This is a genomic window from Microvirga aerophila, assembly GCF_003332305.1.
Lineage (GTDB): Bacteria > Pseudomonadota > Alphaproteobacteria > Rhizobiales > Beijerinckiaceae > Microvirga > Microvirga aerophila.
In genome coordinates, this window is the sequence record NZ_QOIO01000037.1 from 1 (window position 1) to 55,034 (window position 55,034).

Genomic DNA, 55,034 nt, shown 5'->3' on the forward strand with positions numbered 1-55,034 from the left:
GGCCCGCCCGCGCCATTATGCCAAGAGCGAGGCCGCGGTGGCGGTTTTTAAAAAGAGTTTCCCGCGCGTGTGGCGGAAATCGCGTCCCACGAGGCCGATGGCAAGCCGCTAGAGATCTGGTTTGCCGATGAGGCGCGGGTGGGTCAGAAGAACAAAATCACCCGGCGCTGGGCGAAGCGCGGCACCCGTCCGTCGGCGCAGCGGGATCTGAGAACCGCCTCGACATACATCTTTGGGGCGATCTGCCCGGCGAAGGGCAAAGCCGCCGGCCTGGTTCTGCCGCGCTGCACGACCGAGGCGATGACGTTGCATCTGACCGAGATCTCGCAAGCCGTCGCGCCGGGGGCGCATGCGGTGCTGCTGCTGGATCAGGCGGGCTGGCACGTCTCGAGGAAGCTGAAGGTGCCAGCCAACATCACCCTGGTGCCACTCCCGGCCAAAGCGCCCGAGTTGAACCCGGTGGAGAATATCTGGCAATTCATGAGGGAGAACTGGATCTCCAACCGGATCTTCATGTCCTACACGGACATTCTCGATCATTGCTGCGCGGCTTGGAACAAGCTCGTCGAGCAGCCTTGGACCATCATGTCCATTGGCCTACGAGACTGGGCCAATGTATGAGCATCAGCGCCGATTGGTATAAGAGGCCTCAATGCCCCTCGAAGCTCACGAGGCTTCGTACTTCGACGCCGAGGTCGCGCAGTTTCTGGGCTCCGCCGAGATCCGGCAGGTCGATGATGAAGCAGGCGGCCACGATGTTGGCGCCCATCTGGCGCAGGAGCTGGGTGGCGGCGACCGCCGTACCGCCGGTGGCGATCAGGTCGTCGATGAGGATGACGCGCTCGTCCTGGCCGATGGCGTCGGTGTGGATCTCCATCTCGTCGACGCCATATTCCAGTGAATAGGCGATGCGCACCGTTTCATGGGGCAGCTTGCCCTTCTTGCGGATCGGCACGAAACCCGACGAGAGCTGATGGGCGACTGCGCCCCCGAGGATGAACCCGCGCGCCTCGATCCCCGCCACCTTGTCGACGCGCCCACCCGCGAAGGGGTGGACTAGCTCGTCCACCGCACGGCGGAAGGCGCGCGCATCCCCGAGCAGGGTCGTGATGTCCCGGAAGATGATGCCGGGCTTGGGGTAGTCCGGGATCGACCGGATGGCCGATTTGAGATCGGTGAGGAGGCGCTGGTCCATACGGAAGCTCGGTTTTGAGAGGAACATACTATCGAGAGGGCGGCCAGAAGGCCACCATGGGCTCACCCTGTTACAGGACGCGGCCGGCGACCGCGTCGAGTTTCTTCAACAGTTCAGGATCGCGCACGGACGGAGCGGTCATGATGGCGCCGTCGAGAGCCCGGTCGGACCGGTTGGGACACGGCTCGTGCTCGGCCGGAAAATCCCGGGCGATGCGAGCGATCAGGCCTGCGACCTTGGAGGCGTTCTGCTGCGCCACCGCCACGACGGCTGCGACATCCACATCGTCGTGCTCAGGGTGCCAGCAATCGAAATCCGTCACCATGGCGACCGTCGCATAGGTGATCTCGGCCTCGCGGGCGAGCTTGGCCTCCGGCATGGCCGTCATGCCGATGACATCGTAGCCCAGACCCTTGTAGGTCATTGACTCCGCATAGGTGGAGAATTGCGGCCCCTCGATGCACACATAGGTGCCGCCCTGGTGAAACGGGATATCCTCCGCGCTCGCCGCGTCGGCGATGCGCTGCTGCAGCTTGGGCCCGACGGGATGGGCCATGGGCACATGCGCCGCGCAGCCTCGTCCGAAAAATGAGGTTTCACGGCGGAATGTCCGATCCACGAACTGATCCACGAGCACGAAGAAGCCGGGGTAGAACTCGGCCCTGAGCGAACCGCAAGCCGAAACCGAGATCAGGTCGGTCACCCCAGCCCGCTTCAGCACGTCGATATTGGCCCGGTAATTGATGTCGGACGGGGAGTAGAAATGGCCGCGTCCATGCCGGGGCAGGAACACCACCTTGGTCTGTCCAATCCGGCCGATCCGTAAGGTGTCCGACGGCTCGCCCCAGGGTGAAGCGATGCGCTCCTCGCGCATATCCTCGAGCCCGGGCAGGTTGTACACGCCCGATCCGCCGATGATGCCCAGCACTGCTTTCGTCATGTCGCCTCGGTTAGTGTTGGGACCGGACAGGAACCAGCCTCGTCCGCCGGGGAGACATATCAGCCCGCCCGGCCAAGCGGAACCGATACGATTTCGTCACCGACGAGACAGGGGAAAAGCGTCTCCCGGAAGATCCTGAGGCGCTCGACCTGGACGGTCAGCGCAACTGGAAGCGCTTCGATCTGGTCCACGACTGCGGCCGGCATCGGTCGGGCGGCCGAGAAGCGGGCAAGGGTCGAATGGATCATGTCGTAGCGCCGATGCTCCATGCCAGTGGGAGGCGTGAGCGTGTCGACGATCCTCTCCCGCAAACGCTCGATCTGCCCCGACTCGTCCCGCGCAATGGCGATGACACCGACAGGGGCGACCTGAAGCCGGGAAAAACGCAACTCGAGGGGCCGGGCGTCCGCGCAGAACTCCTCAAGAAGCGCCCTGGCAGGCCCACCAATCTCGTTCCAATACGCGTTCTTGTCGAACCCATCTGTGATGGGAACGACCGGATAGATCGTGACGTGAAGGGAGTGCGCCGGAGGCTGGTGGAACGCGCCGGGCCATTGGGCAACGACGGCCTGCTGAAGGCCGTGAAGGTCCGCCTGCGCCTGCGGCGTCAGGTGCGGCTGGGCATGGACCGCATGGCAGGGGTTGCCGAACAGGGTGTCGACCGTTGGATGAAGAGGGCTGGGATTTGTTTCGGGGCGCAAGGTTCGTCCATGGATCTGGCGTCCTCGGCTTTACCTTACCGAACCGTCACAGGCCTAGCCGAAAAAGAAAAGGCCCCGGAAGCCGGGGCCTTTCAAACCATCAGGGATTGTGCGTCATCGGAGGGGTGGCATGGCCCTCGACCTCGCCGCCGACCCGGGCCCAGATCTTCTTCTTGGTGAAGTAGAGCAGAACTGACAGGGCGATGAGGAACAGCATCACCTGGAAGCCGAGGCGCTTGCGGGCCTCGAGATGCGGCTCGGCCGTCCAGGTCAGGAAGGCCGTGATGTCGCGAGCGTACTGGTCCACCGTCTCGGGCGCCTGCGCCTGGCCGTTGGCGTCCTTCGGATACTCGACCTGACCGTCGCTGATGGGCTTGGGCATCGCGATGATGTGGCCGGGGAAGTACTCGTTGTAGTGGCCGCCTTCCGGCACCTGGAAGCCCGCCGGGGGCTCATGATAGCCGTTGAGCAGGGCCACGAGATAATCCGCGCCGTTCTCCGAATATTGCCGGAAGACGTCCAGGATGAACCACGGGAAGCCGCGCTCGTAGGTGCGGGCCTTCGCCATCAGGGACAGATCCGGGGGAGCCTTGCCGCCATTGGCCGCAGCGGCTGCGTTCTCGTTGGGGAACGGAGCCGGGAAGCGGTCGGCCGCCCGGCCGGGACGCTCGAACATGTCGCCAGCGTCGTTGGGGCCGTCCTGGACCTTGTACTCGGCCGCGAGCGCGCGGACCTGGGCCTCGGAGAACTCCGGACCGCCGGGCTGCGAGAGGTTGCGGAAGGCCACGTAGCTCAAGGAGTGGCAGGAGGCGCAAACCTCCCGGTAAACCTTGAAGCCGCGCTGCAGCTGGGCCCGGTCGAACTTGCCGAAGGGACCCTGGAAGGTCCAGCTCAGCTGCGGCGGAACAGGGGTTTCGCCGGCGGCGAATGCGGGAGCCGAGAGGCCGAGAAGGGCCGCGGCGATGAGAAGAGTACGCTTCATCATGATGTTGTTCCTCAGCGCTCGCTTTAGCCCTTGGATTGCGGCTCGGCATTGGCGCCGACAGGGATGCCCGCGCCGCCCTTCTGCACGCCCATCACCGATTCGAGGATCGAGTTCGGCAGCGGCAGCGGACGCTCGAAGAGGCCGAGCAGCGGCAGGACCACCAGGAAGTGGATGAAGTAGTACGCGGTGGCGATCTGGGACACGATCACATACCAGCCTTCCGCAGGCTTCGAGCCGAGCCAGCCGAGCAGCACGCAGACAGCGACGAAGACCCAGAAGAAGAACTTGTACTGAGGGCGGTAGGCGGTCGAGCGGACCTTGGACGTGTCGAGCCACGGCATCAGGAACCACACGAGGATCGCCGAGAACATCGCGATGACGCCGCCGAGCTTGTCCGGAATGGCGCGCAGGATGGCGTAGAAGGGCAAGAAGTACCATTCGGGCACGATGTGGGCCGGGGTCACGGCCGGGTTCGCCGGGATGTAGTTGTCCGCGTGGCCGAGGTAGTTCGGGATGTAGAACACCCACCAGGCGAAGAAGATCATGAACACGACGACCGCGAAGATGTCCTTGATCGTGGCGTAGGGGGTGAACGGAACCGCGTCCTTGCCGGACTTGATCGGGATGCCGGTCGGGTTGTTCTGGCCCGGCACGTGCAGCGCCCAGACGTGGAGGATGACCACGCCGAAGATCATGAAGGGCAGCAGGAAGTGCAGGGAGAAGAAGCGGTTGAGGGTCGGGTTGCCGACCGAGTAGCCGCCCCAGAGGAAGCTCACGATCGTCTCGCCCACGACCGGGATCGCCGAAAACAGGTTGGTGATCACGGTGGCGCCCCAGAAGCTCATCTGGCCCCAGGGAAGGACGTAGCCCATGAACGCGGTAGCCATCATCAGGATGAAGATGATGACGCCGAGGATGTACAGAACCTCGCGCGGAGCCTTGTAGGAGCCGTAATAGAAGTTCCGGAAGATGTGGATGTACACGGCCACGAAGAACATCGACGCGCCGTTGGCGTGCAGGTAGCGCAGCAGCCAGCCGTAGTTCACATCACGCATGATGTGCTCGACCGACTGGAACGCCATGGAGGCGTTCGGCGTGTAGTACATCGCCAAGAACACGCCGGTGACGATCTGGGCCACGAGCATGAACACCAGGATGGCGCCGAAGGTCCAGAAATAGGTCAGGTTCCGCGGCACCGGAAACGCGATGAAGGACGAGTGGACGAGGCTCGCGATCGGCAGGCGGCTCTCGAACCATTTACCGAAGGCGCTCTTGGGAACGTAGGTCGTGGGGTGCTGACTCATGGATATCGCCTGATCGCAGTGATCGTCGCGGAAAATTATGCCGTGGCTTCGTCTTGGCCGATAACGATCTTCGTATCGGACGTGAAGGCGTAGGGCGGGATCGGCAGATTGATGGGAGCCGGACCGCCGCGAACGCGGCCGGACGTATCGAAGACCGAGCCGTGGCAGGGGCAGAACCAGCCGTGATACTCGCCCTGCTGGCCCAGCGGCACGCAGCCCAGATGGGTGCAGTTGCCGTAGACGATCAGCCACTGGGCGTGATCCGGCTTCACGCGGGCCGAATCCGGCTGCGGATCGCGCAAGGAGGCGACGTTCACATCCTCGGCGGCCTTGATTTCATCGGCGGTGCGGTGCCGGACGAAAATGAGCTTACCGCGCCAGAAGACCTTGACGATCTGCCCTTCGGCGATGGGCGTCAGATCGACCTCCACCGGCGCGCCAGCCGCCACGGTCGCCGCATCGGGCGCCAGCGACTGGACGAAAGGCCATACCAGGGTGGCGCCGCCGACAGCGGCGGCTGCGCCTGTGGCGATGTAAAGGAAATCGCGCCGTGTCGGCTCAGCGACATGAGTGGTGGTCTCGGCCACTTGGCTCTCCAGCATTCGTCAAAAAACGAGAACCGCGCGTCTGAAATGCCTCGGAAACCCGAGGCACCGGCACGCTGCTTATCCCTTCGAACAAACATGTGCGCCAACGCGCGCGCAATGCGACTGGGCGTCGCCGCGCGCAGGCTCTTTGGCACGGTCAAGCCCGCCTGTCCATAGCCGGATTGGAGATGTTCCAGCCTGGATCGCTCAACCGGACGCCGTTTCGTCAGCCCCGAGGAAGCCCCCGGATTGGCGGCGCCACAACCTGGCATAGAGCCCGCCCCGCTCCAGAAGCTCCGAATGGCTTCCTTCCTCGACGATCCGGCCCTGATCGATCACGATGAGCCGGTCTAGGGCCGCGATGGTGGACAGGCGGTGCGCGATGGCGATCACTGTCTTGCCCTCCATGAGGGCGGAAAGGGACTCCTGGATCGCCGCCTCCACCTCGGAGTCCAGAGCCGAGGTGGCCTCGTCCAGCACCAGGATGGGGGCGTCCTTGAGGATCACGCGGGCGATGGCGACGCGCTGGCGCTGACCTCCCGAGAGCTTGACGCCCCGCTCCCCCACATGGGCCTCGTAACCCCGCCTGCCCCGGTGATCCTCAAGATCGACGATGAAGTCGTGAGCGTGGGCGAGCCGGGCCGCCTGCTCGATCTCCCGGTCCCGGGCGTCCGGGCGGCCATAGGCGATGTTGTCCCGGATCGAGCGGTGCAGCAGGGAGGTGTCCTGCGTCACCATGGCAATGGCGGCCCGCAGGGAATCCTGACTGACCTGGGCGATATCCTGCCCGTCAATGAGGATGCGCCCGCTCTCCAAGTCGTGGAGGCGAAGCAGAAGGGAGGTAATCGTCGTCTTTCCGGCCCCGCTTGCGCCCACCAGGCCGACCTTCTCGCCCGCCTGGATCGTGAGGCTGAAATCCTCGATGATCCCGTCCTCTCGGCCATAGTGGAACGACACGTTCTCGAAACGCACCTCTCCCCGGGCGACCGCGAGTCGCGGAGCTGCCGGCGCATCCACGATCTCGTGGGGGCTGGCGATGGTCTGCATGCTCTCTTGTACGACGCCGACATTCTCGAAGACCCCGCGCACGGTCTGCATCACCCAACCGGACATGGCCAGGATCCGCATCACCAGGGCGAGCCCCGTCGCCGTCTCGCCGCTGGTCATGAGGCCTCGGGTCCACAGGTAGATCGAGAGCCCCCCGGTGGACACGAGCAGCATGCTGTTCATGACCGTGAGAAGCCCAGTGGTGCTGGTGATCAGCCGGAACGAATCCAGGAACGCTCGGGTGTGGGCCGCCAAGGCTTCTCGCACGGCGGATCGCTCCTCCCGGGCACGAGCGAAAAGCTTCACCGTGAGGATGTTGGTGTAGCTGTCCACGATCCGCCCAACCAGGACCGAACGGGTATCGGCAGTCCTGAGCGAAAGCTTCCTGGCCCTCGGCACGAAGAATCGCAGCAAAAGGACATAGCCGAGGATCCACAGCCCCATGGGCAGCGCGAGCCAGGGGCTGATGGTCGAGAACAGGCCGAGCGCCGTGAAGGCAAAGATCGCCACATAAAGAAGCGTGTCGAGGATCGTGACGGCGATCTCGCGGATGGCCCCGCCGGCCTGGGTGATGCGGTTGGCGAGACGCCCGGCGAAATCCGCCTGGAAGTAGCTCAGCGCGTGTCCCAGCGTGTAAACGTGGGTCCGCCAGCGGATCATGTTGGTGCTTTGCGGCACGAGGATCTGATTGGTGGCGATCTCGTGCGCGATGTGCAGGACAGGCCTCACAACAAGGATCAGGACCCCGACCAGCAGGAGGGCCGTACCGTGATCCTCCCAGAGACGTTCGGGAGTCGACCGCGCCAGCAGGTCCACCAACCAGCCGATCAGGATGTAGAGGGACGATTCGAGGATCCCGACGATCAGGGCGACGATGAAGAGAGCCCCCAGCCAGAAGCGGACGGGCTTTAGATAATACCAGGCGAAACGGCCCACGGTGCCGGGGGGCGTCTCATCCTCGTTGAAAGGGGCGAACGGGTCGATCCGTTCCTCAAACCACCGATACATCCTGATCCCCGGGATCTTCTTGCTGAACCCAACCCCTGCTTAACACCACCGGCAGCGAAGCGTTCACTTGACGCAGGAGCGTCCTGCCCCGATGACGCTCCCATGCCTCGTCTCGCCATCTACCAACCCGATATTCCGCAGAACACCGGCACTATGCTGCGCCTTACGGCCTGCCTGGGCGTGCCGGTCGAGATCATCGAGCCCGCCGGATTCGACGTTTCCGACCGAAACCTGCGCCGGTCCGGCATGGATTATCTGGAGCGCGCCGCAATCACCCGCCACGTCTCATGGACCAGCTTCGAGACGTGGCGCCAAGGGGCTGGAGCCCGCCTTGTCCTGGCCACCACCAAGGCGGCTATCCCCTACGCCGAGTTCGCCTACGACCTCGACGACATCATCCTCGTGGGACGAGAATCGGCAGGGGTGCCGGACGAGGTTCACCAGGCCGCCGATGCGAGGATCGTCATTCCCATGCGGCCAGGGCTGCGCTCCCTCAACGTGGCCATCACGGCCGCGATGATCCTGGGCGAGGCGCTGCGGCAGACGAATGGCTTTCCAAACGCCGCCATTTCAGGGACATGAAACATCACCGTCACGTCGGGGGATTGGCCCATCACTCCATCCTCATCCTGATGAGCCACGCAGTGGCGTCTCGAAGGAGGCTGCAATGAGCAATGGAAACATCCCGTGCTTTGAGACGCCTCGCTCCTCAGGATGAGGGCTGTGGGACATTCTCGTTACATGTCCAGCCTCTAGCGTAAATCTTCGTCTTGCCTCTCAGGAATCAACACCATGACCGACAAAGCCGCCATCGAGACCATGCAGACCGAGGCTCCCGCTTGGTTCGCCTCCCTGCGGGATCGGATCTGCGCCGCCTTCGAGGCCCTGGAGGACGAGGTGACGGCTCCCCTGCCTCCGGAAGCGACCGCACCCGGGCGCTTCGAGCGCAAGCCGTGGGAGCGCAAGGATCACAGCGGCAACCCTGGGGGTGGCGGCGTCATGTCGATCATGCGCGGCCGGGTCTTCGAGAAAGTCGGCGTGCATATCTCGACGGTGCACGGCGAATTCGCGCCTGAATTCCGCGGACAGATTCCCGGCTCGGACCAGGATCCGCGGTTCTGGGCCTCGGGCATTTCGCTGATCGCCCATCCCTGGAACCCGCACGTGCCGACCGTGCACATGAACACACGCTTCGTCGTGACCACGAAACCCTGGTTCGGCGGCGGCGCCGACCTCACGCCAGTGCTGGACAGACGGCGAACCCAAGACGATCCGGACACGGCTGCGTTTCATGCTGCCTTCAAGGAGGCTTGCGACCGGCACCAGCCGGCGGTGGATTACGCCAAGTACAAGGCTTGGTGCGACGAGTACTTCTTTCTCAAGCACCGCAACGAGCCCCGCGGCATCGGCGGAATCTTCTACGATTATCACTGGACCGGAGCCCCGGAGGCCGATCTCGCCTTCACCCGCGACGTGGGCGAAGCCTTCCTGAAGATCTACCCGGAGATCGTTCGCCGCAACGTCGGAACGGCCTGGACCGAGGCGGACCGGACGGAGCAGCAGATGCGGCGCGGGCGCTATGTGGAATTCAACCTGCTCTACGACCGGGGCACGATCTTCGGTCTGAAGACCGGCGGCAACATCGAGTCGATCCTCTCGTCAATGCCGCCGACTGTCCGCTGGCCCTGAGGCCGGAAGCAGCGCCCCCCTTAAAGGCTCGCGGTTACGCCGCCGTCCACATAAAGGATCTGCCCGTTGACGAAATTCGAGGCGTCGGAGGCCAGGAAAACTCCGGCCCCGACAAGGTCCTCGAGTTCACCCCATCGCCGGGACGGAGTACGGGCGATCAACCAGTCTGAAAAGGCTTTGTCGTCGACCAGGGCCTGGTTGAGCTCCGTCTTGAAATAACCGGGTCCGATGCCGTTGACCTGCAAGCCGTGCTTGCCCCAGTCGATCGCCATACCCTTGTTGAGCATCTTCACGGCTCCCTTCGTGGCCGTGTAAGGGGCGATGGAAGGGCGACCGAGCTCGCTTTGAACCGAGCAGATGTTGATGATCTTTCCGCGTCCGCGCGGGATCATCCGCCTAGCCACCGCCTGCCCCACATAGAAGACGCTGTCCACATTGATCGTCATCAGCTCGCGCCAGGTCTCCTCCGGATAATCCTCGAGAGGGGCGCGCCGCTGCATCCCCGCATTGTCGATCAGGATATCGATGGGGCCGATGGAGGCCTCGATCCGCTCCACGGCCGCCCTGACGGCTGCGCTGTCGGTGACGTCGAAGGGCATCTCGGCGGCCTTCAGCCCCTCGTCGCGGAGCTTTTGCGCCGCCGATGCTACCAGATCGGCCCGACGGCCATTGAGAACCACGGTCGCTCCAGCGCGGCCCAGCCCCTGCGCCAGGGCAAGCCCGATCCCCGCGCTGGAGCCGGTCACCAAAGCGACGCGGCCGGACAAGTCGAAAAGCCCAGTAATGCTCACGCCGATCTCTCCTTTCCCGGATGCGCCGGGACCTGTCGTGGTCGAACCATACGCTCAGGCGTTCTCCTGATCGAGAATGCGCCGCAGCAGGGCCTTTGCCGAATCCTCGTCGGTCAGGCACCCCTCCGACAGCCATGCCTGGCGGGCGCGGGACAGAAGTTCACCAATCCTCGGCCCTTTCGGAATACCGGCCTCCACGAGGTCGGCCCCACGAAGCGGAAAGACCGGTACCGGCTCCGCTCCGGTCCCGAACCGCCACAAGACCTCTAACGCGTCCGCATGAACGACCGGTGCGGGTTCGCCTGCGACCGCCACCAGGAGAGGCGTGAGGATTTCCACATCGTATTCAGCCACGAGGCGGCGGATATCCGCTGCGTCCAGTGGCAGCGGTCGCGTCTTGAGAATGGCAAGCAGCCGCGCGTAGGCTGCAAGCTTGCGGTGTTCCTCGTTCGACAGTCGCAGCCTCTCCCGCAGACGCTCCGCATCTTCTTCCGTCAGCACCGCAAGGGCCGCTAGGCGCCAGATGGCAGCGGCATTCTTTCGGTTGGCGGCGATGAAACGATGGAACCGGCCGAACTCCACCGCTCCTCCAAGGAGCCACGTGAGAAAGCCATGCTCGGCCAGGACCTGAATCGTGCTTTCGGCCCTCTGGGCCACGAGCAGCTTCATCAGTTCGTTCCGGATCCTCTCGCGCGAAAGAATTCCGAGGCCCTGACGCTCGGCTCCTGACGCCGCGAGGCCTTCCGGGTCCGGGTCGCCTTCGGCATATTCCGCATGGAAACGAAAGAACCGCAGGATGCGCAGGTAATCCTCGCGAATGCGGGTCTGCGCATCGCCGATGAAGCGGACACGCCTCGCCGCGAGATCCGCGACGCCGCCCGTGTAATCGTACAGGCGTCCATCAAGCCCCAATGACAAGGCGTTGATGGTGAAGTCGCGCCGACGTGCATCCGCTACGAAATCGCGGCCGAAATGAACGACCGCGTACCGGCCATCGGTCTCCACGTCCTCGCGCAGGGCCGTCACCTCGAACGGTTTCCCATCGACGATCACGGTGATCGTGCCGTGATCGATGCCGGTTGGAACGGACTTGAATCCGGCCGCGCCTGCCCGTTTAACGATGGTGTCCGGCATCGCCGTCGTGGCGCAATCCACTTCCAGGACGGGGCGGCCGAGCATCGCGTTGCGCAACGCGCCTCCGACGATGCGCGTCTCCTCGCCGCCGCCATTGAAGGCTTCCAGCAACCGGCGCAGCTGAGGACGCTCGAGCAGGCTGGCAAGCGCATTCTGGTCGAGAGATGGCGTCACTTGAATTGTCCCGGAACGACGCGGCCGTCCTCGATATGCGTCGGCACGAAGGCCCCGGCCTGGCGATCGGCCAGAAGACCGGCCGCCACCAGCGAGACGATGACGCAAGCCAGCCCGGCGATGACGAGCCAAAAGGAGTGTTCGCTCCATGAGGACCAAGCCAGAGGGTTGCGGCGGATGATCAGAAGGTAGATGGCGAAAGCGATGAAAGGCAGGAGAAACAGCACCGATTCCTGAAGGATCGCCCGCGTCATGAAGTATAGAGCCTCTCGTATAGATTGCGGATGATGCCCGCCGTCACGCCCCAGATGTAGCGCTCCTCGTAAGGAATTGCATAGTAGCGGCGCAGGCGGCCCTTCCATTCGCGGGAATGAAGCTCGTGGCGGGCGGGGTCCATCAGAAAGCCGAGCGGCACTTCGAACACGTCCGCCACCTCGTGCGGGTTGATGTTGAGCGCATAGGACGGCGACACTCGCGCCACGAGGGGCATGACCAAATAATTTGTCCCGGACAGATAGGCGTCGAGATAGCCAAGCGGATGGATGAACCGGCTGTCGAGTCCGATCTCCTCCTCGGCTTCCCGGTAGGCGGCGGCTTCGATTGATTCGTCCGTGGGATCGACCCGGCCGCCCGGAAAGGCGATCTGGCCTGAATGCTGGCGTAGATGGGAGGCGCGCTCGGTCAGGAGCAGGGTTGGCTCCTCGCGCATGACGACAGGCACGAGAACGGCCGCAGGTTTGGGCGTCAGCGGATACGTCAAAGGCACGCCGTCGAGGCTGTGGTCGCCGCGCGGATTGGCAAGGGCCTCGGTCGGATCGGGCGGTTGCGGGCGCAGTCGCTCGGCGGCCAGGGTCAGAAAGTCCAGCGTTTCCAGAGGAGCGAGCCTGGTCATGCCTCGCCCAGCTCCGAGGCCGGCGCGATGGGAAAGAATCCTTCCTTCGACGGGATCCCGAAAACCTCCTGCCCGTCGACCTCCCGCGTTTCGCCCATGGCCACGAGATCGAGCGCCAGGGCCCGGGTGACCCGCGCCCACAATTCGCCCCGCACCAGGATATAGGGCTTCACGCCGCCGTCTGAATCGCGCTCGAAGCGCAAGGGATGTTCGGAGCCTGCCTGCACGAGATCGTCCACATTCGTTCGGAAAGCGATCTGCCTGTTTTCGCCCTCGCCGTCCACCGCCATCTCGACCGCCAGGAACGGCACATCCTCCACGACGATTCCAACACGCTCGACCGGCGTGACCAGCACATAGCGCTCCGGGTCCTTGCGCAGGATCGTGGAGAACAGGCGCACGAGAGCCGGGCGGTTGATGGGCGTGCCCATGTAATGCCAGGTCCCGTCGGCTGCGATCCGCATGTCGATCTCGCCGCAATAGGCCGGGTTCCAGCGCTCGACCGGAGGCAACCCTCGGCGCCCGGATTCGGGGCCCAGGGCTTCGATGAGGTGCGACAGGGCGTTTCCGGGGGTGGAGGCGACCTGATCTATCATGACACAAGCGTGAACAAGAAAATGAACCTTGAGGATCGACGAACAGCCATCGTTCGCTACCTTCCTAAAGCATAGTGCCGTCAGATACGCCGTCCAGTTCGCCTCCTTGCCTTGCTGCGTCGCATCGACCCGCTTGCATATGGATGCCGACCGAAGGCAGACTAGCTCTGGGGGCTGATGTTAATGAGCGGAGAGAACTCATGACGGCCAGCATAGCTCAAGCGCCCACCGCCCTGGACGATGCCATCATCAGGAACGCGGAGGCCACGCTTGAGACTGTCGGGCGCGCCAGAGACGCGATCCACACGGTCATCTTCGGCCAGGAGGAAGTGGTCGACCAGACCCTCATCACGCTTCTGGCCGGCGGCCACGGTCTTCTGGTCGGCGTGCCGGGCCTTGCGAAGACGAAGCTGGTCGAAACCCTCGGGACCGTGCTCGGCCTCGATGCGAGGCGCGTCCAGTTCACTCCCGACCTGATGCCCTCCGACATCCTGGGCTCCGAAGTGCTCGACGAAGGCGCCGACCGGCGGCGCTCGTTCCGGTTCGTGAAGGGGCCGGTCTTCACGCAGCTCCTCATGGCCGACGAGATCAACCGCGCGAGCCCGCGCACGCAATCGGCCCTGCTGCAGGCCATGCAGGAGCATCACGTGTCCGTGGGTGGCGAGCGGCACGATCTGCCGCAGCCGTTCCATGTGCTGGCCACCCAGAACCCGATCGAGCAGGAAGGCACCTATCCACTCCCTGAAGCGCAGCTCGACCGGTTCCTGCTGGAAATTGATGTGGGCTACCCGGACCGGGAGGCCGAACGCCGCATCCTAATCGAGACGACAGGCGCCGAAGAACGCAAGCCCGTCGCGGCCATGTCGGCGGAAGGCCTCATGAATGCGCAGCGCCTCGTGCGCCGGCTGCCCGTTGGCGAGAGCGTGGTCGATGCGATTCTCGACCTCGTGCGCTCCGCGCGGCCGGAAGGCCAACGCGTCGACGGCGTGACCGATAAGCTCCTCTGGGGACCGGGCCCCCGCGCCAGCCAGTCGCTGATGCTGGCGGTGCGCGCCCGGGCGCTCATCGAGGGACGCGTCGCGCCTTCGATCGCCGACGTGGTGGCGCTGGCCGAGCCGGTGCTCAAGCACCGCATGGCGCTCACCTTCTCGGCCCGAGCGGACGGAGAGACGGTCCGGAACGTGATCGGTCGCCTGACGGCGCGGTTGGCAGGCTAGGATTCCCATCATGACCCGCACCCGGGTCCTCCCCGAAAGCGCCCGCCTCCCGGGCCGCCATGAGACGGAAAGCGCGCTCTCCCTGGCGCAGCGGATGCCGCGCCTCGTGCTCGAGGCCAGACGCGTGGCGGCGAGCCTGTCGCACGGCATTCATGGCCGCAGGCGTGCCGGAGTCGGCGAAAGCTTCTGGCAGTTTCGTCCCTTCGTGGCTGGTGAAGCCGCGCAGCGTATCGACTGGCGACGCTCGGGCCGGGACGACCGGCTCTACGTCCGCGAACGGGAATGGGAGACGGCCCAGACCATCTGGCTCTGGGTCGATCGCTCCGCCTCCATGGGCTTTGCGTCGGACTTGGCGCAGGCTCCCAAGATCGAGCGCGCGGTGGTGCTGGGCCTTGCCCTTGCCGACTGCTTCGTCGAGGCAGGGGAGCGGACGGGCATGCTCGGCCTCATGTCCCCCCGCGCATCGCGGCGCATCGCCGAGACGATGGCCCAAACCATGGTGGCGGAACGCTCGTCCCTCGAGGACGATCTGCCTCCCCAAGCCCCCATCGCGCCTCTTCACGAGGCCATTCTGATCGGTGATTTCCTGACCCCCGTGAGCGAGATCTCGACCGTCGTCGAAGGGATTTCGAGCCGGGGCGCACGCGGCCATCTGGTCATGATCGTCGACCCGGTCGAGGAAACCTTCCCGTTCCAAGGGCAGGCAGTCCTGCACGACCTGGAGGACGGCCTGTCGCTTCGCATCGGCGACGCCATTTCCTGGGGCAATGCCTACCGGCAACGCATCGCGCAACACCGCGCGCAGATCGACGAATTGGTCCGCCGCCGCGGCTGGACCATGACGATCCATCGGACCGACCGACCAGCCAGCGAGGCCGCGCTTCGCCTCATGACTCTCGTCAGCACGTCCCGCGGCGCCAGTCCGGGAGGGCGGTAGTTTATGCTTGGACTTCCTCTTACCTTCACCGTCCCGCTCGTGCTGACCGCCCTCGCCGCCCTGCCGGCGATCTGGCTGCTCCTGCGCATCACGCCGCCACAGCCGAAGCGGGTCGATTTTCCACCCCTCAAGATCCTTGCGGATCTGCGCCCGGAGCGGGAAATGCCGGCGCGCACGCCCTGGTGGCTGCTTCTGCTGCGGCTGCTCCTGGCGGCCTTCCTCATCCTTGCCGCCGCAGGGCCGATCTGGAACCCGATCGCCGCCGACAGCAGCCGGTCTCCGCTCCTGCTGATCCTCGACAACGGCTTTGCGGCGGCGCATGACTGGCGCGAGCGCATGAACCTCGCGGCCGAGCCCATCGAGGCGGCGGGGCGCGAAGGTCGCGTCGTGTCCGTCCTGGCAACCGCCGAGGCTCCCGCCGGGATCGAGCCCTCGAATCCGGCCGCCGCCCTGGAGCGCCTGCGTTCCTTCGAGCCGCTGCCTCATCTGCCCGACCGGCGGGCCCATGTGGACTCCGTCAGGCGCTTCCTCGAGGCGACCCCTGACGCCGAAATCGTCTGGATCACCGATGGGGTCGCCGGTGTTGACGGTCAGGGCTTCGTCGAAAGTTTGGCACAGATGTCGGAAGGTCGCCGGATCACGGTCGTCAAGGCCGAGCGTGCATCGGCGCTTGCGCTCGCAGGCGCGGAAAACACGAGCGGCCAGTTGAACTCGCGCATCATCAGGGCCGAGCCGAACGGCCGCGACGCGGGCGTCGTCCGCGCCATGGACCTGAAGAACCTGCCGTTGGCGGATGCACGCTTCACGTTCGACCAGAATGCCACGGAGGCCACCGCGGTCTTCGATGTTCCGACCGAGATCCGTAACGCCATTGCGCGCATCGAGATCCTCGGCGAGGGCTCCGCCGGAGCCGTGAGCCTCCTGGATGAGCGGGGAAAGCGCCGGCGGGTGGGCCTCGTCTTCGGCGGCACGTCGGATCAGGCCCAGCCCCTCCTGTCGCCGCTCTACTACATCGAGCGGGCTCTTTCGCCCTACAGCGAGATCCGCCATGGCCGGGGCGCGGTTGGCGACGCGGTCGGGCAGCTGATCGACGAGCAGGTCTCGGTTCTGGTACTTGCCGATGTGGGCGGGCTCGACCGCGAAACGCTCGGCAAGGTAACCACCTTCGTCGAGGAAGGCGGCTTGCTGCTGCGCTTTGCAGGCTCGCGTCTATCGGCCGGAAACGATGATCTCGTTCCCGTGCGCCTGCGCCGGGGCGGCCGCAATCTCGGGGGCACCCTATCCTGGGATACACCGAAGACTTTCGCGGCCTTCACCCGCGAGAGCCCGTTCTTCGGCCTGAATGTGCCTGAGGAAATCGGCGTCCGGCGGCAGATCCTGGCGGAGCCCGACGGCGATCTCGCGGCTAGGACCTGGGCGTCACTCTCGGACGGCACGCCGATCGTCACCGCCGACAAACGGGGGGACGGCCTCGTGGTGCTGTTCCATGTCACCGGCGACACCACATGGTCGAACCTGCCCCTCTCGGGCCTCTTCGTCGACATGCTGCGCCGGATCACGGCTTTGGCCGGTGCGCCGAACGATGTGGGTTCGGAGGCGCGCAACGCCGAGAACCAGACCGTTGCTCCGCGTCTGACCCTCGATGGCTACGGCGCCTTCACATCACCACCGGCAACAGCCCGCGCCGTGACGCGGACCTATGCCGAGCGCGCCACGGCCGAACATCCGCCGGGCTTCTACGGCCCGGTCGATTCAAGCCTTGCGGTCAACGCCCTGGTCCCAGGCGACAAGCTGGCGCCGCTGAACATCGCTCCGCTCAACGCGCGGGTGTCCGGACTCGTGGGTGCGCAGACGATCGACCTGCGGGCGCCTCTCTTCAGCCTCGCCCTCGTGCTTCTCCTCGTCGACACGCTGGCGTCACTCTGGCTCGGCGGTCATCTGGCGAACCTCGTCAGCCGCACACGCAGGGCGGGTGCGGGAGCGGCTCTTGTCCTTGCGGCGATCATGCTCGTCAATGCTCCGCTGGACCTTCAGGCCCAGGAGCAGCGGTCCACCACACGCGAAGACAAGGACGCGGCTCTTGTCACGCGGTTGGCCTACGTGATCACCGGAGATTCACAGGTCGACGCCACGAGCAAAGCCGGCCTCACGGGACTGACGCAGGTTCTCAGCCAGCGGACGGCCCTTCAGCCTGGTGAGCCCATCGGGATCGATCCCTCGAGGGACGAGATCGCCTTCTATCCGCTGATCTACTGGCCTGTGGTGGCCAGCAGGCCTATGCCGTCCGAGGCTGCCGTCCGGCGCATCGACGCCTTCATGAAAGGCGGCGGCACAGTGATCTTCGACACGCGCGATGCCTTCAGCGCAAGGCTCGATGGAGCCGCGAGCGCTGAGGGGCAGGCCCTGCGCCGCATGCTCGCATCACTGGATATCCCTGAGCTCGAGCCGGTGCCCGTCGATCACGTTCTCACGAAGACCTTCTACATCCTCGACAACTTCCCAGGCCGCTATGCCACGGGCCAGACCTGGGTCGAGGCCATGCCGCCCCAATCCGAGGATGAGGGAAATCGTCCGGCGCGCTCCGGCGACGGAGTCTCCCCCCTGATCATCACCTCCAACGATCTCGCGGCCGCATGGGCCGTGGGAAACCGCGGGGAGGTCCTCTATCCGGTCGTGGGCAGCGATCCGCGTCAGCGGGAGATGTCTCTCCGGGGCGGCATCAACATCGCCATGTACGCGCTCACCGGTAACTACAAGGCCGACCAAGTTCACGTTCCGGCGCTCCTCGAGCGGCTCGGACAATAGGTCGAGGAGATCCCTTTGCTATCGGTCAGCTTCTCGCCTCTGATTCCAGCCTATGCCCTCTGGGCGGTGGGAGCCGTCGCCCTGCTGCTCGCCGTTCTGGCAGTCCTGTCCCGAGGCCCTGTCGCGATCCTGCGTGCCATTGCCCTTGCGCTTGTCCTGCTGGCGCTCGCCAATCCGGCGCTCGTGCAGGAGGAGCGCGAGAAGGTGAAGGACATCGTGGCGGTTGTTATCGACCGCTCCACGTCGCAGACCCTCGGCGACCGACCGAGCATGACCGATCAGGTGCGCGCCGAACTCGAACGTCGCTTTGGCTCCGTGGCCGACGTGGAGCCACGCTTCATCGAAGCCGATGATGGCGACGGCGATGACGGGACACGCCTGTTCGCAGCTCTCTCCAACGGACTTGCCGATGTGCCGCCCGATCGCCTGGCTGGTGTCATCTTCGTTACGGATGGCGTCGTGCATGACATTCCGCCATCCGTCGACGGCCTTGGCTTCAAGGCGCCTCTCCATGCGCTGATCACGGGACGTCCTGACGAGCGTGACCGGCAGATCAAGCTTTTGGAAGCGCCTCGCTTCGGCATCGTCGGAAAGGACCAGACGATCCGGGCGCAGGTTATGGAGCGCGGAGGCACGGGCTCGGCCTTCGTGACCGTGCGCCGCGACGGTCAGGTCTTCGCCCGCCAGCAGGTGCGGGCCGATACGCCCTTCTCGGTTCAGGTGCGCATCGACCACGGCGGCACCAACGTGGTCGAGCTCGAAGTCGAAGGCCTGCCCAACGAGCTGACGCAGGCCAACAATCGCGCGGTCGTTCCCATCGAGGGCATCCGGGAGAAGCTACGGGTGCTGCTGGTGTCCGGCGAGCCCCATGCGGGCGAGCGCACCTGGCGCAACCTGCTCAAATCAGACGCCAACGTGGACCTCGTCCATTTCACGATCCTGCGTCCGCCGGAAAAGCAGGATGGGACGCCGATCAACGAACTTTCCCTCATCGCCTTTCCGACCCGCGAGCTGTTCCAGCAGAAGATTAAGGATTTCGACCTGATCATCTTCGACCGCTACGCCAACCAGAGCGTCCTGCCGTCGAGCTATTTCGAGAACATCGTGCGCTACGTGCGCGACGGCGGCGCGGTACTGGTGGCGGCGGGCCCCGAGTTCGCAAGCTACGGCAGTCTGGCCCAGACCCGGCTCGCGCCGATCATTCCCGGCACGCCGGACGGCCGTATCGTCGAGGAGCCCTATAAGGCTCAGATCACCAAGACCGGCGAGCGCCATCCCGTAACACGCGCCCTCCCCGGCTCTGAGCAGCAGCCTCCCGCCTGGGGAGAATGGCTGCGCATCATCGGTTCGCAGGTTCAGTCTGGCGCAACCGTCATGTCGGGCGCCAACGATCTGCCGCTTCTGGTCCTGCGCCGGGAGGACAAGGGCCGCGTCGCGCTGCTTCTGTCGGATCATGCCTGGCTTTGGGCGCGCGGCTATAACGATGGCGGCCCGCATATCGACCTGCTGCGCCGCCTCTCGCACTGGCTCATGAAGGAGCCTGCCCTGGAAGAGGAGGCGCTTCGCGCGACGGCGGCGGGCCGCAACATTCGCATCGAACGCCAGACCATGAGCGAAACCGCCGATCCGGTGACGCTGATCTCGCCCGTCGGCCAAGAAGGCAGCGTTGCTCTCAGCGAGACGCAACCAGGCCTGTTCACGGCGCAGGTCGAGAGCCGCGAACTCGGCCTCCACACGGTGCGCTCCGGCGATCTCATCACGTTCGTGAGCATCGGCCCGGCCAATCCGCGCGAGCTCACCGACGTGTTCAGCAACACGGAGGCGCTACAGCCCATCGCCGAGGCGACGGGCGGGTCGATCAGGCGCGTCGCGACGGCGGGCGATCGGAGCATTTCCGTACCGCGAATCCTGGCCGTGCATTCGGGTTCGCGCTTTGCGGGCGGGGACTGGATCGGGATCAGGCCGAGCGACAGCGCCATTGTCCGCGGCGTGTCGGTGTTGCCCTTGGCCCTCGGCTTCCTGGGTCTTGTGCTCCTGGTGGGAGCCACCCTTGCGGCCTGGCTGACGGAAGGCCGCCGTCGAGCCTGATCAGGCCGAATGTGGGAGCGGCGTCACGATCCCCTTGGCTCGCGACAAGGCGCCCTCCTGTAAATCGAGGGCGAGGAAGCGGTCTGGGTTCACAGGGCCCGGGAGCTGGAGTTGGCGGGGCGGCACGCGCCTGAAGCCGAAGCGGGCATAATAGGGCTCGTCGCCGACCAGAAGCACCAGGGTATGCCCCTGCTCCTTCGCGGCGTCGAGGGAGCGCTGCATGAGCGCCGCTCCAATGCCGCGGCTTTCGAAAGCGGGCTCCACCGTCAAAGGCCCGAGCATGAGGGCGGGCTCCTCGCCGGCCATCACCGGAGTCAGTCGGACGGATCCGACCAGGAGTGTTCCGACCATGGCCGTGAAGGACAGATCGAGCAGGTGGGGAGCACCCTCCCGGAGGCGCGAGGCCGTCCGGGCGAAGCGGCCCGGGCCGAAGGCGCGCTCGTGCAGGCGCTCGATGGACTCGGAGTCGTTGGGTTGCTCGGCGCGGATAATTAGGGAAAGCTCGGTCATGGGCGGACTCCCGCAATAGCGACAAAGACGATTAGTGGCCGGATAGTGGCCGGACGAATGTCAGCCGTGTCGTCGTCGCAAGGTCCGCATGATGGTCATGAAGCTCGGCGTTTCCTGAATTTCATTGGCCATAGCAGCGTCACGGGCATGGCGCAAACGGTTCTCACCATGTCTGCGCCAGGGGCGCGCCTTGGAAGGCCTCCGCCAGACGGCGGCGGGTCGCCTGTGTGGTGCCGTCCGGGAGAGCGTCGAGGGGAAAGAAGCCGGCGTCGGCGATCTCCCGGTCCGGCTGCTTTGGCCCAAGCACCGTATAATCCTGGACGAGGTAGACGAGAACGTGGTCGCGCCTGGAAACCTTGGCGTTGAAGTAAACCCCGCACAGCTGCGGAGCCTCGTCGATCCGGATGCAGGCTTCCTCGCGCAGCTCGCGACCGAGAGCCTCCAGGGCCGTTTCGCCCGTCTCCACCCCTCCGCCGGGAAGGTGCCAGCCGGGGACGTAGGTATGGCGGATCAGAAAGACGCGGTTGTCACGGTCACGTACGATTCCCCGAACACCCAGGGTCAAACCGCGGGAAAAACGCCAGTAGGTATGGAGCCCTCGCTGCATCAGGCGCGAGACCGAACTTTGTAGGGGGGTGTCGGACATCAGGTCACCACATCACAACAAAATTACAGAACTATGAACAGTGCCATGCGATTAAAGCATATGAGCACTTCTCAAACGACGCGTGACCTGCACATAACGCAGGTCTAAGACAGGGCCAACCAAAGGTGTTCCAATGTTTCTCTCTCTTGTCCTGTCCTGGCTGAACCGCTCCTCCAGCTTCACCTGGTCCCCCGCCCTCAACCTTGAGGACCGCACGATCTACTCGACCCTGCTCCCGGGCGTTCAGTACTAAGTCAAAGAGGCTTTGCCGCAAGCCGGAGACCTGTTTAGAATACTTCTAAACAGGAGGCTGGCATGAAGGCTCTCTCCGAATTGACGGAGCGCGAGGTCGTTGCCCTCGCGATCGCCAACGAAGAGGAAGACTCGCGGATCTATCAGGCGTTCGCCGATCGGCTCCGAGCGAATTTCCCCTCCTCCGCCGATATCTTCGATGACATGGCCGGGGAGGAGCGCGACCACCGCAACTCCCTTTATGCCTTCTACCGGTCCCGATTCGGCGAGCATCTGCCGCCGATCCGACGGGAGGACGTGCGCGGCTTCTTCAAGCGCCGGGCAGTGTGGTGGAACCCCCACCTCGATCTCGACAAGATGCGCCGAGAGGCCGAGCTCATGGAGCTTCAGGCTGCCAGCTTCTATGAGCAGGCCGCCCAGGCCACCCTCGACGTCGGCGTGCGCGAGCTCTTCATGAAGCTCGCAGAGGTGGAGCGCGGGCACGAGCGCAAAGCCAGCGAGCTGCACGACGTGCACCTGACCGAAGATGCCGAGGCCGCCGAGGAGGAGACCCGTAGGCGCCTTTTCGTTCTGCAATACGTGCAGCCGGGTCTCGCAGGGCTGATCGATGGATCGGTCTCGACCCTCGCGCCGCTCTTCGCTGCGGCCTTCGCCACGCACAGCAACAAGGAGACCTTTCTGGTGGGTCTTGCGGCGTCCGTCGGCGCGGGCATCAGCATGGGCTTGACGGAGGCGCTTTCCGACGATGGACGGATCACCGGACGCGGCTCACCCTGGCTGCGGGGGCTGATATGCGGGCTCATGACCGCGGCAGGCGGGATCGGCCATACCCTGCCGTATCTGGTGCCGGATTCCTGGCCGAACGCCTTCTGGCTCGCGACAAGCATCGCGGCCGTGGTGGTCGCAGTGGAGCTCGTGGCGATCTCCTGGATCAGGACGAAATACATGGATACGCCGTTCCTGAGCGCCACCTATCAGGTGGTCGTAGGCGGCGTCCTGGTTCTTCTGGCCGGCATCTTCATCGGGAGCGCTTGACGGAGCCTTTCAGTTGAACGAACTCTCCGTGCCCCTCACAAGCGTCGAGCCGCCATGTTCCGTCTTGCCCACCTGACAGATCCGCACGTAGGGCCGCTGCCGCGACCTCGATTGCGGCAATTGCTGAGCAAGCGGCTGACTGGTTGGTACAACTGGCACCGCAACCGCCAGGATAGTCACGACATGACGCTCTTGGCGGAGCTCGTCGCCGACATTCATGCGCAGAACCCCGATCACATCACCTGCACGGGCGATACCTGCAATATCGGTCTTCCGAGCGAATGGGCGACGTCGCGGGTGTTCCTCGAGGGTTTGGGCGACCCCTCCCGGGTCACCTTCGTTCCGGGCAACCACGACGCCTATGTGGGCGGCTCTCTCGAGGGGCTGCTCAAGGAAGTGGGCCCTTGGACGCGCAGCGACGACGGCACCGTGGCGGTCTTCCCGTTCCTGCGCCGCTATGGTCCCATCGCGGTGATCGGCCTCTCGTCTGCCATTCCGACGCTTCCTTTTGTGGCGAGCGGCCGCATCGGGTCGAAGCAGCGCAAGGCCGCAGAAGCCATCCTTGGAGAGTTGGGTCGCGATTCCTCCTGCTTCCGCATCGTGCTCATTCACCATCCGCCCCATGTGGGCGGAGCGGAGCCTGGCCGTAATCTCACTGACGCCCGCAAATTCGAGGACATCATCGGCCGCGTTGGCGCTGAGCTCATCCTGCATGGACACAACCATGTGGGGGCCCTGCATCACCTCAATGGGCCTCGGGGACCAGTGCCGGTTGTCGGGGCGCCCTCCGCATCGGCCCGGGGTGGAACCTTGACCCACAAGGCGGGATACCACCTCTTCACGATAGACCAGGACGAAACGGGATTTCTGTTGAGGGCCGAGCTGCGGGGCCTGCGGCCCGACGGCAGCGTCGGCGGCATGGGGATGTTGTCCCTGGGACGTATCCGCCAGGCATCAGAGGGCGCTTCAGGCCTCTGAGGCCCAACACTGGGCGCCTCCGCACTCTGGAGTACCGCTTTTGCACATACCAGTACGTCGGCAACGCTTGGTATGGTCCCGGCAACCACAGAGATCGCCGATCAGGAAATTTCCCTGTGGCTAGGCCCGGCGTCACCGCCCCCGGTCCCCGCCGGGCCGTCTTTTTTCCCTTTCGCAATGGCTCAGAAATCGTGGCGTCGAACACGGTCGCGTATCCTTGGGTCTGCAGCCTGAGAGCCGCAGCACAACCAGCGAAGCAATCTCCAGTACAGTTGAAGATTAGAGCGGCGATGCAAAGTCTGTGCAGCCAAGCTTGAACATAATCTCAAGAAAATCACATTCTCTGGAACCGCTTAGACCATTCGCAGTTGAAGAGGTGCAGCAGTCACCTTCGCGTCTCGCGGGCCTGTTTTGGCCTCGCGCAGTGTTCTGCGACCCGGAAACAGGAGTCTATCCCATGAAAAAGTATCTCGCCGCCGCGGCCCTGCTGGCGTCTGTCTCTACACCTGCCTTCGCCCAGATGATGGACAGCCAGACCTTCCGCATGATGGCGTCGCAATCCGACGCCTTTGAGATCGCGTCCAGCCGCCTCGCCCTCGAGCGGTCGCGCAACCCGCGCGTTCTCGCCTATGCGCAGAACATGATCCAGGATCACGGCATGACGAGCCAGGCTCTCAATGGTGGCCGCGCCGTCTATTCCCAGTCCGGTGAGTTCGTGGGCGGCGCTGTCGGCAGCACACTGGCTGGCGCTGGCATTGGCGCCTTGGTCGGCGGTCCTGTGGGAGCAGCCGTTGGTGCCGGCGTCGGTGCGACGGCAGGCGCAGCCGCTAGCCGCGCGGGCGAGGTTCAGGCGACCGGCTCGGTGACCCCGATCCGCCTTGGCGTTCCGCTCGACGCTGAGAAGAGTGCGATGCTGAACCAGCTCGCCTCCACGTCCGGCCCGCAATTCGACCGCCTCTACGGCCAGGCCCAGCGCATGGCCCACCAGGAGGCGCTGGCCCTCTATACGAGCTACTCCCAGAACGGCACCGATCCGGCGCTTCGCCAGTTCGCCACCTCGGTCATCCCGCACCTGGAGCATCACTACTCCGATGCCCAGCGTCTGCCGGGCGGCGCCATGCGTCGTCGCTAAGCCGGAACTTGTTTTAAGCCTATCAACGGCGGGTCCTTGTGACCCGCCGTTTTTCATGCCGCCTGAAGGAAACCTTCCACCTGCGAGCGCCGGGGCATCGGTGCGACGGCGCCCTGTCCAAGCGTCGACAGGGCAGCGGCCGCATTGGCATAAGCGGCTGCCTGGAAGGAGTTCCCGTGAATGAGCCACTCAGCCAGGAACGCCCCATCGAAGGTGTCTCCGGCGCCGGTCGCGTCAACGGCTGCGACCGGTCGGGCGGGGATCACCTCCTGGCGATCGGGGGTCGCCACCATTGTGCCGGATTTGCCCATAGTCAGCGCGACGATGCGGCAGCCGAGACCGAGATAGAAGGCGCAGATCTCCTCGGGACGGTCCAGCCCTGTCAGCTGCTGGGCGTCATCCAGCCCCGGCAGGGCAATATCCGAGAGAGCGACCGTACCGTGAATGACGGCGCGCGCCCGGTCGAGCGGCCAGAGGCGAAGGCGCAGGTTGGTGTCGTAGCTGACGATGGTGCCGTTCTGCCTGGCGTGCCGGATGGCGGCGAAGACAGCATCGGCGCAGCCTTGCGAGATCGCCTGACTGATCCCCGACGCATGAAGGACGCGCGCGGCCGCGATTTGCCCTAAGGGCAATTCGTCGGTCTGGACGAGGCTCGCGGCGGAGCCTGCGCGGGCATAGGAGAACACATGCCCATCCTCGCCGTAGCTGATGAAATAGACGCCCGTGCGTCCATCGGGCCGGACGATAACCGACGATCGGTCGATGCTTTCCTGGTCCCAGAGCTTGAGGAAGTTCGTCCCGAAGGCATCGCTCCCCAAGGCGGTGAAAATGGCAGTCTTCGCACCCTGCCTGGCAGCCGCGACGGCAGCGTTGGAAACATCGCCGCCGAATCCCGGCAGATAAAGGCTCTCCCCCTGCCGCTCGACCTCCGCGAACTCCATCAGAGGTTCGCCAAAAGCCAGAAGATCTATCGTTTTCATGACTGTCCTGCCGTTTCCGAAAAGGCCGCAGGGCTGTCGGCCCTGGTCGTTACGACTTTTCCGGGGTTGAGAATGTTTTGCGGATCGAGGGTCCGCTTGATGCTTCGCATGAGATCGAGGGCAACTGGGTCCTTGTAATGGGGAAGCTCATCTAGCTTGATGAGCCCGATCCCGTGCTCGGCGGAGATCGATCCGTTCATGCCGTTCACGATGTCATGGACGATCCGGTTGAAGTGCTCCCAGCGGGCAAGAAAGGCACTCTTGTCCATGCTGACCGGCTGGGAAAGATTGAAGTGGATATTGCCGTCGCCGATATGCCCGAAGGCGCAGACGCGGATGCCTGGCATCTCCGCCTCGCAGGCTCCCGTGGCCACCTCGATGAACTCGGCGACCCGCGAGACGGGCACGGCGACGTCATGCTTGATCGACCCTCCCTCGAGGCGCTGCACCTCGGACAGATCTTCACGCAACGCCCAGAGCGCTTGGCTTTGCGCCTCGCTCGATCCGATAACTGCATCTTCGATCAAGCCCTCTTCAAGACCTTCGCCGAGTAGCGTTTCCATGAGGCTCTGGAGGTCTGCATCCTTTTGGGATGAGGACAGTTCGATGAGCGCATAGAATGGGTGGCGGCCGGACAGCGGCCGTGGCGCGGCGGGTCTGTGCTTGAGAATGATTTCCAGGCCGAAATCCGCCATGGTCTCGAAAGCCGTCAGCTGGTCCGACGCCCGTTCGCGCAGACGTTCGAAGACCTTGAGGACGTGGTGCGGCGACGGGCAGCCGACAAAAGCCGTCACCCGAGTATGCGCCTTGGGGAAAAGCTTCAGGACCGCCGCCGTGATGATGCCGAGGGTCCCCTCCGATCCGATGAAGAGGTTTTTCAGGTCGTACCCGGTATTGTCCTTGCGCAGCCCCTTCAGGCCGTTCCAGATCCGGCCGTCCGCCAGCACGACTTCGAGGCCAAGGGTCAGCTCGCGCATATTGCCATAGCGCAGGACGGCGGTACCGCCCGCATTGGTCGCGAGATTTCCGCCGATGCAGCATGATCCCTCCGACGCAAGGGAAAGCGGAAACAGATAGCCAGCCCGATCGGCGGCCTCCTGGACGGATTTCAAGATGCATCCGGCCTCGACGGTGATGGTTGCGTTCACCGCCTCGACCTCCCGGATGCGGTCGAGGCGGGCCAGGGACAGGACCACGCCCCCATAGGGCACGCCTCCGCCCACGAGGCCGGTATTGCCGCCCTGCGGAACGATCGGAACTCCTGCCTCGGCGCATGACCGCACGGCGAACGCAACTTCGTCCAAGTCACGGGGACGCAGGACCGCCAGGGCCTGTCCTTGGTAGAGCCCCCGCGTCTCGACCAGATAGCCGCCGATGTCGCCGGCCTCGGTCAGCACGGAACCGGGCCCCAGCCGCGCCGTCAGGGTCCGGATCAGGGCAGCGCTGTCAATTGCCTGGGTTGCCATCCTGGCTCCTTAGCGCATCGGGCGGAAAAGTGGACGCGCTTTTTCGAGTAGGCATCGGATGAGTCCCAAAAGCAGTGTCCAGATGCTCACGTGAAGCCTCTTTCATCGCGTCTTGCGGCGCGGACCGCAAGACCCAAAGAACATGGTGCCATCTGTCTGATACAATTAAGCAATGGGGCCGTCCCCCAAGGCCGCCCCTTGCCTTTTTTTGAAGTTTGACCGTTACTGCGTCACAGCGCGACCCAATGGGCTGCGGGAAACAAGGCTCGGCTCAGCACGAGCCCCAGAATAAGGGAACATCTATGAAGTTCGTTAAGAGCATCGGCTTGGCTATCCTGGGCTCCACCCTTGCGATCGGTGGCGCTGCGGCGCAGGACAAGACCGTGAAGATCGCCACTGAGGGCGCCTATGAGCCGTGGAACTTCACCGGCCCCGGCGGCAAGCTGGAAGGGTTCGAGGTCGACCTCGCCAACGAGCTGTGCAATCGCATGAAGGTGAAGTGCGAGATCGTGGCCCAGGACTGGGATGGCATCATCCCGGCCCTGCAGGCCAAGAAGTACGACGCCATCATGGCTGGCATGAGCATCACCGACGAGCGCAAGAAGGTTATCGACTTCTCGAACCCCTACGCGGCCGGACCCAACGGTTTCCTGGTCGCCAAGAACTCACCGCTCGCCAAGATGCCCGGCACGGGGCAGGCCTTCAACCTCAGCAGCCAGCAGGCTGAGGGCGAGAAGGCCATCGAGGCCCTCAAGCCGGTGCTGAAAGGCAAGACGGTCGGCGTCCAGGTCTCGACGATCCACGCCAATTTCGCCGACAAATATCTGAAGGGCACGGCCGAGGTTCGCGAGTACAAGACCACCGAGCAACACGACCTCGACCTCGCGGCCGGCCGCATCGACGCCGTTCTGGCGGACGCAACCGCCCTCAATGGCACCCTGCGCAAGCCCGAGTTCAAGGACTACGTCCTGGTTGGACCATCGATCACCGGCGGCCTTCTCGGCCCAGGCGTCGGCGTTGGGCTTCGGCAGGGCGAGACTGCCCTGAAGCAGCAGTTCAACGATGCGATTGCCGCCGCCAAGGCAGACGGCACTCTCAAGAAATTGTCTGAGAAGTGGTTCAAGATCGACACCACTCCCCGGAGCTGATCCCGTCTCTGCGAATCCCCAAGGCGCGGCTGAAGCCGCGCCTTTTTTGTCTGATTCAGCGCCGAATGCGACGGAAAACGCCATTGAGGGCGCTTTATTCGGCACGAATGGGACTTGCGCTGGCTTAGCTTTTGAATGTTAGCTTCCGGTAGCGGATGAGCGGCGTCGGCTGGGCCGAAACCTTCACCGGATAAAAGGCTCAGTTCAATCTGACCAACAGGGAACGACGATGAAACTGTTCAAAGCACTCGGTTTTGGCCTGGTGGCTTCTGCTCTTGCGATCAGCGGCGCTGCGGCGCAGGACAAGACCGTGAAGATCGCCACTGAGGGCGCCTACGCGCCGTGGAACTTCACCGGCGCGGGCGGCAAGCTGGAAGGGTTCGAGATCGACTTGGCCAACGACCTGTGCGGCCGCATGAAGGTGAAGTGCGAGATCGTGGCCCAGGACTGGGACGGCATCATCCCGGCCCTGCAGGCCAAGAAGTACGACGCCATCATGGCCGGCATGAATATCACCGATAAGCGCCTTGAGGTCATCGGCTTCTCGCGCGCCTATGCGTCGGGCGTACACGGCTGGAGCGTCATGAAGGACTCGCCCCTCGTGAAGCTTGCCGGCGAGGGCAAGCGGTTCAGCCTTGAAAAGGACGCCGCGGGCGCCAAGGCGATGATCGAGGAGTGGAAACCGCTGCTGAAGGGCAAAACCGTCGGCGTTCAGGGCTCTACGGTCAACTCCCAGTTCCTTGAGAAGTATCTCAAGGATACGATCACGATCCGGGAATACAAAACCACGGAGCAGCATGACCTCGACCTCTCGGCCGGCCGTCTCGACGCGATTTTCGCCGCCCACTCGTTCCTGAAGGCATCGACGGAAAAGCCTGAATTCAAGGACATGGTCATTGCCGGTGGCGCCGTGAGCAGCGACGTGCTTGGGCGCGGCGTGGCGGTTGGCATGCGCAAGGACGACGCGGAGCTGAAGGCCATGTTCGATACGGCCATTCAGGCCGCGATCGCGGACGGAACGGTTCAAAAGCTGACCCAGAAATGGTTCAAGATCGACATGACGCCGCAAACCTGACAAGAGCGGACAGGCTGCCTGGCCGCCAACGGTTCCAGGCTGCCTGTCCGGCTCAATCGGCGGAATGTGTTTGACGGCTTTTCACTTCCCGTACGGAGGTGAAACTTATTCAGGAAACGAAGCGTGCAGCAGTTGAGCTATTTCGAGCTCGTCGGCTTTGGCCCCAACGGCTGGGGGTGGGCACTGCTCACCGCAACCGGCATGACGCTCGCGGTCGCCGCCTGCGGCTTTCTCATCGGATCGGTCGTCGGCACGTTCGTCGCCTGGGGCAAGATCGGCGGCAACCTAGCGGTTCGGAGTCTTGCGGACGGATACACGACTGTTCTGCGCGGCATACCGGACCTTCTCGTCATCTACCTGTTCTACTTCGGCGGCAGCGCCGCACTCGGGGCCATCGGCAGTCTGTTTGGCGCGGAAGGCTTCATCGGCGTGCCTGCCTTCCTGACTGGGGCGCTCGCCATTGGCATCGTTTCCGGCGCCTACCAGGCCGAGGTCTTCCGAGGCGCCTTCCAGGTCGTGAGCAAGGGCGAGATTGAAGCGGCGCGCTCCGTCGGCATGCACCGCTGGTTGATGTTCCGGCGCATCATCGCGCCGCAGGTTCTTCGCTATGCCATTCCGGGCCTTGGCAATACGTGGCAGCTGGTTCTCAAGGAATCGGCCTTGATTTCGGTGACCGGCCTCGTCGAGTTGCTGCGCCAGTCCCACATCGCCGCCGGCTCGACGCGGCGGCCGTTCGACTTCTACATCACGGCGGCGGTTCTCTACCTCATCATTACCTGGGTTTCGACCTACTTGTTCCAACGGGCTGAAACCTACTCGCTGCGCGGCCTGCGGAGGGCATCCTGATGGATTTCTCGTTCATGCGGGATACCTTCTTCAGCCTCCTGAGCGGAGTGCCGCTGACCTTGAATCTTGCGCTCACCGCGGTGGCGTTCGGGGCCGTCCTTGCCATGCTCCTCGCGCTCATGCGCATGTCGGGCATCCGTGTGCTCGACGCAATTGCGCAGGCCTATGTGTTCGTGTTTCGCGGCACGCCGCTGCTGGTGCAGATCTTCCTGATCTATTACGGCCTCGGACAGTTTCGCCCGACCCTGCAGGAGCTTGGCCTCTGGACCTTCTTCCGTGAGCCCTATTGGTGCGCGGTTCTGGCCCTGACGCTGAACACCGGCGCCTATGCCAGCGAAATCTTCCGCGGCGGATTGCAATCCGTTCCGCATCAGCAGGTCGAGGCCGCACGGGCCTGCGGCATGTCGGGCTTCCTGCTGTTCCGCCGCATCGTCTTCCCCATCGCAGTTCGGCAGGCGCTGCCGGCCTATGGCAGCGAAATCATCCTTATGGTGAAGGCAACGTCGCTTGCGTCGGTCATCACCATGATGGAGGTGACAGGCATCGCCGCAAAGCTGATTTCCCAGACGTTTCGCGCCGTCGAGGTCTTCGTCGTGGCGGGCCTGATCTATCTCATCCTCAACTTCGCCATCACCCGCATCATCATGGCGCTGGAATGGTGGCTATCGCCCCATCTGCGCCGCCCACCGGCCGTGGAGCCACGCCTCGAGGCGGCTCATGTCTAACGGAGTTTCGTCTTTGTCGCCCCAAAACGCTCCCGCCGTCTCGATCAGCAATCTTCGCAAGAGCTTCGGAGCTCTGGAAGTACTCAAAGGCATCTCTCTCGAGGCGCGGGAAGGAGACGTCATCTCGATCCTGGGAGCCTCGGGCTCGGGCAAGTCGACGATGCTTCGCTGCATCAACATGCTTGAAGTGCCGGATTCCGGCGACGTCCGGATCGGCGGAGAAACGATCAAGCTGAAGAAGGGACGCAGAGGGGTGGAGCCTGCGGATCAAAGTCAGGTTGATCGCATCCGCTCCCGGGTCGCCATGGTGTTCCAGAGCTTCAATCTCTGGTCCCATATGACGATCCTCGAAAACGTCATCGAAGCTCCTGTTCACGTGCAGAAGCGTTCGAAGGCCGAGTGCATCGCGGAAGCCGAAGAACTGCTCACGAAGGTCGGAATCGTCGACAAGCGCAATCAATACCCGTCGCACCTCTCGGGAGGCCAGCAGCAGCGCGCCGCCATTGCGCGCGCCCTCGCCATGCACCCTCAGGTCATGCTCTTCGATGAACCGACCTCCGCCCTCGATCCCGAACTCGTCGGCGAGGTCCTGCGTGTGATGCGATCATTGGCCGAAGAGGGTCGCACCATGCTGGTGGTGACGCACGAAATGGGCTTTGCCCGGGACGTATCGAACCGGGTCGTGTTTCTGCACAAGGGCGTGGTGGAAGAGGAAGGGCCTCCAGCGGAGGTTTTCAGCGCTCCGAAGTCGGAGCGCTTCAAGCAGTTCATCTCAAGCCACAGGTAAACGTTACCGCCTGTCGATCCGGCGCATGGGTTCGCCCGACGGATAGCCCTCTCTATGGCCGATCCGCGGGTCATATGCGGACGGCCCGGGCTGGGAGCGCCGTAGGAATAGGCTGGCCACGGCCGGCACGGCCAGGATCAGGAGCGACACGAGGCCCCAGACGATCACGATCGCCGCGAGGCCTAAGCCCTTGAGAGTGGACAGCGCCCAGGACAGCCACTCGACCGTCTCGGGATGGTTCGTCACTGCATCGGCGTTCTGCGCGGCAAAGCCGCCAAAGACGTCGAGGAGACCATACGCGCCCCAGGCGAAAAGCGACCAGAGGGCCACGCCGATCCAAGCCAGCACCCAAAGAGCGCGCCTCATCGCGTTGTCTCCTTGACTGGAACGGCCGTGCCGTCGATCTCTCGCGGCCCGCGCTTCGGCATGCCCAGATGCTCATGAATGATGCGCAGGTTCCGTTCGTTCGACTTGTAGAAAACGTCAAAGACGTCACCGGCGAACGGGATTGCGCCGACTGCGGTATCGACCGCTACGTTGCCGATCATGCGTGCGATCTTCCAGCGCGGAAGACCCAGCTGCCGCGCCTCCCAGATGATGTAGCTCGCCAGGGCAGCCGAAATGGCATCGCCGATACCAGGGACGAGGCCCAGGACGGCATCGAGGCCGACATGACGGTTCAGGCCCGGGATGAAGAAGGCGCTGTCCAAGAGCTTCGCCACCACAGTGACCCTGGCGATGGCATCCTCTCGGGTAGGACCGGCCTTCTTGATAGCGTCGAAAACGGCGCCGCGCGCAGTGTTCATCTTTCCATTCTCTCTCGGCCGCCAGAGGGCGGATTGATACCGGGGATGTGTGCATCGACAGGCGCTGACGCAAGAGGTTCCGCGACGCAATATCATTTCGCTCTATCTGGCGTAATTCTATCACGTCTTTGAGCTCAACAACAGTAGATACCCGTCTCTCCGCGGTCATGCTCTAGAATACCCCAAAAGGATAGTTTCTGGCCAGCAAGGTTGATCTTTGGTCGAAGGTCCTATTTAGGAAAGCAATCCGCCAGCATACTGGCCACCAATGGGCGAATGCCCTTAAAGGCGATTGCGCCGATAACCGAACATTGTGGGGGCTCAAGACGGGGAGAAACCCGATGAGCACTAATACTCGCGCTCGCCGAGCGCTGCCGCTTGCGTTGGTCACGACGGCCCTGCTTGTCCTGCACCCTTCCACTCCCCTCAGGGCTGAAAGTGACGCGCCAACCATCCAATATGCCAACCTGCCCTCCGGCGATCCGGCTGCGACCGGCAGCCTTCCTGGCCCCAACCAGAATATATCGAGAACCCTGTCAGGCTTTCGCGCCTTCGTGGAGCAAGGCAGCATCATCCTTCGGACAAGCGCTCCGACCCAATGTCTTCCTGGAGACTTGCAAGCGGTCGTGGCCGACGTGGCGTCCAGGTTTGGCAGCGTTAGCGTCGAGTCCACCCACCGTAGCAGAGGCCGCAACTCGCGCGCGGGCGGGGCACGCCGCTCCCTGCATCTCTCCTGCCGCGCAATTGATTTCAGGGTCCGGACCCGCGCCCGGGGCGTAATGGCTTATTTGCGCTCGCGTCCCGAGGTCGGCGGCCTTAAAGTCTACCGGAACGGCATCATCCATACCGACAATGGAGAGCGCCGAAGCTGGTAAGCCCCTTGGAGCAGCATGACGAGACAGCCTGACGCGACCACCATTGCAACCCGCATCGCGCAGGGCCGTGGGGCTTCCCCGGCCGATCTAGTCATCACTGACGTGCGTCTGTTCGATCTGGTCACCGGGACACTGGCGCAAACGGATATCGCCATCTGCGGCGACACGATCGTGGGCACCTATGGGCGATATCGGGGCCGTCGCACCGTCGACGGCCGCGGCCGCATCGCCGTGCCGGGTTTCATCGACACCCATCTGCACGTGGAATCGTCCCTTGTCACGCCGCTCGAGTTCGATCGGTGTGTGCTGCCCCATGGGGTGACAACGGCGATCTGCGATCCGCATGAGATGGCGAACGTCATCGGCACGGCGGCTTTCGATTATTTTCTCGCCTGCGCAGAGCGCACGGCCCTCGACCTACGGGTGCAGTTATCGAGTTGCGTGCCGGCGACGCACCTGGAGACAGCGGGAGCGCGGATCGATGCTTCGGATCTCCTGCCCTATCGCGACCATCCCAAGGTGATCGGCCTTGCGGAGTTCATGAACTTTCCCGGCCTCCTCGCGAGTGATCCGGGTTGCCTTGCAAAGATCGAGGCATTCAACGCCCGGCATGTGGATGGTCACGCGCCTCTGGTACGCGGCCTCGATCTCAACGGATACCTTGCAGCGGGTATTCGCACCGACCACGAGACCACGACGGCGGACGAGGCCCTTGAGAAAATCCGCAAGGGCATGACCGTGCTGATGCGCGAGGGGTCCGTCTCGAAAGATCTGCACGCGCTGGCGCCCCTTCTCTCCGTGCAGACCTCTCCGTTTCTTACCCTGTGCACAGACGACCGCAATCCCCTCGATATCGCCGAAGAGGGTCATCTCGACTACATGATCCGCACCCTGATCGCCCTGGGCTGCGAACCGCTGGCGGCCTATCGCGCCGCCTCGCTGACCGCCGCGCGGGCGTTCGGTCTCAATGACCGTGGCATGATCGCGCCTGGCAAGCGGGCCGATATCGTCCTGCTCGACAATCTCGAAACCTGCGCCGTCTCCGATGTGATCACTGGCGGAAGACTGGTGGATGAGGCGCTGTTTGCATCACGCGGCGCAGTGGCGCCGGTTGGTCTCAACAGCGTGAAATCCGCCCCCGTCACGGCCGATCAATTTCGAATCACCGGTGCATCGGGCGGCGCCGACGTGATCGGCGTCATTCCCGGCAAGATCATCACCGAGCATCTGCGGCTCTCCCTGCCGCTGCGCGATGGCGCGCGACAGATCGATCTCGATCAGGATGTGGTGAAGGTCGCGGTCGTGGCCCGGCACGGCGTCAATCACAATATCGGCCTAGGCTTCGTCAAAGGCTTCGGGATGAAGCGCGGCGCCATTGCTTCCTCGGTGGGCCATGACAGTCACAATATCTGCGTCGTGGGCGCCGATGATGCGGACATGGCCGCAGCCGTGAATCGGCTGCGCGAGATCCAGGGCGGCTTCGTGGTGGTTGCAGGCGGTGTGGTGCGCGCCGAGCTTGCGCTGCCTATTGCCGGTCTCATGAGCGATCGATCTTATGAAGATGTTCGCGACGCGCTTTATCCGCTTAGGGATGCCGCCAAAGGTCTCGGCGTCACCCTTGCGGAGCCGTTCCTACAGGTCGCCTTCCTGCCGCTTCCGGTCATCCCCCACCTGAAGATTACCGATTTCGGCCTCGTCGATGTCGACAGAATGGAACTGGTATAATCGATCCTCCCTCGGAAAATGACGATGTTCGAGAATTTCACTCAGCGGCAGATCACGACGTCGGAGGCTGTCATCAACCTGCGCCATGCGGGCGATGGTCCCCCAGTTCTTCTTCTGCATGGGCATCCGCAGACTCACGTCATGTGGCATCGCGTTGCGCCGCGTCTCGCGCAAACTTACACCGTGGTCTGCGCCGACCTGCGCGGCTATGGCGACAGCTCCAAGCCTCCGACGACGCCGGATCATGAGCCGTATTCCAAACGCGCCATGGCGCGCGATCAGGTCGAAGTCATGCGAACCCTCGGATTTGAGCGGTTTGCAGTCGTGGGCCACGATCGCGGCGGACGCTGCGCCTACCGGATGGCTCTCGATCATCCCGACCAGATTGCCGCCCTGTCGGTTCTGGACATCCTGCCAACGGCCGAGCACTTCCGGCGCGCGGACATGTCGTTCGCCATGGGATACTGGCACTGGTTCTTCCTGGCCCAGCCTTATGACCTGCCCGAGCGCCTGATCAGCGGCGATCCCGATGCATTTTATCTCCGCCGCGGCAAGCACATGTTCGACGAGGCGGCGCTGGCGGAATACCGGCGCTGCTTTACCGATCCAGCCACGATCCACGCCATGTGCGAGGACTACCGCGCGGGCGCCGGCATCGACATGCGATTGGACGAAAGCGACCAGAAGGCGGGACGCCGCATCGCCTGTCCGGTGCAGGCCCTTTGGGGCCTGAAAGGCCCCATCGACCGATGGTACGACGTGTGCGAAGTCTGGCGCGGCTGGGCGAACGATGTCGAGGGCCGGGGCATCGATTGCGGGCATTATCTGGCCGAGGAGGCGCCGGAGGAGACGCTCGCAGCCCTAGAGCCTTTCCTCGCCAAGGCCTTCGAGCGGATCAGTCTCTAAAGTCGGCCAACCCGGAACGAGAGGGGAAACCGGATGGTGCGGCGCTGCTCCGGGTCTCCCCACGCCTCCACGAGGTTACGCTGAAAGACATCAACCGGGCTGCGCCCAAGCGCTTTCTCGGCTCCCCGCACGGCCGACCAGGTGTCCGTATAGCCGATGAGATCGGCAGCGCGCCAATGCACCGTGATGGCAAGCGGCGGCGCGGCGATCTCCGCGAACGGAAAATCGAAGGACCGATAGCCCTCTTCCACATGCCGACGCTCCGGCGGCCAATACGGCCCTACCACTTCCTTGTAGAAATGCTGAACCACAGGGTTGATCTCAGGGTCAGCCTCCAGAACCCCATAAGTGATGAGAGCCAGCACGCCGCCGGGTTTACCGATACGGCGAGCTTCTGCATAAAAGGCCGGAAGGTCGAACCAGTGTGCGGCCTGCGCTGCCGTGATCAGATCAACGGAGCGATTGGCAAGGCCGCTGGCCTCCGCCGCTGCGACCCGATACTCGACCCGTGGATGCGGTTCGGCCTTCGCCACCTGCTGAGCGCTTGCATCCGTGGCGATGACACGACCGAAGCGTTCGGCCAACAGCACCGACAGCTGACCGGACCCACAACCGACATCGAGCGCCAGTTCCGTGTCGCCGCAGAGGCTTGCCAAGTAATCCACGACTGAGGCCGGATAGGTCGGCCGGTAGGCCGCGTAATCTGATGAGCGCGACGAGAAATGATCCTTGAAGGTCATCGTCACAGGTTGCCGAAAGGCGCGACCGTGAAGCCGTTCGCCTCGAGCTTCGCTCTGACTGTACGCGCCATCTCGACGGCGCTCGGCTCATCGCCATGAACGCAGATGGTATCGATCTGAACTGGGATGCGCCGGCCCGAAGTCGTTGTGACTGCCTTGTCTTGCAAGGCCCGCAACACTCGCTCGGCGGCCTCGGCCGCATCGTGAAGGACGGAGCCCGGCTTCTTGCGGCTGGTGAGCGCGCCGTTATCCTCATAGGTGCGATCGGCGAAGAACTCGCGGACAACCGGCACGCCCAGTTTGTCGGACGCCTTCTCCATCAGCAGCCCCGGCATGCAAACATTGATAAGGCTTTTGTCCACGCCTTTGATGGCGCGAGCAATGGCCAGCGCCAGATCTTCGTCCTCGTTCGCCATGTTGTTGAGCGAGCCATGGGCCTTCACGTAGGTGACACGGTGGCCCGCCAGGGATGCGACCGCCTGCAAGGCGCCAATCTGATAGGCGACCATGCGCTCGATCTCGGCAGGGCTGTCGCCCCGGATCACGCGGCGGCCGAACCCGGCAAGATCGTTGAAGCCCGGGTGCGCGCCGATGGCCACTCCCTTGCGTTTCGCGATCTCGGAGGTACGGAACATGATGGACGGATCGCCCGCATGGTAGCCGCAGGCGATGTTGGCCGACGAGACGATGTCCAGCATCGCGTCGTCATCCCCCATGGGCCACGGCCCGAACCCCTCGCCCATGTCGCAGTTCAGATCGACTTTCATGCCTGCTACACCAGAACCGGCTGCGCGGTCTGCGCGCCCATGTGGAAGACGCGCTTGTAGCGCTCGACCTCGGCCTTCGGCCCCAGGGCCTTTGTGGGATTGTCCGACAGTTTGACCGTAGGTCGCCCGTCGGCGGAGATCACCTTGCAGACGATGGAGATCGGATCGAGACTGCCGTCGGAAGCAAGCCCGCGGAAATCATTGGTCAGGAGCGTGCCCCAGCCATAACCGATCCGCATGCGGCCATGGAACTGCCGGTGGATGCGCTGGATCAGGTCCACGTCGAGCCCATCCGAGAAAATCGCGAGCTTCTCGGCCGGGTTCTGTCCGCGCGAGAGCCACCAATCGATCGCCTCCTCGCCGCCTTCGAAGGGGTCCTTCGAGTCCACGCGAATGCCGGTCCAGGACGCAACCCAATCAGGAGCATTCTTCAGGAAGTTCGTCGTGCCGTAGGTGTCGGGAAGGATGATGCGCAGGTTGCCCTCGTAATCCTCCTGCCAGTCCGCCAGGACGCGGTAAGGCGCCTGTGCCATGTCGGCCTCGTTATCGGTCAGCGCCGTGTAGACCATCGGTAGCTCGTGGGCGTTGGTGCCGACGGCCTCCACTTCGCGCCTGAGTGCGATGAGGCAGTTCGAGGTGCCGAGGAAGGAGGAGCCAAGCCCCTCGCTCATGGCCTGCACGCACCAATCCTGCCAAAGGAAGCCATGGCGACGACGTGTCCCGAAGTCCGAGATGGACAGGCCCGGGAGCGTTTTGAGCTGCTCGATCTTTTCCCAAACCCGGGTCATCGCGCGGGCATAGAGAACCTGAAGCTCGAACTTGCCCATGCTCTTCAGCACGCCCCGGGACCGCAGCTCGTTCAGGATTGCAAGCGCCGGGATCTCCCACATGGTGGTCTCGATCCAGGGGCCGTGGAAGGTCAGAACATACTGACCGTCCTGCTTCTCCAGGAGGTATTCCGGAAAGCGGAAGGTCTCGAGCCAATCCATGAATTCCGGCGAGAACATCTGCCGTTTGCCATAGAAAGTGTTGCCACGAAGCCAGGTGGACTCGCCTCGTGTCAGGGAGAGCGTTCGCACATGATCTAGCTGCTCCCGCAGTTCGCCCGCGTCGATGATGTCGGCTAGGCGGATCCGGGTGGTGCGGTTCTGGATGCCGAATGTCACCTGGACGTTCCGGTGGCGGCGAAAGATCGTCTGCGCCATCAGAAGCTTGTAGAAGTCCGTGTCGAGGACGGACCTGACAATCGGATCGATCTTCCAGGTATGGTTGTAGACCCTGGTCGCGATGTCCGCCATCGCTTGCTCCTTGCCAATTCAAGAGCCGCGACCATAGCGAAGGCAGGCCCCGGATGAAAGGCAGCGCTTCTCCTCCGTGCCTGAATGGCCGGAGGAGAAGACAATATGCTTAACCCTTCAGGTCGACCTTGGCCTGATCGCCAGGATGAGGCTGCTCGCCGGTGATGGCTGCTTTCACATAGCCGTAGAGGTGAACGATGGTGGATGACGGGCTGTCCCAGTACTCGCCCTTGACCGGATGAACACGGATCAGGGCGATCTGCGGGTCGTCGACGCCATTGGGGAACCAGGCTCGCAGAGGCTCGGACCACTTCTCGTGGATTTTGGCCTTGTCTCGGACGATCTCGGCCTTGCCGGAAACGGAAACATAGTTCTGGCTGCTCGGATCCGCGTAGGCGAGATTGACCTCGTTGTCACGAGACACCTCGGTGATCTTCGGAGATTGGATCTGCGTGAAGAACCAGAGGTCCCCATGCTCGTCGGTGTCCTGGCTGTACATAGGCCGGCTGTGCAAGGTGCCGTCGGTATCGACGGTGGTCATCATGGCGATCTTCACGTCCTTGATCAGCTCGTAGAGCTTCTTGGCATTCGGATCGTCGTGGCCATGTTGGTGCATTTTCGTCTCCTCGATCTCGTCACAGACCCCTCGGGACGGCGCAGACGGGATCTGCGCCAGGCCCCACCGGGCACGGCGCGGGCGATCGGCCGGCGCAAGGGCCGACCATCCAAGGGACACGGTGAACAACGGACAAGGTCCGCTTTGGTTCGCGATATTGTGCAAGCCGCCCAAGGAGCGCCTTAACGGATGCGCCGTCACCCTATACATGACGGGTACCACGCTCGAATCCCGCGCAGGAGGCCCTACCTTGGCGATTACCCGTGAACATGTGCTTCAGGCGCTTTCCACCGTGCCGGTGGACACCAATGGGACAAGCCTCGTATCGTCAGGCCGCCTGTCCGACGTGCTGATCGACGACGCAGCCCGCGTCATGTTCTCGATCTCCGTTCAGCCGTCGGAAGCCTCAAGCATGGAGCACGTGCGACAGGCCGCCGAGACGGCCGTGCGCGGCCTTCCAGGGGTCAAAGGGGTGTTTGCCAGCCTGACGGCAGAACACGCCGGCCCGCCCGGCGGGGCTGCATCCTCCCCGGCGGCGCCGGCCCGTCCGCGAGCGGCCGCGCAGCCCAAGAGCCAGCGGATCCCTGGCGTTGGTCATGTGATCGCCGTTGCGTCCGGCAAGGGCGGGGTTGGAAAGTCGACGACCGCCTGCAATCTGGCGCTTGGCCTCAAGGCCCTCGGGCTGAAGGTCGGACTCCTGGACGCGGACATTTATGGGCCGTCCATGCCGAAGCTTCTCGGCATCCACGGCAAGCCGCAGCTTCTGGAAGGGCGCATTCTCGAGCCCATGGAAGCCTACGGCATCAAGGTCATGTCCATCGGGTTCCTGGTCGATGAGGAAGCGGCCATGATCTGGCGCGGCCCGATGGTCATGTCGGCGATCACCCAGATGCTGCGGGAGGTCGCCTGGGGCGACCTCGACGTGCTGGTGGTCGACATGCCCCCCGGCACCGGAGACGCGCAGCTGACTATGGCGCAGGCGACCCCTCTTGCGGGCGCCGTCATCGTCTCAACCCCGCAGGATCTCGCTCTGATCGACGCCAGACGAGGCGTATCCATGTTCAAGCGCGTGGAGATCCCGATCCTCGGAATCGTCGAGAACATGGCGACCTTCGTGTGTCCCCATTGTGGGCAAGCCTCCCACATCTTCGGCCATGGGGGAGCTCGCGCCGAGGCCGAGCGCCTAGGGGTGCCGTTCCTGGCCGAAGTGCCGCTCAACATGTCCATCCGGGAATTGTCGGATGCCGGTCGGCCGGTGGTGGCTGTCGACCCAGAGGGGCCCCACGCCAAAATCTACAAAGACATGGCCCATCAGGTCTGGGCGGTCCTGTCCGGCGGCGCAGGGGCGCGTCCTGCTCCCCGTATCGTCATCGAGTGACGGCCTCCTGTGTTGCCCGCTCACCCACCGACAGTGGGCGTCATCCTGGCAGGTGGACTTGCACGCCGTATGGGCGGGATCGACAAGTCTCTCCTGACGATTAGAGGACGGACGCTCCTCCGGCACGTGGCAGACCGCCTTGGGCCTCAATGCGAGGGGCTGATCATCAATGCCAACGGCGATCCAGGACGCTTTGCGGCGACAGGCTTGCCCATAGTGGAGGATTCGCTCTCTGGTCACCTTGGCCCCCTTGCGGGGATCCTGGCAGCCCTCGAATGGGTATCTGCCTCGCGTCCAATGATCGAATGGGTGGCGAGCTGCCCAAGTGACACCCCTTTTATGCCAAATGACCTCGTGCTGAAGCTGCACGAGGCGCGGGAGCGGCTTCAAAAGCCTATGGCATGTGCCTCATCAGGGTCTCAGGTCCACCACGCGGTCGGTCTCTGGCCCGTTCGCCTGCGACATGACCTACGGGACGCGATTGCCGTGGAAGACTTGCGCAGCATCCGGAAATGGACCAACACCCGTGGGGTTGCGCACGCATCCTGGGCTGACGCCCCCCTCGACCCCTTCCTCAATATCAACACCTCCGGCGACCTCGCGGAGGCTGAAGCCGCATTTGAATGCTATCAGGACGCGTGACGCCTTCGGGAGCCTGGGCTGCGAGAACTCCATGAACGAACTTGATCTATCGGGACTGAAGTGTCCCCTGCCCGTCCTCAGGACCCGCAAGGCGCTCCGCTCGCTACAATCGGGCGACCAGCTCCTGGTCATCTGCACCGACCCGCTCGCGTCGATTGATGTGCCCAATCTCATCCGGGAAACCGGGGACGTCCTCGAGGAATTGAGGCAGGAGGGTGCGAAATGGCACTTTCTGGTCCGGAAAAGCCCCCAACCCGCATAGAAAAAGGCCCGGCAAATACCGGGCCCTTTCTAAGAAATTCTTGAGAACCTTACGGCTCGCGGTTGCCGCGAAGCGTGTCCTTGATGCCGCCGACTGCGTTCTGGATCTTGCCCTCGGCCTTATCCATCTTGCCTTCGGTCTGGAGCTTGGAATCGCCGACGGCCTTGCCGACGCCTTCCTTCAGGCTGCCCTTCATCTTCTTCATGCTGCCTTCGACCCGATCGTCATCCATCTTACGTCTCCTCAAAAGCTGATGTCCTAAGAAGAACGCCCCAATCCCAGAAGGGTTGCGGCCGGATGCGGACGCCGGGGCAAAGACTGCTACCACTAAGTGCAAAACTCCGTTCGTTTCTATCCAGAATAAAGATTGCGTTTGAACGACTTCGCGAGAATCCACCAGCTCTACACAACTCGTGTCACTGCCTTAGATATGTTATAATCTTGTGATAAAGCCGAGTTTGTCGTGTCGCAGCCTACAAAATCATCCAAAAAGTACCTGAAGGCCGAGGAGGGTCTTGCGGGCCGTGAGGCTCAGCGTGACGTGAACCGGCAATTAGACCGCATGGCTCTCCTGGCGCATCAACTGACGACGCCGCTCTCGACGATTTCGTCCCTCGCCCAAGGCCTCATGCGGAGAACGAGTCGCCTCAGCACGGATGACATCCAGGAGCGGTCGGAAAAGAGCTGGCGGGCAAGCCTGAGGCTTCAGGAACTGATCGAAACGATCATGTCCTACACGCGGATCAACGCCGGAGCCATTTCGCCGAATTTCAATCTCTTCAACCTTGAGACGTTCCTGCGTCGTGTGTGTCATGATCATCGCAGACAGGAGCCGGATAGGCCATTCAACATCGACCTTCAGGGCATCCCCGACCTGTTCGTCGGCGACCCGGTTCTTCTTGAGCAGGCTTTCGTCATCATCCTGTCTAACGCGACGAAATATTCGCAGGCTCATCAGCCCATCGGTGTTACAGGCTGCCATCAGAACGGCAATATCATCATCAAAATCAGGGATGAAGGCATAGGCGTGCCGGAAGGGGATATCGCCTATCTCATGGAACCGTTCTTCCGCGGGCGGAATGCGCGCCATATGGCCGGCACAGGACCAGGACTGAGCTTGGCGAGACACATCCTTTCCGTTCATGGCGGAAGCCTGCACATCGAAAGCCGGGAGGGATCGGGGACCACCGTCACGATCCTATTGCCCGGAGAGCTGATGTCCGATTTCGGCTCCGATATATGATGTGAATGCTATAAGAAAAACCCTCCCAGGCGACGTGCCGGGGAGGGTCTGATCGACAGACTTGCGAACGTCTGACGCGATAGGTCAGTCGTCCTTCCACTTGCCTTCGAACTTGAACTCCGGAGCAGCCTTCAGCTGATCCTTGGTGGCGTTCATCGTCGCGGTCCACTTATTGTCGTTCGTGTTGTAGGACACGGCAACAGCGCTCGGATCGACAACCACATAACGATCGCCCATTCCGAGGAAACCTCCGACGGAAAGGACATATCCCACAACGCGGCCCTGGCTGATGACGACGTCTTCGATTTCGCCGACATTCTCGTTGCTGGAGTTGCGGATATCCAAACCTTCCAGGCGTTCCGCCAGAATCGCATCCTGAGGCACGTCCACAAATTTCGGGGCCGCCGTGCCTGCCGGAGAGGTCTGTGCCAGGGCTGGAACCATCAAGGCCGTCATAGCGGCAACAACAAGCGAAATTCGACGCATTCTGTTCTCCTGAACAATGACTTCGGATGGTTTAGGAATGCGTATGGCCAAGGTTTGTTCCAACTTCCGCGATTTCGCATGCCTGTGCGAAATGACGTCAACCTTCCATGTGGAGGATGACTATGTGGCGCCACCTGCGGACCGCTTGGAATTCTTAGCGGGCTGTGCTTGATGTAGCGAAAAGCGTTCGCGCATTGCCATGCAGCCGTAAAACACCTTGATGGAATCGCCTTCTCATGCAGCAAATCTGTTCACGCCGCGCATATCAAGTCACGACCGGAACGAGATCATGAAACCGTTGTCCCAGCTCGCCGCCGAGCAAGCGCTCTCCGTTCGGGTCGTTCTCACGGACATCGATGACACTATCACGACAGATGGAATGCTGACGGCCTCGGCCTATGCGTCGCTCGAGGCCCTGCATCGTGCAGGCTTCATCGTCGTTCCCGTGACAGGCAGGCCGGCTGGCTGGTGCGATCACATTGCCCGCATGTGGCCGGTGGACGCTGTCGTCGGGGAGAACGGAGCCTTCTATTTTCGCTACGATCGTGAAAACAAACGAATGCACCAGCATTTCTGGGCAACGCCCGAAGAGCTGCGGCTGAACCGTCAGAAGCTGAACGACATCGAACGCGAGGTTTTGGCCAGCGTGCAGGGCTCCGCGTTAGCAAGCGATCAATCTTATCGCATCGCCGATCTTGCCATTGATTTTTGCGAGGATGTCCCGGCTCTTCCTGAAGCGGAAGTCGACCGGATCGTCAGCATCTTCGAGCGCGCCGGCGCGCAAGCCAAAGTCAGCTCGATCCACGTCAATGGCTGGTTCGGCGCCTATGACAAGCTGAGCATGGCGAAGACATTGCTGTCGGATGTTTTCAAGATCGATTGGGACACGGCGCGGGAACAAGTCATCTATGCTGGCGACTCGCCGAACGACGAGCCCATGTTCGCGGCCTTTCCCCTGAGCGTGGGCGTCGCCAACGTTCACGCCTTGGCGCATCGGTTGAAGAACAAGCCCACTTACATCACGCATGGGCATTCCGGAGAGGGTTTTGCTGAATTGGCCTCTATTCTGCTGAAGGCGACGAGCCAACGTTCTCCGGCGCGAGTCTAGCGGCGCGCACACCTCTTGCCGCATAAGGATCGGGCCCCTGACGGCCGTTGGCCGTCAGGGGCAATCATAATCAACCACAACGGCTGTCGGGCCGTGGGAGACAGAGAAGCCGCGGAGGCGGATCTCACCTACACCCCGCCGAGACAGATGTACTTCAGCTCGAGGAAGCCCTCGATGCCGTACTTCGAACCTTCGCGACCGAGACCCGACTGCTTGACACCGCCGAATGGCGCCATTTCGTTGGCGAGCAGTCCGGTGTTCACGCCGACCATGCCGCTCTCCAGCGCTTCCGCCACCCGCCAGACCCGCGCCATGTCCTTGGCGTAGAAGTACGACGCCAGTCCGAACTCGGAGTCGTTCGCCATGGCGATTACCTCGGCCTCGTCCTTGAAGCGGATGATGGGAGCAAGTGGCGCAAAGGTCTCTTCCTTGGCGACCTTCATCGCCTGCGTCACCCCCGTCATGACGGTGGGCTCAAAGAACGTGCCGCCCAGATCCGAGCGCTTGCCGCCCAGAACGAGCTTGCCGCCCTTTTCCAGCGCATCGGCCACATGCTCTTCCATCTTGGCCACGGCGCGATCGTCGATCAGGGGCCCCATGGCGACGCCGGTTTCCGTGCCGCGCCCAAGCCTGAGTTCCCTGGCCTTGGCCGTGAGCTTCTCGACAAACGCATCCACCACGCCGTCCTGGACGTAGATGCGGTTCGCGCACACGCAGGTCTGGCCCGCATTGCGGAACTTGGACATCATCGCCCCTTCGACCGCCGCATCGAGATCGGCGTCGTCGAACACAATGAACGGCGCATTGCCGCCGAGTTCCAGCGACAGGCGCTTGATGCTGTCGCCCGCTTCCCGCATGAGCCAGCGGCCCACATTGGTCGAGCCCGTGAAGGTGATCTTGGCCACCTTCGGGTTGTGGCAGAACTCCTTGCCGATGGGCTGGGCGTCACCGGTGATGACCGAGAAGGCTCCCTTCGGGACGCCGGCCCGTTCCGCCAGAACGGCCAGCGCAAATGCCGAGAGAGGCGTCTGGGCTGCCGGCTTGAGCACGATGGCGCAGCCGGCGGCGAGCGCTGGGCCGGCCTTGCGGGTGATCATCCCATTGGGGAAGTTCCACGGAGTAACGGCCGCGCATACGCCCACCGGCTGCTTCAACACCACGATGCGCTGGTCGCCGCGGGCCTGGGGAATGATGTCCCCGTTGATGCGCTTGGCTTCCTCGGCGAACCACTCGATGTAGGCCGCGTTGGAAATCACCTCGCCCTTGGCCTCGGCCAGCGGCTTGCCCTGCTCGGTGGTGAGGATGAGGGCCAGATCATCGGCGTTCTCGATGATGAGGTCGTACCAGCGCTTGAGAACCTGACTGCGCTCCTTGGCCGTGCGGGCCGCCCATTCCTTCTGGACCTCGTGGGCCTTGTCGATGGCCCGACGCGCCATGTCGGGACCGAGATCCGGAACCTCCGCGATCAGCGCCCCATCGAACGGATCGGTGACCGGGATCGTCCTGCCGTCTTGGGCATCGATCCATTCGCCCGCCACATAGGCTTTCGCGACCAGCAGGGAGGGGTCCTTCAGGTCCAGGGTGCGACGCCCGGCAGGCTTCTGGTGAATGGTCATCCGACGGCTCCTATAAGTTCAAGAGATAGGCATGGACGCGATATAAACCTCCATGGACGCGGTGTGAACCGCTAGGAGCGCCAGCCAGGGCTGCTCTAACGGCAAGGGCCGCCTGCCGTTCATCGGTCGTTTGAAGCGCTCCAGGCCCAGCCTGCCGACCGTGCGGAACTGATCAATTATTAGACAGCGCCTAGCTTTAGAAGCACGACTGCGACTTAAGGATGAAGCGATTCCGCATTGCTGAGCTGAAAAGTCCAGCTACTTTCCTTGACCGTCGCCTTTCATGGTTTAACCATGCGCCCATAAGCAGGCACATCCAAGCCTCGACAAACAGAAGGGAAGGAATTCATGCGAGTTCTCAAGAAGGTACTCTTTGCCTTGAGCTGCACCGTTCTGGCGCCATCCGCCTACGCGCAGCAAGCCTCCGACAACGTGGTCAAGATCGGGATCCTGAACGACCAATCCGGCGTCTATGCGGATTTCGGCGGCAAGTCCTCCGTGGAAGCCGCCCGCATGGCGGTTCAGGACTTCGGCGGCAAGGTGCTGGGCGTTCCGGTCGAAATCGTGAATGCCGACCACCAGAACAAGCCTGATGTGGCTTCGAGCGTTGCCCGGCAGTGGTACGACACCGAAAAGGTCGACGCCATCATGGAGCTGACGACCTCGTCCGTCGCGCTCGCCGTTCAGGGCCTCTCTAAGGAGAAGAAAAAGATCACCATGACCACCGGTGCGGCCACGACCGACCTCACCGGCAAGCAGTGCTCTCCCTACGGCTTCCATTGGGCCTACGACACCCATGCCCTCGCGGTCGGCACCGGCGGCGCATTGGTGGAGAACGGCGGCAACAAGTGGTTCTTCCTGACGGCGGATTACGCCTTCGGCTACTCTCTTGAGAACGAGACGTCGAAGTTCGTGAAGTCGAAGGGCGGACAGGTGCTTGGCTCCGTCCGGCACCCCTTGAGCGCCAACGACTTCTCGTCGTTCCTGCTCCAAGCCCAAAGCTCCGGCGCCAACGTGATCGGTATGGCCAATGCGGGCCTCGATACCGCGAACGCCATCAAGCAGGCTGCGGAATTCGGCGTGACCCAAGGCGGCACCCGCCTCGCGGCTCTTCTCTTCACCTTGGCCGAGGTCAAGGGTCTGGGCCTCAAGGCCGCTCAGGGTCTGACGCTGACCGAGGGTTGGTATTGGGATCAGAGCGACGAGAATCGCGCCTTCGCCAAGAAGTTCATGGAGAAGACCGGCCGTATGCCGAACATGATCCATACCGGCACCTATTCGGCCGTCACGCAATACCTCAAGGCCGTCCAGAAAGCCGGAACGGACGCAACGGAGCCGGTTGCCAAGCTCCTGCATGAAATGCCCGTCGAGGACGTGTTCGCCAAGAACGGCAAGGTGCTGCCCAACGGCCGCATGGTCTACGACATGTATCTCTTCCAGGTGAAGAAGCCCGAAGAGAGCAAGAGCGAATGGGACATGTACAAGCAGCTCTCCAAGGTTCCGGGCGACACCGCTTACCTCAAGGCTGCGGAAAGCGGCTGCCAGCTGACGCAGTAAGTTCTGACGCTGTTGGCAACGGGGCGGCTAACGCCGCCCCGTTGCGCAATTCTATGCATCCAGCAGTCAAGGACAAAAATCCTCGACTGCCACCGCTCGTTCAAGACGCGAGATCAGCAGCCGTATGATGGCCAGTACCCAGCCTATTCTGAGCGCCACCGGCCTCACCATGGAGTTTCGCGGTTTCGTGGCCGTGAAGAATGTGACCCTCTCCGTGGACGAGGGCACGATCCATGCCTTGATCGGCCCTAATGGAGCCGGCAAGACGACCGTCTTTAACCTCCTGACGAAGTTTCTCACCCCGACGCGTGGCCAGATTGTCTACCGTGGGGCCGACATCACGGCCATGAAGCCGGCCGAGGTCGCCCGCTTGGGTCTCGTGCGCTCGTTCCAGATTTCCGCAGTTTTTCCCCATCTGACGGTGCTCGACAACGTCCGCATCGCCCTGCAGCGTCCATCAAACCTCGCAACGCAGTTCTGGCGTCCTCTCTCGGCGCTCTCGGGCCTCGATGATCGCGCCATGGAGCTCATCGAAGCTGTGGGCTTGCGCGCCTATGCGCATCTGCCGGCCGTCGAGTTGTCTTATGGGCGCAAGCGTGCCCTTGAGATTGCCACGACCCTGGCCCTCGACCCTGCGATGCTGCTCCTCGACGAGCCTATGGCGGGGATGGGCCATGAGGATATCGGCCGCATCTCGGACCTGATCCGCCGCATCGCCCAGAACCGCACGGTGCTGATGGTCGAGCACAACCTCAACGTCGTTTCCGATCTCTGCGACAGGGTCACGGTTCTGGCTCGCGGCGAAATCCTGGCCGACGGCTCCTATGATGCCGTCAGCGCCGATCCGCGCGTGCGTGAAGCCTATATGGGGACCGAGCATGAGTAACACGCCCCTCCTCGAAGTTCGCGGGCTCAACGCCTGGTACGGCGAAAGTCACGTTCTCCACGGCGTCGATCTCGACATCCAGGAAGGCGAGACCGTCACGTTGCTCGGACGCAATGGGGCCGGAAAGACCACGACCCTACGCGCCATCATGGGGATCCTGCGCCGCCGCGAGGGTGTTCTTCGCCTGCGAGGACAGGACCTCCTGGGACTGCCGCTCCATCGGGTTGCGCAGACGGGTCTTGGATACGTGCCCGAGGAGCGCGGCATCTTCGCGAGCCTCAGCGTCGCCGAGAACCTCATGCTTCCGCCGAAGGTCGCGGAAAACGGCATGAGCGTGGAGGAAATCTACCAGCTCTTCCCTAACCTCCATGAACGGCGCACCAGCCAGGGCACCAAGCTGTCCGGCGGCGAGCAGCAGATGCTGGCGATCGCTCGCATCCTACGGACGGGCGCGACGGTCCTGCTTCTCGACGAACCTACGGAAGGGCTTGCTCCGGTCATCGTGCAACGAATCGGCGATGTGCTGGTGGCGTTGAAGAAGCGCGGAATGACCATCCTGCTCGTCGAGCAGAACTTCCGCTTTGCCCGCAAGGTGGCCGACCGCTTCTACCTCATGGAGGATGGGCGCATGGTGAACTCCTTCCCGGGCCACCAACTTGACGCCAACATGGACCAACTCCACGAAGTGCTTGGAGTCTGAGGCAACATGAGCACCATTTTCGGCATTCCAGCTCCGGCGTTTTACGGCCAGCTCCTGATCGGCCTCATCAACGGGTCTTTTTACGCTCTCCTGAGCCTCGGCCTCGCGGTGATCTTCGGTCTTTTGCGTGTGATCAACTTCGCTCACGGCGCGCAGTACATGCTCGGCGCGTTCGCCGCGTACCTGCTCCTCGGCTATGCGGGGATCGGGTATTGGCCCTCTCTCATTCTGGCGCCCCTGATCGTCGGCGTTACCGCTGTCGTGATCGAACGCACGATGTTGAGCAGGCTTTACAACCTGGACCCGCTTTACGGGCTTCTCCTGACCTTCGGGCTCGCACTGATCCTGGAAGGCGTATTCCGCTACTGGTTCGGAGCCGCTGGACAGCCCTATTCGCCCCCGTCGCAGCTGACCGGCGCTGTCAATCTCGGCTTCATGTTCATGCCCATCTATCGAGGCTGGGTCGTGGTCGCGTCCTTGATCATCTGCCTCAGCACGTGGCTTCTCATCGAGAAGACGCGGCTGGGCGCGTATCTGCGGGCCGCCACAGAAAACGCTACGCTGGTCCAGGCCTTCGGCGTCAACGTGCCAAGGCTCCTGACGCTCACGTATGGGCTGGGAGCGGCGCTGGCGGCCGTGGCCGGCGTTCTGGCCGCTCCCATCTATCAGGTGAGCCCGCTGATGGGCTCCAACCTCATCATCATCGTCTTTGCCGTGGTGGTGGTGGGCGGCATGGGCTCGATCCTCGGAGCCATCGTGACCGGATACATGCTCGGTGTGCTCGAGGGTCTCACCAAAGTGTTCTATCCTGAAGCCTCCAGCATTGTGATCTTCGTGATCATGGCCATCGTTCTGCTCATCCGGCCGGCAGGCCTCTTCGGCCGCGAGGAATGACATCATGACTGTCGAGACGCAGTACCTTTCCGCACAGCCCAAGCTCCGCGCGACCACGACGGTACTTGGCGCAATCGCCATTGCGGCGCTTCTGGTGGCTCCCTTCGTGGTTTATCCGATCTTCCTGATGAGCGTTCTTTGCTTTGCGCTCTTTGCCTGCGCGTTCAACTTGCTCATCGGCTATGTAGGCCTTCTGTCCTTCGGCCACGCCACTTTCTTCGGAGGAGCAGCCTATTTCACAGCGCATGCGGTCAAGGTGTGGGGCTGGGAGCCGCTCTCCGGAATCCTACTGGGCGCCGCCGGCGCCGCGGCCCTGGGTTTCGTGGTCGGCTTCCTGGCCATTCGCCGTCAGGGCATCTACTTCGCCATGATCACGCTTGCACTTGGGCAGATGTTCGCCTTCATCTGCCTGCAGGTGCCGTTCACCCACGGCGAGGACGGGATCCAGGGCGTTCCCCGCGGCCATCTCCTCGGCTTCATCGACCTCAACGAGCCGCTGGCGATGTACTACGTCACCTTGGCCATTTTTCTTTTTGGCTTTTTCGCCATTTGGCGCATCGTGAATTCTCCCTTCGGGAATATTCTCAAAGCCATTCGTGAGAACGAGCGGCGGGCGGTCTCGCTGGGCTATCGGGTCGACCGGTACAAGCTCGGGGCGTTCGTGATGTCGGCGGCCTTGGCCGGACTTGCCGGGGGCACAAAGGCGATCGTATTCCAGTTCGCCACTCTGACAGACGTGCAATGGCAAATGTCCGGCGAGGTTATCCTGATGACCCTGCTCGGCGGCATCGGGACTCTGGTCGGCCCGGCCATTGGCGCAGGGCTTGTGCTCGCGCTGCAAAACTATCTCGCGGCGTCCGACTTTCCCGTAACGGTCCTGATCGGCATCATCTTCGTGGTCTGCGTGCTGCTCTTCCGTCGCGGCATTGCCGGCGAGGTCATGGAATTTTTCAAAACCAGATTCAATAGATCCACCTAGCACGAGGCTAATCAGTTATACTTTCTCCAGGCTTTCATACTGTCGAGCTTATCCATGTCAGCCAGCGATACATTCGATTACGTGATTATCGGTGGGGGTTCGGCGGGCTGTGTTCTTGCCAACAGGCTCTCGAAGGATCCCCGGAATTCCGTCTGCCTTCTCGAAGCTGGCGGAAAGGATAACTGGATCTGGTTTCACATTCCGGTCGGCTATCTGTTCGCCATCGGCAATCCCCGTTCCGACTGGATGTTCAAGACCGAAAGCGAGCCTGGCCTGAACAACCGGATTTTGAACTACCCGCGCGGAAAAGTTCTTGGCGGCAGCTCAGCCATCAACGCCATGATCTACATGCGGGGCCAGCGGGAAGACTATGACCGTTGGCGTCAGATGGGCCTGGAAGGCTGGGGCTGGGACGATGTGAAGCCGATCTTCCGCAAGCACCTTGACCACTATATGGGCGAAGGCGAGCACCATGGCGCTGGAGGCGAATGGCGGGTGGAAGCGCCACGGGTGCGCTGGGAGCTTCTGGATGCGTTCATCGAGGCGGCGGTCGAAGCAGGCATTCCCCGTGTCGAGGATTTCAATACCGGAAGCAACGAAGGCATTTCCTACTTTCACGTCAATCAGAAGAACGGCCGGCGTTGGTCTGCGGCTCGCGGGTTTTTGAAACCTGCGCTGTCCCGCCCCAATCTCAAGGTTGAAACCCACGCCCACGCCACACGCATCCTCTTCGAGGGCAAACGCGCCGTCGGTGTCGAGTTCCGGCAACACGGACAATTGCGGCGCGTCCTGGCAAATCAAGAAGTCGTGCTTTCCGCCGGCGCGGTGGCGTCGCCGCAGCTCCTGCAGCTTTCCGGCATCGGCGACGGGTCCCTGTTGCAACAGCATGGAATCGATGTCGTTCATCACCTCCCTGGAGTGGGGGAAAACTTGCAGGATCACCTGCAGCTTCGGCCGATTTACCGGGTTGAGGGTGTCAGAACGCTCAACGAAATTTACCGATCCCTCGTCAGAAGGGGCCATATGGCGCTGGAATACGCTCTCTTCCGTCGAGGGCCATTGACGATGGCGCCGTCGCAGTTGGGCGCCTTCACGCGCTCCTCGCCCGCGTATGAGACCCCTAATCTGCAGTTCCATATCCAGCCGTTGTCCCTGGACAAGTTCGGTGAGGATCCTCATCCCTTCCCGGCCTTCACGGCCAGTGTCTGCAATCTACGTCCTTCCAGCCGCGGTAGCGTGAGGCTTCGGGGCAACGAGCCCGCGGATCCGCCGACCATCCGGCTCAATTCTCTCTCTACCGTGGAAGACCAGCAGGTCGCCGTCGACGCCTTGCGCTTGGTTCGCCGCGTCGTTTCAATGCCGTCGCTGCAAAAGTACCACCCTCAAGAGTACAAACCGGGGCCGGACTTAACAACCGACGACGAATTGCTCCAAGGAGCACGCGACATCGGCACGACGATCTTCCATCCCGTTGGCACCGCTAAGATGGGAATCGACGGCGATCCCCTGGCTGTTACGGACTCGCGCCTGCGTGTGCGCGGCGTGGAAGGACTTCGCGTCATTGACGCATCGGTCATGCCGACGATTACCAGCGGCAATACCAACTCCCCTACCCTCATGATTGCCGACAAGGGAGCAGCGATGATCCTGGAGGACCGTGCTGGCGGCCGCCTGCTCCGTTCGGCCTGAGCAAGACAACCCAACACTCCCGAGCCAAGCCACGTGAAGTCTTCAGGCCTCCCATAAAGGCCGCCGTACCGGGCCTAAAACAGATCCGCCAAATAGCCCGATCTGATCTTTCATCGTATCAGTTCGCTATGCCGGCGCAGATTTGCTTGCGTCGAGGTTGGACGAACTACCTCGGGAGATGCAATCGCCATAGCTGAGTGAGACTCTTTACCCTCATTAGCTTAAAGTTCTGACGGTTTGGACTGCATGCCTTCGTGCGGCTGGCGCTCAGGCAGCAATAATCGCCGTCCTACAGGGGTGTGCCGTGTCGCAGCGCTATCTTGTCACCGGAGGCTGTGGGTTCATTGGATCCCATTTGGTGGATGCCCTCATCGCCGACGGCTCTCAGGTCGTCGTTCTCGATGATCTTTCGACCGGCCAGCGCAGCAACCTGACAGACGCCGCAGAACTGATTGTCGGGGACATCCGAGACCAAGATCTTTTGGTACAGGTATCGGAAGGATGCGGTGGGATTTTTCATCTCGCGGCCATCGCGTCCGTTCCGAAATGTACCCAGCAATGGCGCGACTCGCACAGCATCAACCTGTCGGCATCCATCGGCATCTTCGAGTTGGCGGCCAGCCTGAACATCCCTGTTGTGTACACCTCATTCTCGGCGGTTTATGGGGACGTTGAACGAACGCCTATTGGTGAGGACGATCCGAAACTTCCGATTTCCGCCTATAGGGCGGACAAGTACGCGATGGAGCTTCATGCCTCCGCCGGCGCGCGCAACCGGAACCTCCGTTCCTTCGGCCTTCGCTTCTTCAACGTTTACGGTCAGCGCCAGGACCCAAGCTCGCCCTATTCCGGGGTCATCGCGGTATTTATGCGTCTCGCGCTCGACGGGGCGCCGGTTACCGTTCATGGAAGCGGCGAGCAGGTTCGGGACTTCGTTTATGTAGCGGATATGGTTGAGGCGTGCCGGGCCGCGATGAAAAGATTGCAGGGGCATCAAGCCGCTTCCGCGGAAGTCATCAATGTCTGCACAGGCAAGGCCACGTCGATACAGATGCTAAAGCGCTTTTGATCTGGGCTTAAACCCATTCGGGTGGTCTGAGCGTTGATGGGGCTATGGCCCGGGAGGCAAGCCATGCCCCAGCCCTATTCTCCTGATATGCGTGAGCGTGGTCTGGTTGCCTGCGCGTGGGGCGACCTTCCTCAGGTCGAGATTGCCCACCGCTTCCAAGTCTGCCCTGCCACCGTGTCGAACTGGCGCCGCCAAGAGCGTGAGGAGGGCCGGCGTGCTCCGAAGCCGCACAGTGGTGGCGTGCCCTCGCGTCTGGATGTAGCAGCTCTGGAGGTGCTGCGTCAGCTCGTGATCGAGGACAATGACGCGCTGCTGCGCGAGTACCGTGAGCGCCTGGCCGAGCGCACCGGCGTGACGGTGTGTCTGGCGGTGATCTGTGAGGCGCTCAAGCGCCTCAAGCTGCGTCCGAAAAAAAGACCCTCCGGGCGGCCGAGCAGGAGCGACCCGAGATTGGAGCCGAACGTGAGACTTATCGCCAGCAGATGAGCGACATCCCCGCAGACCGCTTGGTGTTCCTGGACGAGAGCGGCGTCACCACCAAGATGGCGCGCACCCGTGCGCGAGCCCCGCGCGGGCAGCGGGCGTACGGAAGTATCCCGCTCGGCTCCTGGCAGCGGCTGACGGTCGTGGGGGCGCTGGCCTGTGACGGCCTGGTGGCCACCATGAGCATCGAGGCATCATCCACCTCGACCGCTGTGCTGCTGGCTTATCTCGAGCAGGTGCTGGTGCCCAAGCTCCGGCAGGTGAAGCCGGATGCGATCCTGGTGATGGACAACCTGCGCCCGCACCATGCAACCGAAGTCAGTGAGCTTCTCGCGCAGGCCGGGATCGGGCTGTTGTACCTGCCGCGCTACTCACCTGAGTTCAACCCGATCGAGCAGGCCTGGGCCAAGGTGAAAGAGCGGCTCAAAGCCAAAGCCGCACGCACTCTTGAAGCCTTGGAGGCGGAGCTCAAACCAGCCCTCGACACCATCACCGCACAAGATGCCCTACACTGAAATCAAAAGCGCTTTAGCATGGCACGGATTGTCCCTGTGCAATGGATTAGAGCGTGCAGCGGTTGCGTGGAATCGGGATCGCTGATTCCATTGGGCTGGTTGTAGTCGGTCGGGAGGCGTCCCA

Annotated in this window: 56 protein-coding genes and 1 pseudogene; 32 read left to right on the forward strand and 25 right to left on the reverse strand. The window is 63.0% G+C overall.

Translation table 11 applies throughout. The annotated features are described in order from the left end of the window. Positions 1-621: pseudogene (locus DRB19_RS18850) on the forward strand (IS630 family transposase); the annotation flags it as partial. A gap of 28 nt (positions 622-649) precedes the next feature. Here DRB19_RS18850 and DRB19_RS18855 read toward each other — a convergent pair. The 7 genes from DRB19_RS18855 to DRB19_RS18885 form a co-directional block, all read right to left on the reverse strand. Continuing rightward, the gene (locus tag DRB19_RS18855) at positions 650-1,195 is read right to left on the reverse strand and encodes an adenine phosphoribosyltransferase (protein ID WP_114187577.1); all 546 of its coding nucleotides are present in this window, start codon (positions 1,193-1,195) and stop codon (positions 650-652) included. 70 nt (positions 1,196-1,265) lie between these two features. Beyond that, complete coding sequence (locus DRB19_RS18860) at positions 1,266-2,135, reverse strand: S-methyl-5'-thioadenosine phosphorylase (protein ID WP_114187578.1); 870 nt, start codon at positions 2,133-2,135, stop codon at positions 1,266-1,268. A gap of 59 nt (positions 2,136-2,194) precedes the next feature. Next, positions 2,195-2,836, reverse strand: coding sequence for a 2'-5' RNA ligase family protein (locus tag DRB19_RS18865; protein WP_162815753.1), 642 nt, complete (start codon positions 2,834-2,836; stop codon positions 2,195-2,197). A 100-nt stretch (positions 2,837-2,936) separates the two neighbouring features. Then, the gene (locus tag DRB19_RS18870) at positions 2,937-3,821 is read right to left on the reverse strand and encodes a cytochrome c1 (protein ID WP_114187580.1); all 885 of its coding nucleotides are present in this window, start codon (positions 3,819-3,821) and stop codon (positions 2,937-2,939) included. Positions 3,822-3,844: 23 nt separating this feature from the next. Beyond that, entirely contained in the window at positions 3,845-5,125 is a 1,281-nt protein-coding gene (locus DRB19_RS18875) for a cytochrome b (RefSeq protein WP_114187581.1), read from the reverse strand. A gap of 35 nt (positions 5,126-5,160) precedes the next feature. Then, positions 5,161-5,727, reverse strand: a complete 567-nt coding sequence (gene petA / locus DRB19_RS18880) for a ubiquinol-cytochrome c reductase iron-sulfur subunit (RefSeq protein ID WP_114187582.1) — start codon at positions 5,725-5,727, stop codon at positions 5,161-5,163. Between the two features lie 192 nt (positions 5,728-5,919). After that, a complete protein-coding gene (locus DRB19_RS18885; RefSeq protein WP_114187583.1) occupies positions 5,920-7,767 on the reverse strand; it encodes an ABC transporter ATP-binding protein in 1,848 nt (615 codons plus the stop codon). 102 nt (positions 7,768-7,869) lie between these two features. Between DRB19_RS18885 and DRB19_RS18890 the strand changes: the two genes are divergently transcribed. Together DRB19_RS18890 and hemF are read left to right on the forward strand one after the other, a co-directional pair. After that, entirely contained in the window at positions 7,870-8,349 is a 480-nt protein-coding gene (locus DRB19_RS18890; RefSeq protein ID WP_114187584.1) for a tRNA (cytidine(34)-2'-O)-methyltransferase, read from the forward strand. A gap of 210 nt (positions 8,350-8,559) precedes the next feature. Then, positions 8,560-9,456, forward strand: a complete 897-nt coding sequence (gene hemF, locus DRB19_RS18895) for an oxygen-dependent coproporphyrinogen oxidase (protein WP_114187585.1) — start codon at positions 8,560-8,562, stop codon at positions 9,454-9,456. Positions 9,457-9,476: 20 nt separating this feature from the next. Here hemF and DRB19_RS18900 read toward each other — a convergent pair whose 3' ends face one another. The 5 genes from DRB19_RS18900 to DRB19_RS18920 are packed head-to-tail and all read right to left on the reverse strand — an operon-like array spanning position 9,477 to position 13,043. Further along, positions 9,477-10,247 carry an SDR family oxidoreductase gene (locus tag DRB19_RS18900; protein WP_114187586.1) on the reverse strand — a complete coding sequence of 257 codons (771 nt, stop codon included), beginning with the start codon at positions 10,245-10,247 and terminating at the stop codon, positions 9,477-9,479. A gap of 54 nt (positions 10,248-10,301) precedes the next feature. Continuing rightward, positions 10,302-11,555, reverse strand: a complete 1,254-nt coding sequence (locus tag DRB19_RS18905) for a CCA tRNA nucleotidyltransferase (protein ID WP_114187587.1) — start codon at positions 11,553-11,555, stop codon at positions 10,302-10,304. After that, a complete protein-coding gene (locus tag DRB19_RS18910) occupies positions 11,552-11,809 on the reverse strand; it encodes a DUF6111 family protein (RefSeq protein ID WP_114187588.1) in 258 nt (85 codons plus the stop codon). The genes DRB19_RS18905 and DRB19_RS18910 overlap by 4 nt, the downstream gene beginning before the upstream one ends. Next, a complete protein-coding gene (locus DRB19_RS18915; protein WP_114187589.1) occupies positions 11,806-12,447 on the reverse strand; it encodes a CoA pyrophosphatase in 642 nt (213 codons plus the stop codon). Before DRB19_RS18915 ends, DRB19_RS18910 begins: the two co-directional genes overlap by 4 nt. Further along, entirely contained in the window at positions 12,444-13,043 is a 600-nt protein-coding gene (locus DRB19_RS18920) for a DUF1285 domain-containing protein (RefSeq protein ID WP_114187590.1), read from the reverse strand. Before DRB19_RS18920 ends, DRB19_RS18915 begins: the two co-directional genes overlap by 4 nt. Positions 13,044-13,243: 200 nt before the next feature. Between DRB19_RS18920 and DRB19_RS18925 the strand changes: the two genes are divergently transcribed. The 4 genes from DRB19_RS18925 to DRB19_RS18940 are packed head-to-tail and all read left to right on the forward strand — an operon-like array spanning position 13,244 to position 20,090. Beyond that, on the forward strand, positions 13,244-14,260 hold the full coding sequence (locus DRB19_RS18925; RefSeq protein ID WP_114187591.1) for an AAA family ATPase: 1,017 nt from the start codon (positions 13,244-13,246) through the stop codon (positions 14,258-14,260). Positions 14,261-14,270: 10 nt separating this feature from the next. After that, positions 14,271-15,197 (forward strand): DUF58 domain-containing protein, encoded by a 927-nt coding sequence (locus DRB19_RS18930; RefSeq protein WP_114187592.1) that lies wholly within the window; start codon positions 14,271-14,273, stop codon positions 15,195-15,197. A gap of 3 nt (positions 15,198-15,200) precedes the next feature. After that, the gene (locus DRB19_RS18935) at positions 15,201-18,002 is read left to right on the forward strand and encodes a DUF4159 domain-containing protein (RefSeq protein ID WP_114187593.1); all 2,802 of its coding nucleotides are present in this window, start codon (positions 15,201-15,203) and stop codon (positions 18,000-18,002) included. A gap of 15 nt (positions 18,003-18,017) precedes the next feature. Next, positions 18,018-20,090 (forward strand): hypothetical protein, encoded by a 2,073-nt coding sequence (locus DRB19_RS18940; RefSeq protein ID WP_114187594.1) that lies wholly within the window; start codon positions 18,018-18,020, stop codon positions 20,088-20,090. Here DRB19_RS18940 and DRB19_RS18945 read toward each other — a convergent pair whose 3' ends face one another. Both DRB19_RS18945 and DRB19_RS18950 read right to left on the reverse strand, forming a co-directional pair. Beyond that, positions 20,091-20,600 carry a GNAT family N-acetyltransferase gene (locus DRB19_RS18945; protein ID WP_114187595.1) on the reverse strand — a complete coding sequence of 170 codons (510 nt, stop codon included), beginning with the start codon at positions 20,598-20,600 and terminating at the stop codon, positions 20,091-20,093. Positions 20,601-20,763: 163 nt separating this feature from the next. Next, positions 20,764-21,246 (reverse strand): NUDIX domain-containing protein, encoded by a 483-nt coding sequence (locus DRB19_RS18950; RefSeq protein WP_114187596.1) that lies wholly within the window; start codon positions 21,244-21,246, stop codon positions 20,764-20,766. Between the two features lie 315 nt (positions 21,247-21,561). Between DRB19_RS18950 and mbfA the strand changes: the two genes are divergently transcribed. From mbfA to DRB19_RS18965, 3 genes are all read left to right on the forward strand, one after another. Further along, positions 21,562-22,533: an iron exporter MbfA gene (mbfA, locus tag DRB19_RS18955; RefSeq protein WP_114187597.1), complete on the forward strand. Its 972-nt coding sequence runs from the start codon at positions 21,562-21,564 to the stop codon at positions 22,531-22,533. 54 nt (positions 22,534-22,587) lie between these two features. Then, complete coding sequence (locus DRB19_RS18960; RefSeq protein ID WP_114187598.1) at positions 22,588-23,511, forward strand: metallophosphoesterase family protein; 924 nt, start codon at positions 22,588-22,590, stop codon at positions 23,509-23,511. Between the two features lie 457 nt (positions 23,512-23,968). Then, positions 23,969-24,643 carry a DUF4142 domain-containing protein gene (locus tag DRB19_RS18965; RefSeq protein ID WP_114187599.1) on the forward strand — a complete coding sequence of 225 codons (675 nt, stop codon included), beginning with the start codon at positions 23,969-23,971 and terminating at the stop codon, positions 24,641-24,643. A 53-nt stretch (positions 24,644-24,696) separates the two neighbouring features. On the opposite strand, the gene DRB19_RS18970 is transcribed toward DRB19_RS18965, so the two are convergent. Both DRB19_RS18970 and DRB19_RS18975 read right to left on the reverse strand, forming a co-directional pair. Beyond that, complete coding sequence (locus DRB19_RS18970) at positions 24,697-25,623, reverse strand: sugar kinase (RefSeq protein WP_114187600.1); 927 nt, start codon at positions 25,621-25,623, stop codon at positions 24,697-24,699. Continuing rightward, the gene (locus tag DRB19_RS18975; RefSeq protein ID WP_114187601.1) at positions 25,620-27,089 is read right to left on the reverse strand and encodes an FAD-binding oxidoreductase; all 1,470 of its coding nucleotides are present in this window, start codon (positions 27,087-27,089) and stop codon (positions 25,620-25,622) included. Before DRB19_RS18975 ends, DRB19_RS18970 begins: the two co-directional genes overlap by 4 nt. Positions 27,090-27,391: 302 nt before the next feature. On the opposite strand from DRB19_RS18975, the gene DRB19_RS18980 reads away from it, so the two are divergent. The 5 genes from DRB19_RS18980 to DRB19_RS19000 all read left to right on the forward strand — a co-directional run bounded on the left by DRB19_RS18980 (position 27,392) and on the right by DRB19_RS19000 (position 31,670). Next, positions 27,392-28,237: a lysine/arginine/ornithine ABC transporter substrate-binding protein gene (locus DRB19_RS18980; RefSeq protein ID WP_114187602.1), complete on the forward strand. Its 846-nt coding sequence runs from the start codon at positions 27,392-27,394 to the stop codon at positions 28,235-28,237. Positions 28,238-28,466: 229 nt separating this feature from the next. After that, the gene (locus DRB19_RS18985; RefSeq protein WP_114187603.1) at positions 28,467-29,312 is read left to right on the forward strand and encodes a lysine/arginine/ornithine ABC transporter substrate-binding protein; all 846 of its coding nucleotides are present in this window, start codon (positions 28,467-28,469) and stop codon (positions 29,310-29,312) included. Between the two features lie 123 nt (positions 29,313-29,435). Then, the gene (locus DRB19_RS18990) at positions 29,436-30,158 is read left to right on the forward strand and encodes an ABC transporter permease (RefSeq protein WP_114187604.1); all 723 of its coding nucleotides are present in this window, start codon (positions 29,436-29,438) and stop codon (positions 30,156-30,158) included. Beyond that, a complete protein-coding gene (locus tag DRB19_RS18995) occupies positions 30,158-30,883 on the forward strand; it encodes an ABC transporter permease (protein WP_114187605.1) in 726 nt (241 codons plus the stop codon). Before DRB19_RS18990 ends, DRB19_RS18995 begins: the two co-directional genes overlap by 1 nt. After that, on the forward strand, positions 30,876-31,670 hold the full coding sequence (locus tag DRB19_RS19000) for an ABC transporter ATP-binding protein (RefSeq protein ID WP_114187606.1): 795 nt from the start codon (positions 30,876-30,878) through the stop codon (positions 31,668-31,670). The genes DRB19_RS18995 and DRB19_RS19000 overlap by 8 nt, the downstream gene beginning before the upstream one ends. Before the next feature lie 3 nt (positions 31,671-31,673). Here DRB19_RS19000 and DRB19_RS19005 read toward each other — a convergent pair whose 3' ends face one another. Both DRB19_RS19005 and DRB19_RS19010 read right to left on the reverse strand, forming a co-directional pair. Further along, positions 31,674-32,036, reverse strand: a complete 363-nt coding sequence (locus tag DRB19_RS19005; RefSeq protein WP_114187607.1) for a hypothetical protein — start codon at positions 32,034-32,036, stop codon at positions 31,674-31,676. Further along, positions 32,033-32,476, reverse strand: coding sequence for a DUF4112 domain-containing protein (locus tag DRB19_RS19010; protein WP_114187608.1), 444 nt, complete (start codon positions 32,474-32,476; stop codon positions 32,033-32,035). Before DRB19_RS19010 ends, DRB19_RS19005 begins: the two co-directional genes overlap by 4 nt. 341 nt (positions 32,477-32,817) lie before the next feature. Between DRB19_RS19010 and DRB19_RS19015 the strand changes: the two genes are divergently transcribed. From DRB19_RS19015 to DRB19_RS19025, 3 genes are read left to right on the forward strand one after another with little or no spacing between them, the layout of a single operon-like run. Next, positions 32,818-33,351: a D-Ala-D-Ala carboxypeptidase family metallohydrolase gene (locus tag DRB19_RS19015; RefSeq protein WP_114187609.1), complete on the forward strand. Its 534-nt coding sequence runs from the start codon at positions 32,818-32,820 to the stop codon at positions 33,349-33,351. A 15-nt stretch (positions 33,352-33,366) separates the two neighbouring features. Further along, complete coding sequence (gene ade, locus DRB19_RS19020) at positions 33,367-35,076, forward strand: adenine deaminase (protein WP_114187610.1); 1,710 nt, start codon at positions 33,367-33,369, stop codon at positions 35,074-35,076. Between the two features lie 24 nt (positions 35,077-35,100). Beyond that, on the forward strand, positions 35,101-35,982 hold the full coding sequence (locus DRB19_RS19025) for an alpha/beta fold hydrolase (RefSeq protein ID WP_114187611.1): 882 nt from the start codon (positions 35,101-35,103) through the stop codon (positions 35,980-35,982). On the opposite strand, the gene DRB19_RS19030 is transcribed toward DRB19_RS19025, so the two are convergent. The 4 genes from DRB19_RS19030 to DRB19_RS19045 form a co-directional block, all read right to left on the reverse strand. Continuing rightward, positions 35,979-36,722, reverse strand: coding sequence for a class I SAM-dependent methyltransferase (locus DRB19_RS19030; protein ID WP_114187612.1), 744 nt, complete (start codon positions 36,720-36,722; stop codon positions 35,979-35,981). The two genes, DRB19_RS19025 and DRB19_RS19030, sit on opposite strands and share 4 nt — an antisense overlap. Positions 36,723-36,724: 2 nt before the next feature. Next, a complete protein-coding gene (locus tag DRB19_RS19035) occupies positions 36,725-37,489 on the reverse strand; it encodes a LamB/YcsF family protein (protein WP_114187613.1) in 765 nt (254 codons plus the stop codon). Between the two features lie 5 nt (positions 37,490-37,494). After that, complete coding sequence (gene pncB / locus DRB19_RS19040; RefSeq protein WP_114187614.1) at positions 37,495-38,787, reverse strand: nicotinate phosphoribosyltransferase; 1,293 nt, start codon at positions 38,785-38,787, stop codon at positions 37,495-37,497. Between the two features lie 109 nt (positions 38,788-38,896). Beyond that, positions 38,897-39,403 carry a pyridoxamine 5'-phosphate oxidase family protein gene (locus tag DRB19_RS19045; protein WP_114187615.1) on the reverse strand — a complete coding sequence of 169 codons (507 nt, stop codon included), beginning with the start codon at positions 39,401-39,403 and terminating at the stop codon, positions 38,897-38,899. 250 nt (positions 39,404-39,653) lie between these two features. Between DRB19_RS19045 and DRB19_RS19050 the strand changes: the two genes are divergently transcribed. From DRB19_RS19050 to DRB19_RS19060, 3 genes are read left to right on the forward strand one after another with little or no spacing between them, the layout of a single operon-like run. Beyond that, positions 39,654-40,781, forward strand: coding sequence for an Mrp/NBP35 family ATP-binding protein (locus DRB19_RS19050; RefSeq protein ID WP_114187616.1), 1,128 nt, complete (start codon positions 39,654-39,656; stop codon positions 40,779-40,781). A gap of 9 nt (positions 40,782-40,790) precedes the next feature. Next, entirely contained in the window at positions 40,791-41,423 is a 633-nt protein-coding gene (gene mobA, locus DRB19_RS19055) for a molybdenum cofactor guanylyltransferase MobA (RefSeq protein ID WP_114187617.1), read from the forward strand. Between the two features lie 31 nt (positions 41,424-41,454). Then, positions 41,455-41,685 carry a sulfurtransferase TusA family protein gene (locus DRB19_RS19060; RefSeq protein ID WP_114187629.1) on the forward strand — a complete coding sequence of 77 codons (231 nt, stop codon included), beginning with the start codon at positions 41,455-41,457 and terminating at the stop codon, positions 41,683-41,685. Between the two features lie 49 nt (positions 41,686-41,734). Here DRB19_RS19060 and DRB19_RS19065 read toward each other — a convergent pair whose 3' ends face one another. After that, on the reverse strand, positions 41,735-41,917 hold the full coding sequence (locus tag DRB19_RS19065; RefSeq protein WP_114187618.1) for a CsbD family protein: 183 nt from the start codon (positions 41,915-41,917) through the stop codon (positions 41,735-41,737). 231 nt (positions 41,918-42,148) lie between these two features. On the opposite strand from DRB19_RS19065, the gene DRB19_RS19070 reads away from it, so the two are divergent. Beyond that, on the forward strand, positions 42,149-42,928 hold the full coding sequence (locus tag DRB19_RS19070; RefSeq protein ID WP_147021854.1) for a sensor histidine kinase: 780 nt from the start codon (positions 42,149-42,151) through the stop codon (positions 42,926-42,928). A gap of 84 nt (positions 42,929-43,012) precedes the next feature. Here DRB19_RS19070 and DRB19_RS19075 read toward each other — a convergent pair whose 3' ends face one another. Beyond that, positions 43,013-43,414, reverse strand: coding sequence for a PRC-barrel domain-containing protein (locus tag DRB19_RS19075; protein ID WP_114187620.1), 402 nt, complete (start codon positions 43,412-43,414; stop codon positions 43,013-43,015). A 289-nt stretch (positions 43,415-43,703) separates the two neighbouring features. Here DRB19_RS19075 and DRB19_RS19080 point away from each other — a divergent pair, with 289 nt between their 5' ends. Continuing rightward, complete coding sequence (locus DRB19_RS19080; protein WP_114187630.1) at positions 43,704-44,522, forward strand: HAD family hydrolase; 819 nt, start codon at positions 43,704-43,706, stop codon at positions 44,520-44,522. 128 nt (positions 44,523-44,650) lie between these two features. On the opposite strand, the gene DRB19_RS19085 is transcribed toward DRB19_RS19080, so the two are convergent. Next, entirely contained in the window at positions 44,651-46,138 is a 1,488-nt protein-coding gene (locus DRB19_RS19085) for an NAD-dependent succinate-semialdehyde dehydrogenase (RefSeq protein WP_114187621.1), read from the reverse strand. A 348-nt stretch (positions 46,139-46,486) separates the two neighbouring features. Between DRB19_RS19085 and DRB19_RS19090 the strand changes: the two genes are divergently transcribed. From DRB19_RS19090 to DRB19_RS19130, 9 genes are all read left to right on the forward strand, one after another. Continuing rightward, entirely contained in the window at positions 46,487-47,695 is a 1,209-nt protein-coding gene (locus DRB19_RS19090; RefSeq protein ID WP_174799973.1) for an ABC transporter substrate-binding protein, read from the forward strand. Between the two features lie 127 nt (positions 47,696-47,822). Further along, positions 47,823-48,581 carry an ABC transporter ATP-binding protein gene (locus tag DRB19_RS19095; protein WP_114187632.1) on the forward strand — a complete coding sequence of 253 codons (759 nt, stop codon included), beginning with the start codon at positions 47,823-47,825 and terminating at the stop codon, positions 48,579-48,581. Then, positions 48,574-49,281, forward strand: a complete 708-nt coding sequence (locus DRB19_RS19100) for an ABC transporter ATP-binding protein (RefSeq protein ID WP_114187622.1) — start codon at positions 48,574-48,576, stop codon at positions 49,279-49,281. The genes DRB19_RS19095 and DRB19_RS19100 overlap by 8 nt, the downstream gene beginning before the upstream one ends. Before the next feature lie 6 nt (positions 49,282-49,287). Further along, positions 49,288-50,175: a branched-chain amino acid ABC transporter permease gene (locus tag DRB19_RS19105; protein ID WP_114187623.1), complete on the forward strand. Its 888-nt coding sequence runs from the start codon at positions 49,288-49,290 to the stop codon at positions 50,173-50,175. A gap of 4 nt (positions 50,176-50,179) precedes the next feature. Continuing rightward, the gene (locus DRB19_RS19110) at positions 50,180-51,154 is read left to right on the forward strand and encodes a branched-chain amino acid ABC transporter permease (RefSeq protein ID WP_114187624.1); all 975 of its coding nucleotides are present in this window, start codon (positions 50,180-50,182) and stop codon (positions 51,152-51,154) included. A 54-nt stretch (positions 51,155-51,208) separates the two neighbouring features. Beyond that, positions 51,209-52,843: a GMC family oxidoreductase gene (locus tag DRB19_RS19115; RefSeq protein ID WP_114187625.1), complete on the forward strand. Its 1,635-nt coding sequence runs from the start codon at positions 51,209-51,211 to the stop codon at positions 52,841-52,843. Positions 52,844-53,147: 304 nt separating this feature from the next. Next, positions 53,148-53,912 (forward strand): NAD-dependent epimerase/dehydratase family protein, encoded by a 765-nt coding sequence (locus tag DRB19_RS19120; RefSeq protein WP_162815754.1) that lies wholly within the window; start codon positions 53,148-53,150, stop codon positions 53,910-53,912. A gap of 63 nt (positions 53,913-53,975) precedes the next feature. After that, positions 53,976-54,398 (forward strand): helix-turn-helix domain-containing protein, encoded by a 423-nt coding sequence (locus tag DRB19_RS19125; RefSeq protein WP_114187627.1) that lies wholly within the window; start codon positions 53,976-53,978, stop codon positions 54,396-54,398. After that, positions 54,395-54,910 carry an IS630 family transposase gene (locus DRB19_RS19130; protein ID WP_147023587.1) on the forward strand — a complete coding sequence of 172 codons (516 nt, stop codon included), beginning with the start codon at positions 54,395-54,397 and terminating at the stop codon, positions 54,908-54,910. The genes DRB19_RS19125 and DRB19_RS19130 overlap by 4 nt, the downstream gene beginning before the upstream one ends. The last annotated feature ends 124 nt before the right edge of the window (positions 54,911-55,034 follow it).

What these genes read in the sequence shown, in the direction of transcription:
- DRB19_RS19025 (WP_114187611.1), top strand. Translation starts at nt 35,101, where the DNA reads ATGTTCGAGAATTTCACTCAGCGGCAGATCACGACGTCGGAGGCTGTC.
- DRB19_RS19030 (WP_114187612.1), bottom strand. Translation starts at nt 36,722, where the DNA reads ATGACCTTCAAGGATCATTTCTCGTCGCGCTCATCAGATTACGCGGCC.
- DRB19_RS18930 (WP_114187592.1), top strand. Translation starts at nt 14,271, where the DNA reads ATGACCCGCACCCGGGTCCTCCCCGAAAGCGCCCGCCTCCCGGGCCGC.
- DRB19_RS19095 (WP_114187632.1), top strand. Translation starts at nt 47,823, where the DNA reads ATGGCCAGTACCCAGCCTATTCTGAGCGCCACCGGCCTCACCATGGAG.
- DRB19_RS19105 (WP_114187623.1), top strand. Translation starts at nt 49,288, where the DNA reads ATGAGCACCATTTTCGGCATTCCAGCTCCGGCGTTTTACGGCCAGCTC.
- DRB19_RS18985 (WP_114187603.1), top strand. Translation starts at nt 28,467, where the DNA reads ATGAAACTGTTCAAAGCACTCGGTTTTGGCCTGGTGGCTTCTGCTCTT.
- DRB19_RS19130 (WP_147023587.1), top strand. Translation starts at nt 54,395, where the DNA reads ATGAGCGACATCCCCGCAGACCGCTTGGTGTTCCTGGACGAGAGCGGC.
- DRB19_RS19085 (WP_114187621.1), bottom strand. Translation starts at nt 46,138, where the DNA reads ATGACCATTCACCAGAAGCCTGCCGGGCGTCGCACCCTGGACCTGAAG.
- DRB19_RS19065 (WP_114187618.1), bottom strand. Translation starts at nt 41,917, where the DNA reads ATGGATGACGATCGGGTCGAAGGCAGCATGAAGAAGATGAAGGGCAGC.
- DRB19_RS18875 (WP_114187581.1), bottom strand. Translation starts at nt 5,125, where the DNA reads ATGAGTCAGCACCCCACGACCTACGTTCCCAAGAGCGCCTTCGGTAAA.
- DRB19_RS19005 (WP_114187607.1), bottom strand. Translation starts at nt 32,036, where the DNA reads ATGAGGCGCGCTCTTTGGGTGCTGGCTTGGATCGGCGTGGCCCTCTGG.
- DRB19_RS19125 (WP_114187627.1), top strand. Translation starts at nt 53,976, where the DNA reads ATGCCCCAGCCCTATTCTCCTGATATGCGTGAGCGTGGTCTGGTTGCC.
- pncB (WP_114187614.1), bottom strand. Translation starts at nt 38,787, where the DNA reads ATGGCGGACATCGCGACCAGGGTCTACAACCATACCTGGAAGATCGAT.
- DRB19_RS19090 (WP_174799973.1), top strand. Translation starts at nt 46,487, where the DNA reads ATGCGAGTTCTCAAGAAGGTACTCTTTGCCTTGAGCTGCACCGTTCTG.
- DRB19_RS18860 (WP_114187578.1), bottom strand. Translation starts at nt 2,135, where the DNA reads ATGACGAAAGCAGTGCTGGGCATCATCGGCGGATCGGGCGTGTACAAC.
- DRB19_RS19015 (WP_114187609.1), top strand. Translation starts at nt 32,818, where the DNA reads ATGAGCACTAATACTCGCGCTCGCCGAGCGCTGCCGCTTGCGTTGGTC.
- petA (WP_114187582.1), bottom strand. Translation starts at nt 5,727, where the DNA reads ATGCTGGAGAGCCAAGTGGCCGAGACCACCACTCATGTCGCTGAGCCG.
- DRB19_RS18970 (WP_114187600.1), bottom strand. Translation starts at nt 25,623, where the DNA reads ATGAAAACGATAGATCTTCTGGCTTTTGGCGAACCTCTGATGGAGTTC.
- DRB19_RS18855 (WP_114187577.1), bottom strand. Translation starts at nt 1,195, where the DNA reads ATGGACCAGCGCCTCCTCACCGATCTCAAATCGGCCATCCGGTCGATC.
- DRB19_RS18920 (WP_114187590.1), bottom strand. Translation starts at nt 13,043, where the DNA reads ATGATAGATCAGGTCGCCTCCACCCCCGGAAACGCCCTGTCGCACCTC.
- DRB19_RS19115 (WP_114187625.1), top strand. Translation starts at nt 51,209, where the DNA reads ATGTCAGCCAGCGATACATTCGATTACGTGATTATCGGTGGGGGTTCG.
- DRB19_RS19000 (WP_114187606.1), top strand. Translation starts at nt 30,876, where the DNA reads ATGTCTAACGGAGTTTCGTCTTTGTCGCCCCAAAACGCTCCCGCCGTC.
- DRB19_RS19045 (WP_114187615.1), bottom strand. Translation starts at nt 39,403, where the DNA reads ATGCACCAACATGGCCACGACGATCCGAATGCCAAGAAGCTCTACGAG.
- DRB19_RS19060 (WP_114187629.1), top strand. Translation starts at nt 41,455, where the DNA reads ATGAACGAACTTGATCTATCGGGACTGAAGTGTCCCCTGCCCGTCCTC.
- DRB19_RS18960 (WP_114187598.1), top strand. Translation starts at nt 22,588, where the DNA reads ATGTTCCGTCTTGCCCACCTGACAGATCCGCACGTAGGGCCGCTGCCG.
- DRB19_RS18870 (WP_114187580.1), bottom strand. Translation starts at nt 3,821, where the DNA reads ATGATGAAGCGTACTCTTCTCATCGCCGCGGCCCTTCTCGGCCTCTCG.
- DRB19_RS19010 (WP_114187608.1), bottom strand. Translation starts at nt 32,476, where the DNA reads ATGAACACTGCGCGCGGCGCCGTTTTCGACGCTATCAAGAAGGCCGGT.
- hemF (WP_114187585.1), top strand. Translation starts at nt 8,560, where the DNA reads ATGACCGACAAAGCCGCCATCGAGACCATGCAGACCGAGGCTCCCGCT.
- DRB19_RS18975 (WP_114187601.1), bottom strand. Translation starts at nt 27,089, where the DNA reads ATGGCAACCCAGGCAATTGACAGCGCTGCCCTGATCCGGACCCTGACG.
- DRB19_RS18890 (WP_114187584.1), top strand. Translation starts at nt 7,870, where the DNA reads ATGCCTCGTCTCGCCATCTACCAACCCGATATTCCGCAGAACACCGGC.
- DRB19_RS18915 (WP_114187589.1), bottom strand. Translation starts at nt 12,447, where the DNA reads ATGACCAGGCTCGCTCCTCTGGAAACGCTGGACTTTCTGACCCTGGCC.
- DRB19_RS19075 (WP_114187620.1), bottom strand. Translation starts at nt 43,414, where the DNA reads ATGCGTCGAATTTCGCTTGTTGTTGCCGCTATGACGGCCTTGATGGTT.
- DRB19_RS19035 (WP_114187613.1), bottom strand. Translation starts at nt 37,489, where the DNA reads ATGAAAGTCGATCTGAACTGCGACATGGGCGAGGGGTTCGGGCCGTGG.
- mbfA (WP_114187597.1), top strand. Translation starts at nt 21,562, where the DNA reads ATGAAGGCTCTCTCCGAATTGACGGAGCGCGAGGTCGTTGCCCTCGCG.
- DRB19_RS18950 (WP_114187596.1), bottom strand. Translation starts at nt 21,246, where the DNA reads ATGTCCGACACCCCCCTACAAAGTTCGGTCTCGCGCCTGATGCAGCGA.
- DRB19_RS18935 (WP_114187593.1), top strand. Translation starts at nt 15,201, where the DNA reads ATGCTTGGACTTCCTCTTACCTTCACCGTCCCGCTCGTGCTGACCGCC.
- DRB19_RS19100 (WP_114187622.1), top strand. Translation starts at nt 48,574, where the DNA reads ATGAGTAACACGCCCCTCCTCGAAGTTCGCGGGCTCAACGCCTGGTAC.
- DRB19_RS18925 (WP_114187591.1), top strand. Translation starts at nt 13,244, where the DNA reads ATGACGGCCAGCATAGCTCAAGCGCCCACCGCCCTGGACGATGCCATC.
- DRB19_RS18885 (WP_114187583.1), bottom strand. Translation starts at nt 7,767, where the DNA reads ATGTATCGGTGGTTTGAGGAACGGATCGACCCGTTCGCCCCTTTCAAC.
- ade (WP_114187610.1), top strand. Translation starts at nt 33,367, where the DNA reads ATGACGAGACAGCCTGACGCGACCACCATTGCAACCCGCATCGCGCAG.
- DRB19_RS18910 (WP_114187588.1), bottom strand. Translation starts at nt 11,809, where the DNA reads ATGACGCGGGCGATCCTTCAGGAATCGGTGCTGTTTCTCCTGCCTTTC.
- DRB19_RS18980 (WP_114187602.1), top strand. Translation starts at nt 27,392, where the DNA reads ATGAAGTTCGTTAAGAGCATCGGCTTGGCTATCCTGGGCTCCACCCTT.
- DRB19_RS19110 (WP_114187624.1), top strand. Translation starts at nt 50,180, where the DNA reads ATGACTGTCGAGACGCAGTACCTTTCCGCACAGCCCAAGCTCCGCGCG.
- DRB19_RS18965 (WP_114187599.1), top strand. Translation starts at nt 23,969, where the DNA reads ATGAAAAAGTATCTCGCCGCCGCGGCCCTGCTGGCGTCTGTCTCTACA.
- DRB19_RS19080 (WP_114187630.1), top strand. Translation starts at nt 43,704, where the DNA reads ATGAAACCGTTGTCCCAGCTCGCCGCCGAGCAAGCGCTCTCCGTTCGG.
- DRB19_RS18945 (WP_114187595.1), bottom strand. Translation starts at nt 20,600, where the DNA reads ATGACCGAGCTTTCCCTAATTATCCGCGCCGAGCAACCCAACGACTCC.
- DRB19_RS18995 (WP_114187605.1), top strand. Translation starts at nt 30,158, where the DNA reads ATGGATTTCTCGTTCATGCGGGATACCTTCTTCAGCCTCCTGAGCGGA.